At 45.3% G+C, this 57,671-nt stretch carries 44 protein-coding genes and 4 pseudogenes; 44 read left to right on the plus strand and 4 right to left on the minus strand.

Annotation, left to right across the window (positions count from 1 at the left end; genetic code table 11):
- Positions 1-528: 528 nt before the first annotated feature.
- The 10 genes and pseudogenes from htpG (at position 529) to DMB88_RS06390 (ending at position 13,495) form a co-directional block, all read left to right on the plus strand.
- Positions 529-2,409, plus strand: coding sequence for a molecular chaperone HtpG (gene htpG, locus DMB88_RS06345; RefSeq protein WP_128100671.1), 1,881 nt, complete (start codon positions 529-531; stop codon positions 2,407-2,409).
- A 589-nt stretch (positions 2,410-2,998) separates the two neighbouring features.
- Complete coding sequence (locus DMB88_RS06350) at positions 2,999-3,424, plus strand: MarR family winged helix-turn-helix transcriptional regulator (protein ID WP_368028320.1); 426 nt, start codon at positions 2,999-3,001, stop codon at positions 3,422-3,424.
- A gap of 58 nt (positions 3,425-3,482) precedes the next feature.
- Positions 3,483-4,949 carry an aryl-sulfate sulfotransferase gene (locus DMB88_RS06355; protein ID WP_128100672.1) on the plus strand — a complete coding sequence of 489 codons (1,467 nt, stop codon included), beginning with the start codon at positions 3,483-3,485 and terminating at the stop codon, positions 4,947-4,949.
- Between the two features lie 33 nt (positions 4,950-4,982).
- Positions 4,983-6,008, plus strand: a complete 1,026-nt coding sequence (locus DMB88_RS06360) for an ABC transporter substrate-binding protein (protein WP_128100673.1) — start codon at positions 4,983-4,985, stop codon at positions 6,006-6,008.
- Positions 6,009-6,035: 27 nt separating this feature from the next.
- Positions 6,036-6,812 carry an ABC transporter ATP-binding protein gene (locus DMB88_RS06365; protein ID WP_128100674.1) on the plus strand — a complete coding sequence of 259 codons (777 nt, stop codon included), beginning with the start codon at positions 6,036-6,038 and terminating at the stop codon, positions 6,810-6,812.
- 12 nt (positions 6,813-6,824) lie between these two features.
- Complete coding sequence (locus DMB88_RS06370) at positions 6,825-7,601, plus strand: ABC transporter permease (protein WP_128100675.1); 777 nt, start codon at positions 6,825-6,827, stop codon at positions 7,599-7,601.
- 298 nt (positions 7,602-7,899) lie between these two features.
- Positions 7,900-9,314: pseudogene (locus DMB88_RS06375) on the plus strand (deoxyguanosinetriphosphate triphosphohydrolase family protein).
- Between the two features lie 89 nt (positions 9,315-9,403).
- Positions 9,404-10,399, plus strand: a complete 996-nt coding sequence (locus DMB88_RS06380; protein ID WP_254438483.1) for an MsnO8 family LLM class oxidoreductase — start codon at positions 9,404-9,406, stop codon at positions 10,397-10,399.
- 330 nt (positions 10,400-10,729) lie between these two features.
- Complete coding sequence (locus DMB88_RS06385) at positions 10,730-12,442, plus strand: methyl-accepting chemotaxis protein (RefSeq protein WP_128100677.1); 1,713 nt, start codon at positions 10,730-10,732, stop codon at positions 12,440-12,442.
- A gap of 66 nt (positions 12,443-12,508) precedes the next feature.
- Complete coding sequence (locus DMB88_RS06390; protein ID WP_128100678.1) at positions 12,509-13,495, plus strand: TRM11 family SAM-dependent methyltransferase; 987 nt, start codon at positions 12,509-12,511, stop codon at positions 13,493-13,495.
- Between the two features lie 173 nt (positions 13,496-13,668).
- On the opposite strand, the gene DMB88_RS06395 is transcribed toward DMB88_RS06390, so the two are convergent.
- The gene (locus tag DMB88_RS06395) at positions 13,669-14,625 is read right to left on the minus strand and encodes a D-2-hydroxyacid dehydrogenase (RefSeq protein WP_128100679.1); all 957 of its coding nucleotides are present in this window, start codon (positions 14,623-14,625) and stop codon (positions 13,669-13,671) included.
- A 407-nt stretch (positions 14,626-15,032) separates the two neighbouring features.
- On the opposite strand from DMB88_RS06395, the gene thpR reads away from it, so the two are divergent.
- Positions 15,033-15,653: an RNA 2',3'-cyclic phosphodiesterase gene (gene thpR, locus DMB88_RS06400; RefSeq protein ID WP_128100680.1), complete on the plus strand. Its 621-nt coding sequence runs from the start codon at positions 15,033-15,035 to the stop codon at positions 15,651-15,653.
- Positions 15,654-15,778: 125 nt separating this feature from the next.
- Positions 15,779-16,639, plus strand: coding sequence for a cell wall hydrolase (locus tag DMB88_RS06405; protein ID WP_128100681.1), 861 nt, complete (start codon positions 15,779-15,781; stop codon positions 16,637-16,639).
- Between the two features lie 361 nt (positions 16,640-17,000).
- Here DMB88_RS06405 and DMB88_RS06410 read toward each other — a convergent pair whose 3' ends face one another.
- Complete coding sequence (locus DMB88_RS06410) at positions 17,001-18,221, minus strand: MGDG synthase family glycosyltransferase (RefSeq protein ID WP_128100682.1); 1,221 nt, start codon at positions 18,219-18,221, stop codon at positions 17,001-17,003.
- A 374-nt stretch (positions 18,222-18,595) separates the two neighbouring features.
- Here DMB88_RS06410 and DMB88_RS06415 point away from each other — a divergent pair, with 374 nt between their 5' ends.
- The 4 genes and pseudogenes from DMB88_RS06415 to DMB88_RS30165 all read left to right on the plus strand — a co-directional run bounded on the left by DMB88_RS06415 (position 18,596) and on the right by DMB88_RS30165 (position 27,320).
- Complete coding sequence (locus DMB88_RS06415) at positions 18,596-19,177, plus strand: TetR/AcrR family transcriptional regulator (RefSeq protein ID WP_128100683.1); 582 nt, start codon at positions 18,596-18,598, stop codon at positions 19,175-19,177.
- A gap of 163 nt (positions 19,178-19,340) precedes the next feature.
- Positions 19,341-21,623, plus strand: coding sequence for a YhgE/Pip family protein (locus DMB88_RS06420; RefSeq protein ID WP_128100684.1), 2,283 nt, complete (start codon positions 19,341-19,343; stop codon positions 21,621-21,623).
- A gap of 654 nt (positions 21,624-22,277) precedes the next feature.
- Positions 22,278-26,875 (plus strand): annotated as a pseudogene (gene gltB, locus DMB88_RS06425) (glutamate synthase large subunit).
- A 289-nt stretch (positions 26,876-27,164) separates the two neighbouring features.
- Positions 27,165-27,320: a hypothetical protein gene (locus DMB88_RS30165; protein ID WP_156395379.1), complete on the plus strand. Its 156-nt coding sequence runs from the start codon at positions 27,165-27,167 to the stop codon at positions 27,318-27,320.
- 108 nt (positions 27,321-27,428) lie between these two features.
- Here DMB88_RS30165 and DMB88_RS06430 read toward each other — a convergent pair whose 3' ends face one another.
- On the minus strand, positions 27,429-27,797 hold the full coding sequence (locus DMB88_RS06430; protein ID WP_056694267.1) for a helix-turn-helix domain-containing protein: 369 nt from the start codon (positions 27,795-27,797) through the stop codon (positions 27,429-27,431).
- A 372-nt stretch (positions 27,798-28,169) separates the two neighbouring features.
- Here DMB88_RS06430 and DMB88_RS06435 point away from each other — a divergent pair, with 372 nt between their 5' ends.
- The 28 genes and pseudogenes from DMB88_RS06435 to DMB88_RS06570 all read left to right on the plus strand — a co-directional run bounded on the left by DMB88_RS06435 (position 28,170) and on the right by DMB88_RS06570 (position 56,118).
- On the plus strand, positions 28,170-28,604 hold the full coding sequence (locus DMB88_RS06435) for a hypothetical protein (protein ID WP_128100685.1): 435 nt from the start codon (positions 28,170-28,172) through the stop codon (positions 28,602-28,604).
- 145 nt (positions 28,605-28,749) lie between these two features.
- Positions 28,750-29,508, plus strand: coding sequence for a tyrosine-protein phosphatase (locus tag DMB88_RS06440; protein WP_128100686.1), 759 nt, complete (start codon positions 28,750-28,752; stop codon positions 29,506-29,508).
- A 75-nt stretch (positions 29,509-29,583) separates the two neighbouring features.
- On the plus strand, positions 29,584-30,333 hold the full coding sequence (locus DMB88_RS06445) for a YveK family protein (protein WP_128100687.1): 750 nt from the start codon (positions 29,584-29,586) through the stop codon (positions 30,331-30,333).
- The gene (locus DMB88_RS06450) at positions 30,314-30,994 is read left to right on the plus strand and encodes a CpsD/CapB family tyrosine-protein kinase (RefSeq protein WP_128100688.1); all 681 of its coding nucleotides are present in this window, start codon (positions 30,314-30,316) and stop codon (positions 30,992-30,994) included. The genes DMB88_RS06445 and DMB88_RS06450 overlap by 20 nt, the downstream gene beginning before the upstream one ends.
- Before the next feature lie 176 nt (positions 30,995-31,170).
- Positions 31,171-32,075: pseudogene (gene galU / locus DMB88_RS06455) on the plus strand (UTP--glucose-1-phosphate uridylyltransferase GalU).
- Entirely contained in the window at positions 32,072-32,773 is a 702-nt protein-coding gene (locus DMB88_RS06460; protein ID WP_128100689.1) for a sugar transferase, read from the plus strand. The pseudogene galU and the gene DMB88_RS06460 overlap by 4 nt, the downstream one beginning before the upstream one ends.
- A gap of 42 nt (positions 32,774-32,815) precedes the next feature.
- On the plus strand, positions 32,816-34,162 hold the full coding sequence (locus DMB88_RS06465; protein ID WP_128100690.1) for an O-antigen ligase family protein: 1,347 nt from the start codon (positions 32,816-32,818) through the stop codon (positions 34,160-34,162).
- A complete protein-coding gene (gene pssD, locus DMB88_RS06470) occupies positions 34,159-34,617 on the plus strand; it encodes a PssD/Cps14F family polysaccharide biosynthesis glycosyltransferase (RefSeq protein ID WP_056694282.1) in 459 nt (152 codons plus the stop codon). The genes DMB88_RS06465 and pssD overlap by 4 nt, the downstream gene beginning before the upstream one ends.
- Positions 34,618-34,622: 5 nt before the next feature.
- Positions 34,623-35,093: a PssE/Cps14G family polysaccharide biosynthesis glycosyltransferase gene (gene pssE / locus DMB88_RS06475; RefSeq protein ID WP_254438620.1), complete on the plus strand. Its 471-nt coding sequence runs from the start codon at positions 34,623-34,625 to the stop codon at positions 35,091-35,093.
- A 240-nt stretch (positions 35,094-35,333) separates the two neighbouring features.
- Positions 35,334-36,401, plus strand: coding sequence for a glycosyltransferase family 4 protein (locus DMB88_RS06480; protein ID WP_128100692.1), 1,068 nt, complete (start codon positions 35,334-35,336; stop codon positions 36,399-36,401).
- Between the two features lie 261 nt (positions 36,402-36,662).
- On the plus strand, positions 36,663-37,595 hold the full coding sequence (locus DMB88_RS06485; RefSeq protein WP_128100693.1) for a glycosyltransferase family 2 protein: 933 nt from the start codon (positions 36,663-36,665) through the stop codon (positions 37,593-37,595).
- A gap of 15 nt (positions 37,596-37,610) precedes the next feature.
- Positions 37,611-38,633 carry a glycosyltransferase gene (locus DMB88_RS06490; RefSeq protein ID WP_128100694.1) on the plus strand — a complete coding sequence of 341 codons (1,023 nt, stop codon included), beginning with the start codon at positions 37,611-37,613 and terminating at the stop codon, positions 38,631-38,633.
- A 27-nt stretch (positions 38,634-38,660) separates the two neighbouring features.
- On the plus strand, positions 38,661-39,560 hold the full coding sequence (locus tag DMB88_RS06495; protein WP_128100695.1) for a glycosyltransferase: 900 nt from the start codon (positions 38,661-38,663) through the stop codon (positions 39,558-39,560).
- Positions 39,561-39,570: 10 nt separating this feature from the next.
- A complete protein-coding gene (locus tag DMB88_RS06500) occupies positions 39,571-40,941 on the plus strand; it encodes a lipopolysaccharide biosynthesis protein (protein WP_128100696.1) in 1,371 nt (456 codons plus the stop codon).
- A complete protein-coding gene (locus DMB88_RS06505) occupies positions 40,931-41,959 on the plus strand; it encodes a polysaccharide pyruvyl transferase family protein (protein ID WP_128100697.1) in 1,029 nt (342 codons plus the stop codon). Before DMB88_RS06500 ends, DMB88_RS06505 begins: the two co-directional genes overlap by 11 nt.
- Positions 41,956-43,374 carry a sugar phosphate nucleotidyltransferase gene (locus DMB88_RS06510; protein ID WP_128100698.1) on the plus strand — a complete coding sequence of 473 codons (1,419 nt, stop codon included), beginning with the start codon at positions 41,956-41,958 and terminating at the stop codon, positions 43,372-43,374. The genes DMB88_RS06505 and DMB88_RS06510 overlap by 4 nt, the downstream gene beginning before the upstream one ends.
- Before the next feature lie 30 nt (positions 43,375-43,404).
- Positions 43,405-44,735: pseudogene (locus DMB88_RS06515) on the plus strand (UDP-glucose/GDP-mannose dehydrogenase family protein).
- Between the two features lie 14 nt (positions 44,736-44,749).
- Complete coding sequence (locus DMB88_RS06520) at positions 44,750-45,676, plus strand: LCP family glycopolymer transferase (RefSeq protein WP_128100699.1); 927 nt, start codon at positions 44,750-44,752, stop codon at positions 45,674-45,676.
- A gap of 21 nt (positions 45,677-45,697) precedes the next feature.
- Positions 45,698-46,684: a WD40/YVTN/BNR-like repeat-containing protein gene (locus tag DMB88_RS06525; protein ID WP_128100700.1), complete on the plus strand. Its 987-nt coding sequence runs from the start codon at positions 45,698-45,700 to the stop codon at positions 46,682-46,684.
- A 41-nt stretch (positions 46,685-46,725) separates the two neighbouring features.
- On the plus strand, positions 46,726-47,820 hold the full coding sequence (locus DMB88_RS06530; RefSeq protein WP_128100701.1) for a WD40/YVTN/BNR-like repeat-containing protein: 1,095 nt from the start codon (positions 46,726-46,728) through the stop codon (positions 47,818-47,820).
- Positions 47,821-47,864: 44 nt separating this feature from the next.
- Positions 47,865-48,440: a VanZ family protein gene (locus tag DMB88_RS06535; protein WP_164848625.1), complete on the plus strand. Its 576-nt coding sequence runs from the start codon at positions 47,865-47,867 to the stop codon at positions 48,438-48,440.
- Positions 48,441-48,535: 95 nt separating this feature from the next.
- Positions 48,536-49,051 carry a hypothetical protein gene (locus DMB88_RS06540; protein WP_128100703.1) on the plus strand — a complete coding sequence of 172 codons (516 nt, stop codon included), beginning with the start codon at positions 48,536-48,538 and terminating at the stop codon, positions 49,049-49,051.
- A gap of 546 nt (positions 49,052-49,597) precedes the next feature.
- Positions 49,598-50,506: an ABC transporter ATP-binding protein gene (locus DMB88_RS06545; RefSeq protein WP_128100704.1), complete on the plus strand. Its 909-nt coding sequence runs from the start codon at positions 49,598-49,600 to the stop codon at positions 50,504-50,506.
- Entirely contained in the window at positions 50,499-51,284 is a 786-nt protein-coding gene (locus tag DMB88_RS06550; RefSeq protein ID WP_128100705.1) for an ABC transporter permease, read from the plus strand. Before DMB88_RS06545 ends, DMB88_RS06550 begins: the two co-directional genes overlap by 8 nt.
- A 420-nt stretch (positions 51,285-51,704) precedes the next feature.
- Positions 51,705-52,757 (plus strand): AI-2E family transporter, encoded by a 1,053-nt coding sequence (locus DMB88_RS06555; RefSeq protein WP_368028321.1) that lies wholly within the window; start codon positions 51,705-51,707, stop codon positions 52,755-52,757.
- Between the two features lie 204 nt (positions 52,758-52,961).
- The gene (locus DMB88_RS06560) at positions 52,962-53,357 is read left to right on the plus strand and encodes a GntR family transcriptional regulator (RefSeq protein WP_128100706.1); all 396 of its coding nucleotides are present in this window, start codon (positions 52,962-52,964) and stop codon (positions 53,355-53,357) included.
- Positions 53,358-53,379: 22 nt separating this feature from the next.
- Positions 53,380-54,480, plus strand: coding sequence for a DUF1648 domain-containing protein (locus tag DMB88_RS06565; protein WP_128100707.1), 1,101 nt, complete (start codon positions 53,380-53,382; stop codon positions 54,478-54,480).
- Positions 54,481-54,528: 48 nt separating this feature from the next.
- Entirely contained in the window at positions 54,529-56,118 is a 1,590-nt protein-coding gene (locus DMB88_RS06570) for an alpha/beta hydrolase family protein (RefSeq protein WP_128100708.1), read from the plus strand.
- Positions 56,119-56,195: 77 nt separating this feature from the next.
- Here the strand turns inward: DMB88_RS06570 and DMB88_RS06575 are convergent, their stop codons facing one another.
- Positions 56,196-57,542, minus strand: a complete 1,347-nt coding sequence (locus DMB88_RS06575; protein WP_128100709.1) for a hemolysin family protein — start codon at positions 57,540-57,542, stop codon at positions 56,196-56,198.
- Positions 57,543-57,671: the final 129 nt, after the last annotated feature.

Genomic DNA, 57,671 nt, shown 5'->3' on the forward strand with positions numbered 1-57,671 from the left:
TTTAGCACTCTAACGGCCTGAGTGCTAATACAGGATGCTGTTCAATACACGACTACATATGGAATGATTTTGTTTTGAATATTAAATTGTTGAATTCGAAGAGAACACGAGTGTGGCTGAATAGAAAATATTCGGTACGTCGCAGCGTGTCTTCCTGAATGTTCTAATCTAGAAAAGACTCATAATTTCATTAGGTTCTTGGCTAGTAGCCTCAGAAGTGGAGGGTGCGGAATCGATTCTGAAGAAGCGGTAGCGTTCGCCTTTGTCTCCTTATTTTCACCTATTTAATATAATTCACAAAAATTTGGAGACAACAGCGATCGAAAGAACGATCCGTAACCGGAACGGTCACTGGAGGAGAGCCTTCGACGATAGTGATCTTAATGAGTCTTGAATATGCATTAGATTAGTTCAGGGATTAGCGACAGAAGATTTTCGTCCATGTGATGCTCTATGTGGAGATTCTAATTTTACTATTAATATTTAACTCAATCATTCGATAGCCAATTTGAGAGGAGACACCCATTCATGGCTAAGAAAGAATTCCAAGCAGAATCCAAGCGTTTGCTAGATATGATGATCAACTCTATTTACACGCAAAGAGAAATCTTTTTGAGAGAACTGATCTCCAACTCCAGTGACGCGATTGACAAAATATATTACAAAGCCCTCACAGATGACTCACTCGTGTTCAACAAAGAGGACTACTACATTAAGCTGACCATCGACAAAGATAATCGCACGCTGACCCTGACCGATACCGGTATTGGTATGACTCAGGAAGAGCTGGAGAATAACCTCGGTGTTATCGCTAAGAGTGGTTCCCTCGCGTTCAAGAAGGAAAATGAAGCTAAAGATGGACATAATATCATCGGACAATTCGGGGTTGGTTTCTACTCCGCATTTATGGTGGCAGACAAGCTGACCGTGACAAGTAAAACACTGGGTAGTGATGAAGCATGGAGATGGGAATCCGAAGGTGCGGATGGATATACGATTACACCAGCAGAGAAGGATTCTGTAGGAACCGAGATCGTCCTGACGATCAAGCAAAATACCGAAGAAGATTCATATGACGAGTTCCTGGAAGAGTACCGCCTGAGATCCATCATCAAGAAATACTCTGACTTCATTCGTTACCCAATCAAGATGGATGTGACGGGACAACGTCCGAAGGAAGGTACAGAGAACGAATTCGAGGAATACCAAGAAGAACAAACCGTCAACAGCATGGTGCCGATCTGGCGTAAAAATAAAAGCGAGCTGACCGAAGAAGATTACACGAACTTCTATATGGAGAAGCGCTACGGTTTTGACAAACCGCTGAAGCACCTGCACATTAGCGCGGATGGCGCAGTGGTATACAATGCAATCTTGTTTATTCCAGAGAACACGCCGTTTGATTATTATACGAAAGAGTATGAAAAAGGCCTTGAGCTTTACTCCAACGGTGTATTGATCATGGACAAGTGCGGCGACCTGCTGCCGGATTACTTCGGTTTTGTTAAAGGTATGGTGGATTCCGAGGATCTGTCTCTGAACATCTCTCGTGAGATGCTACAACATGACCGTCAGCTCAGCCTGATTGCAAAAAATATCAAAAACAAAATTAAGAGCCAACTGCAAAGCTTGCTCAAGGACGAGCGTGAAAACTACGAGAGGTTCTACCAAGCATTTGGACGTCAGTTGAAATATGGCGTATATAGCGACTATGGTGTGAACAAAGATACTTTGCAGGATCTGCTGCTGTTCTCTTCTTCGAAAGAGAAGAAGCTGGTTAGCTTGGATGAGTATGTCTCCAGAATGCCGGAAGACCAGAAGTATATCTACTATGCATCTGGTGAATCAATCGAACGGATCGAGAAGCTGCCACAGATTGAGGGTGTACTCGACAAAGGCTACGAAGTGCTCTACTTCACGGACGATATCGACGAATTTGCGATCAAGATGATCACGAACTACAAAGAAAAAGAATTCAAATCCATCTCCAGCGGTGACCTTGGCATCGAAGACAGTGCGGACAAAGAAGAAACAGAAGCACAGGACAACGATAACAAAGAGTTGTTTGAAGCGATGCAAGCACAGCTCGCAGGCAAAGTAAAAGCGGTTAAAGCTTCGAAACGTCTGAGAAGCCACCCGGTATGTCTATCCACTGAGGGCGAGCTTACCATTGAGATGGAGAAAATCTTGAAAGCTATGCCTAACAGTGAAAATGTACAAGCAGATAAAGTGCTGGAGATCAACGTGAACCACGATGTCTTCAAATCGTTGAAAGATGCATTTGCACAAGATAAAGAAAAACTGAGCTTGTACACAAGTCTGTTATACCACCAAGCCCTGCTGATTGAAGGTTTGCCAATTCAAGATCCAGTTGAATTTACAAATGATATCTGCAAAGTGATGGTGTAACACCACAATTTAACATGTTTAAAACGAGAGGCAGGACATCAATGTCCTGTCTTTTTTTAGTGTGCCGACCGGTATACGTCATAGAATAAGCTTGCCAACCAAACGATATGTCCAAAGAACCCCACGGATTAGTTAATCTAGACGATGGGTGTGTGGATAGAAAGTGAGCTATCGCCATATTAACATGAGTAGTTGGCGACTCCATTAATCAAGCAGTCTCATACCCGATTTTGATGCAAAGTGGAAAATTGCCTATTCCTTTTCGAAAACATACTTGACAGGTAGGGATAAGGGGTTATATTGGTTTCAATAATACTTCACTACTAATTAAATGAACAGTGAAATAATTTCTGAGCTCATTGGATCACCAAAGGCTCCAGTACATCATCCCCATGGGGAAGGTGTGCCGGAGCCTTTTTTTATTGCCTCCACACGAGGAAAGAGGCCGAGTTCACAGAAGGGAAGGCTGCCTAATGGATAAAGAGACATGGGAGCAACTAACGATTGTAGATGACTTATACCGCAAAATGGTACGCAGATTTGTGAAAGAACGGGATCGCGTTAGCGTAGAGGGGTAACGTTACCTGCCATGCTCATTCTACAAAAGATCATTCGTGATGGTGAGCAGCGACTTGGCGATCTGGCAGAACAGATGGATTTTACCTCAGGTGCAATCACTGCACTGAGCGACAAGCTGGAAAGCGCCGGGTATACAGTTCGCCGCCGTAAGGAGGATGATCGCCGCACGGTATTGTTGGATATTACCGCCAAAGGGCGGGAGATGGTGGCTCGCAACAACAACATCGGTGATCGATGTATTACGCTTCTGTTTCAAGGGTTCACGGTAGAGGAGCTGGAACAACAGAGCCGTTTCTATGAACGGATATTTGCCAATCTGGAGGGATTCTCCGAAACGTTGCTGGGGCTGGCAGAACAGAATGCGGATGCTCCATCACCTGTGGATCAGGAACAGAAGCCAGCGCGAAACAGTGAGAAAAATTATTTGAGTTATTAATTAGGGAGTTTTCAGACACGACCTAGTTCTATAAACCACTATGAAGGAGCGAATTACAATGGGACACTCAACTATTTACCCGACAGGGGCAACGGTATTTCAACCAGACAAAGCATGGAGTGGGTATACAATCTTTCAGGCAGGGGATGAAGGGGTTGTTTTGATCGACATGAACGGTAGAGAAGTCCGTCTGTGGAAAGGATTGATCGGTTTTCCGGCCAAATTATTCCCGGGTGGCTACGTGCTTGGAAGCACTGGACGCAGAGATCCGAAGTTTGGTATTCAGGATAACCTGGATCTGGTACAGGTGGATTGGGACGGTAACATCGTCTGGAGATACGACGGATATGAACACATTGAAGACCCTGGTTATGAGCCGCTCTGGTATGCAAGGCAGCATCATGACTATCAGCGGGAAGGTAATCCGGTGGGTTATTATGCCCCAGGTTTGGTACCGAAGATCGGTAGTGGTACCACACTGATTCTGTCTCACAAAAACGTGAATAATCCGAACATATCGGATAAGCCGTTGCTAGATGATACGATCCTCGAAGTGGATTGGCAGGGCAATATCATATGGGAATGGGCGGCAAACGAGCATTTCGAGGAACTGGGCTTCGACGAAGCGGCACGCAATGTGTTATTCCGTGATCCCAACTCTCGATCCTTCGGTCATCTGGGAGGGGGCGTGGGAGACTGGCTGCATATCAACTCCGCTTCGTATGTTGGGCCAAACCGCTTCTATGATGCCGGGGACGAACGTTTCCATCCGGATAACATTATCTGGGATGCACGCGAAGCTAATATTATTGCCATTACCGACAAACGCACAGGTAATATCGTCTGGCAGCTCGGGCCAGATTACTCCCGACCAGAGGTGAAGCATATCGGATGGATCATCGGTCAGCACCATGCCCACATTATCCCGAAAGGTCTTCCTGGTGAAGGTAACCTGCTTGTGTTCGACAACGGGGGTTGGGCTGGATATGGTCTGCCGAACCCGGCTTCTCCGATTGGATTGAAATCAGCGGTGCGTGATCATTCCCGGGTACTGGAGATTGATCCAGTCACGTTGGAGATCATCTGGCAGTATACCCCGGCAGAAGCAGGCTTCTCGGTGCCAACGGATTCATATAAATTTTATAGTCCATATATCAGCTCTGCTCAACGACTTGCGAACGGTAATACACTTATCACGGAAGGTTCGAATGGACGTCTGTTCGAGGTAACGCGTGAGCATGAACTAGTTTGGGAATATATCTCGCCGTATTGGAATGGTCGGAACACCAACATGGTGTATCGTTCTTACCGTGTTCCTTATAGCTGGGTTCCGCAGTTGGACAGACCAGAAGAAACAGCGATTGAGCAGATTGATGTCGAGAATTATCGTGTCCCGGGAGCTGCACCAAAAGGGGCTGAATCCGTCGTCAGTGTTATAGCGACACTACCATTCGTCGAAGAAGCCGCTTGCGTGACGACCTCACATGATCTGAAATCTGATAAAGACAACCATACGAATGACTAGGATAAACATTAATTATACGCAGGGGTGATTTCCGTGAAAAGATCATTGATCCATTCATCCATTATGCTTTTAGTTACGACTATGCTTATACTTTCCGGTTGTGCATCGGGAGGGGAGAGCGGGGCACAGACCGGAAATGCTAGTGCTGAAGGGAAGAAAATAAAAATCAGGATTGCCGATACGGCAAGTAATCCGACGTTTCGTATTGCGATCGAGAAAGGATTTTTTGCGGAGCAGGGCATTGACGCTGAAAGTATGATTTTCGGAACGCCTGCTGAAGGGGTGAACGCCTTGTTCATCAATCAGATCGATATTGCTTATGGTGCGGATTTTCCGGTCTTAAACGCTCTCTCCAAAGGTGACTATTCCGTCATCGCTTCGGCTGGGCAAGCAACGGATTATGCGGCGGAGTCATGGAAGTTGTATGTGAGTAACGACATTCAATCCGCTGCCGATCTAAAAGGGAAAAAGGTGAGCTTTTTGAGAGGTACCTTCATTCCATACCTATGGGATGAGTACCTGAAGGAGAACGGTGTGGCATTGCAGGATGTAACGCAGGTGGGGCAGGGTTCTTTTGACGAGACATACATTGCACTCAAACAAGGTGATCTGGATGCTGCCTGGGTTGTAGGATCGGCGTTGACCGACAAATTCGATGCGCTGGACAACGTGCATCAGCTATCGGACATGTCAAAAACCTCAGTGCGACTAGGTATGGGACTTGTTGCGAGTGATGCATTCATTTCGGAGAATCCTGAAATAATTGGCGGGTTCCTGAAGGCACTCAATCAAGCTTCAGAGTATGTGCAGGCTAACCCAGAAGAAGTGGCTGACTTGCAATACAAGTTAACGAAACAGCCAAAAGAAGCGACTTTGAAGGATATCCCGATTAATCCTTGGGTTGTTGGTTTCACTCAAGTGGCCTATGACAGCCTTGACAAGCAAAAGCAGTATATGGTCGATAATGGAATCATTCAGCAGGATTTCGAGCTTGCAAGTAAATTGAAGTTGGAGCCGTTAAGCAAGGTGCTGCCGGATCAGGTCACTTTTGGGAAGTAGATACATCAGTACAGAGGAGGGGCTTACATGTCAACATCTGCGACGATATCGGCAATTGAGATCGAACAGCTTCGTAAAAGCTATAACGATGGTACAGCTGGCGATGTTCATTACATTATCAAAGACGTGAATCTGGTTATCAGGGGAGGCGAATTCTTTGTCCTGTTGGGGCCAAGTGGTTGCGGCAAATCAACGTTGCTCAACATGGTAGCCGGTTTTATTTCCAAATCAAGCGGACAACTGAAAGTTAATGCGAGTGAAATCGTGAAGCCGGGTAAAGACCGAGCCATGGTGTTTCAACAGGCAGATTCTTCGCTGTTTCCATGGTTAACTGTGAGGCAGAATGTGGAGTTCGGGCTGCGTATGGCACATGTACCTAAGGTGGATCGGAAGGCGATCTCAGATCGGTTTATCGCGATGGTTGGTTTGAATGGTCACGAATCCAAATTCCCCAAGGAACTTTCAGGCGGCATGAAACAACGAGTTCAGCTCGCACGGGTGCTTGCTAACGACCCGGCGATTCTGTTGATGGATGAACCATTTGGAGCGCTCGACGCGATGACGCGCAGGACGATGCAGAAGGAATTGGTCAATATCTGGCGGGAGACGAACAAAACGGTTATTTTCGTGACCCATGACATTCAGGAAGCGTTGCTGCTCGGTGAGCGGATCGGCATCATGTCAGTGGGGCCTTCCTCCAACATTACGGACATCTATGACGTGAATTTGCCCTACCCGCGCAATATCGCCTCAGAGGAACTGGGAGTCCTATACGAGCGGATTGGCAGCCATTTTGAGAAATAGGAGGTGGACGTTATGACATGGTTGGAGCGTAAATGGATTACAGTTCCAATATTATGGTTGGTTGTTATCGGTATTTGGCAGATTGGTGCGTTGATCTACGGATCAGACGTTGTTCCAGGGCCATGGGCGACATTACTTGGAGCCAAGGAGTTAATAGCCGATGGTACGTTAGTGCAGTATATTGGCATCAGCTTTCAGCGCGTGTTGATTGGATGGGTTCTCGGCAGCCTGATTGCTATTCCGATTGGTCTGCTGATCGGTCAGGTACATATCATCCGTGTGTTTGCAGAGCCATTCCTGAATTTTATCCGCTTCATTCCACCTATCGCGTTCATTACGTTGTTTCTGGTCTGGTTCGGAATCGGAGAACAATCGAAGATTGCCCTGATTATGTATGCGACCTTTTTTATTGTAATTCTTAATACATTAACTGGTGTGCTTGCTGTAGAAGAAGATAAAATCCGTTCAGCCCGCAGCATGGGGGCGAGTGAATGGCAGATATTGCTTCACGTGGTTGTGCCGGCAACGACGCCGTACATTTTTACCGGAGTAAGGCTAGCTATGGGGACGTCCTACATGGCGATCATCGGAGCGGAAATGATTGCTTCCAATGAAGGTGTCGGTTACCTGATCTGGAATTCGCGTTTATTCTTTCGCACAGACTGGATCTTTGTCGGCTTAATCTGCCTGGGGTTCATGGGATTTACTACCGACAGATTGTTCAACTTATTTGGGCGCAAGGTGTTAGGTAGGTACGGTATATCGAATGCACCAGCGTGGAAAAGGTAAACTGTGAAGATCGGTATGAATGAGCACATGAGCGATTCGCAAACGTAACATTTTGCGAGGTCGCTTTTTTCATTTATATGGACTCTTATATAGACTCTATTTTGAGGAGAATGCGCCCATGTATAGGTTGAGAGGTTGCACGAACGATCATTGGTCAGGGTATAATGAGATATAAAGGACTGACCATAACAAGTTGATGTGAGAAGATATAACAATGACAGATAGGTTTTGCTTTTCGAAACCGCTGATTATGTGTATAATCACTCAAAATAGAGACAGTCGGCTAGGAGTGATCAAGATGCAATGGAACGATCTGAGAGAACATAGACAATACCCTGAATTAACGAAGCTGGATGGGGCTCGTGCAGCCTATGAACGGGATTATTCGAGACTTATCCACTCACCGACCTTCCGTCGGTTGCAAGGCAAATCCCAGGTGTTTGGGGCAGGGACGGGCGACTATTATCGCACACGTTTGACTCATTCGCTAGAGGTAGCACAGATTGCACGAGAGGCAGCCAGAAGCCTGCTACGTCGTTTTCCCGAGGTGGATTGGAATCAGGCTGATAGCCCTGGGCTCATTATCGATTCGGAAGTGGTGGAATGTGCCGCGATTGCGCATGATTTTGGTCATCCACCGTTTGGACATAAAGGGGAAGAGGTGTTAGACGGTATTCTGGATGATCTCATCAACACCGAAGTGAAGAAGATCATGAAGAAGAGCCGTAGTGCGAAGACACCTAGACCAGAAGCGGAAGTTCGTGCTGAGCTGAAGCGTAAATATGAACATTTTGAAGGCAATGCGCATAACTTCCGGCTCATCATGTATTTGGAGAAACGGGAGGATATCGACGGACTTAATCTGTCCGATGCAGTGCTGCTGGGTATTAATAAGTACCTTATCCAGGTACAGAGAGCAAGAAGGGCATGTATCATCATGAGTGGCAGTATATTCGCGAGATTCGTGATCGTTGGAACATCCCGGCAGGCAAGAAGACGCTTGAAGCGCAGTTAATGGATCTCTGTGACGACATCGCCTACTCCGCGCATGATCTGGAGGATGGCATCAAAGCAGGCAAAATTGAGGTGCATGAGCACTTCCTGCAAGATCCTCATATCAATCGACTTATCGTCGATAAAATTACGACGCTTGAGGATCTGTTCTGGAACGGTTGGACGCGCGAAGCCATTGGACAAAAGGTAGAAGAGGTACTTGCTTCATTTCTGCGTGTATGGAATGAGAAAATGCCGTTCTGCGAGCATGATTACTCACGGACTCGCCGTGAGGTCAAGGCGTACTGGGTTAGTCTGTTTGTAGGCAGTTTAGGCGTAATTGACGACGGGAACTGGAAGAAGGTTACGTTTGTTCGGGAAGGCAAGGAAGATCTCGATATGCTGCGCACGGTGAGTGTGCTGAAAAGCTTCGCTTGGGTGACCATGATTCGTGACCTGCGTGTGCAGCGCCTGCAAAAGCGTAGTGAATGGATGATTAAACGCCTATGGGATGCATTCCTAGATCCAGAGACATCCAAGTCGATTATCCCGTCGGACTGGCTGCAACGGTATGAGAAGGATCAGGCGAAGTCGAATCCGATCTGGACCTGGGAGCATATGGTGATTGATTACATTGCTGGTATGACGGATGCTTTTGCCGAGAAAATCTATAATGAACTATATGGCTTGAAGGTTGGCTCCATCTACGATCTCGATTAGTTATAAGTTGTTTTCTTGGTACTGAAAACCGAACTTTTTGAACATTCATTATAAGATTAAAAGTATACAAGGATAGGGAGATGAGACGCTTGGATATTCGCGCAAGTCATCCAACCCATCTGGGCGTGCTTGACTTAGTTCCAAGGTTAAACGGAGTTTCAGCAGAGCATGCATTGCAACAAGCGGTAACGCTCGCTCAACATGCTGAAGAATGGGGATATTTGCGTTACTGGACTTCGGAGCATCATGATATGGAAGAACTCGCTTCAGCATCACCAGAGGTGCTCCTTGCTCATGTTGGAGCAAGAACATCCTCAATTCGGCTGGGATCGGGTGCAGTGCTTCTGCCACATTATAGCGCACTCAAGGTAGCTGAGTCGTTCCGCTTGCTTGCATCACTTTATCCTGGACGGGTAGAGCTGGGCCTGGGAAGGGCGCCTGGTGGTGGGCCTCATGCTACGATGGCACTGAGTGGTAACTATCTGCAGCATGTATCCAAGCTGCCTGATAAGCTGGAAGCACTCACTGCACTCCTTGAGGATCGCTATACCTATGAGGAGCATGAGGTACAAGCGCGACCTGTTCCAGAGCATCCGTTATCGCTGTGGATGCTCGGCACGAATGTGAAGAGTGCTGAGTTTGCTGCCCGTTTTGGTATGGGATATGTATTTGGTCAATTCATGAGTGAGGCAGATGGAACAGAGGCTGTGCGGCGATACCGGGAAGGCTTTGTGCCGAGTGTCCATCGAACCGAGCCGGAAGTGATGGTGGCTGTGAGTGTTCTATGTGCGGAGGATGAGGAGCAAGCGCGAAGCTGGAGTCGTCAGATGGAAGAGCGACGCAGGGCTAGTAGAGCAGGTAATTCTTCACAGAGTAACGGTGATGAGAGCACTCCTAATCCAGATGCAGAATCATCAGAACGGCATATCGCCGGGACACCTGAGCAAGTGTGGGAGCAGATGCACCGAGTGAGCGAACGCTTGGGTGCGGATCAGTTGCTCATTGTTACGGCAGGGCCTGACTATGAACGGAGATTGGAATCCTACAAACTTCTCGCGGAATATCAGAAAAGGTTCAACCTATAAGATGTCAGGATTAGCTGCGGTTCACGAATGTTGGTGTACTGCAGCTTTTTATTATGATTTTATAGGTAGAAAGGTTGGGGAATTAGGATTATACTTCATGAAGATGAAAGTCTATCGCAAATCCTATGCAGCAATCACAAGATTTTACAAAACAAAGTATCTTAATAACAAAAGAATGTTATAATACTTTACGTCTGTTTTGCCACAGATATAATATAGAAAAGGATATTTTGCAAGATGCCAAAAGAAGGTTGATTAGCAGACAAAAGTCCTAAAAATCCATTTATGAACACGCACTATTAAGCCGATCAGGCACGAGGGGGAAATCGTATGTTCAGCAGATTCAAGATCAAGAGTATTGGTCTGCGTATCAGCATCGCGTTCTATCTGTTAATCCTCTGTTTAATTCTTCTGAGCGTGACCATCATCACCCGAATGAATTCGATGGAAGCCAACACTAACGAAATAACGGGTAACTGGATGCCCTCCATTCAGCAGATTAATCGAATCAATTATACGACAGAGCATGTTTTGTCACTGAGCTACCGTCATTTCGATGCACAGGCAGCGGACAAAACGGGACTAGCTGAAGAGCGTACTCAGTATATTCGTGAAACGGCTCAGGCTATCAAGATATATGATCAACAGCCGAAAGCTCCAGAGGAGAAGGAACATTGGGATGCCTTCAAATCCAAATGGGAAGCTTATCTCAAAATTAACACACAATCCATCAAGCTGAGCGATGAAGGGCAAGAGCAGCTAGCGAAGGAAGTATCGGAGAAGGGTGCCGATTCGTTTGATGCTATGCAGGTTGATCTGGATTACCTGGTGGAGTACAACCAAAATCAATCAGATTTATCCGCGGCTCAAACTATTCGTTCTGTGCAAGATGGTCGTATGATTATCATTATTGGAGTACTGATTATGATCGTAATTACCGTAATTACTATTCCGATTATCCGTTCCCAGGTTGTTAAACCTTTGCTTCGCGTCATTAGTGCAGTGAAATTGATCGCCGAAGGGCAATTGAACGTTCAAGACATACATACGAAACATCAGGATGAAGTCGGCGTTCTGGCTAAGGCAGTCAATGATATGAAAGGTAACCTGACTTCCATGGTGCTGAATGTAAGACGAGTTGCAGAAGCGGTGAACCGTCAGAGCAGTGAACTAGCGATTTCCTCGGAAGAGGTTAAGATCGGTAGTAGTCAAATTGCACTCACGATGGAAGAGTCTGCGAAGGCGGCTGAGAGTCAGGCGGAAACGGCCGTGCAGTCTGCACGTACGGTTGAGGAACTGAATGAGCATATTCAGCAGCATACAGAACAAGGGAAACAGCTACGAATCATGTCGGATCTTGTGTTAGAACAGGGCTTGAATGGACGCAAGGCGATGGAACTATCCGTACAGCAGATGAAGCAAATCGCAGGTTCTGTCTCCAGCTCTATGGATAAGATGGAGCAGTTGGATCGCAAAAATGAAGATATCTCGAAGCTGGTACAAGTAATCCATGATATTGCGCGTCAGACGAATCTGCTTGCGTTGAATGCTTCTATTGAGGCAGCACGTGCGGGAGAGAGTGGCAGAGGGTTTGCTGTCGTTGCAGCTGAGGTTCGCAAATTATCGGAGGCTGTACAGACTTCGGTAGAAGAGATTACAACGATTACCCAAGATATCCAGCAGGACTCCCAAGGCGTTGTGGCTGAGTTGAGAACTGGCGTTCAGGAGACGGAACGTGGTCAGGAGCAATTCCTGCAAACGGGAAGTGTGTTTAAGAACATCAATGAGTCGGTTGAGGGCATGGTTCAGGTGATTGGAACGATGACCGATGGGCTCGAAGGCATGCAGGAAGCTAGCGGGCGTATGAATGACTTCAGCCAACAGATCTCGGCTGTATCGGAACAATCTGCGGCGAGTGTCGAGGAGGTATCGGCATCGGCGGAAGAGCAAGTTAGTTCAATGGAAACGATTAGTGGTAGTATTCAGAATTTGAAGGAACTGTCCGATGACCTGCTCACCTCCATTGAGAAATTAAAAATATAAATGTTCTTCTGGGTACGAATAAGTGGGATTGTTGAACTCGCATTTATAATAGAAGAAACATGAAGGATGGCTACTGTTTTGGACGAATCGAATCGTGAATTTTCCGCAAAAGGAAGTTATCTGTACACCTTTGCCTCCCACGAGAATGAACGTGATTTATGTATGTTTGAACTGGAAGTTCTGCTGCGTCACACTTCAGAAATTCATTCCATCTCTGGGGCGTATGTCAGATCGGAAATCAACATTCCACCTGGAAGAAGCCCGTTTATCCGCGGCAAGTTAGAAGTGTATGCTGAGGCGGACTCAATCATTGAGCTACTGCCGTTCGCTTCAGAGATTAAGCTGCTGCCGGAGGAGACTTTTAAAGTCTTTTGTCTGAAAGAAGGAGACGAAACGCCAGACTATGAATCTGCTCGAAAATTAGAGAGACAAGTCGGGATGTGCATTCAGGGTAAAGCGCAGATGAAGGAACCGAAAGTGACTTTCGGCCTAATCCATGCTGGTGGAAAATGGATCTTGGGGCGGTGGACAGAAGCCGATCGTTCCTGGCAAAATCGCCGCAACAAACCGCAAAATTATTCAACCGGATTCGGTGTAGCTTTAGCTAGATCACTTGTAAATATTGCAATTCCAGACATTCAGGATCATCGGTTGCTTGATCCATGCTGCGGTATGGGAACGGTCGTTATCGAGGCACTGTCCATGGGGATTGAAGCCAGTGGCAATGACCTGAACCCTCTCGCTGTGCAAGGTGCACGTGTTAACCTTCCAGCTTACGGATATGACGCGGCATGTATAACTTTAGGTGACATGAATGATTTGCAAGGCACGTATGATGCAGCCATTTTGGACATGCCCTATAATCTATGTTCTGTTCTTCCAGGTGATGAGCAACGAGCGATGCTCACAAGTCTAAGACGATTGACTGGACGAGCAGTAGTCGTCTCTACAGAATGGGTGGAGAACCATCTATTATCTGCAGGCTGGAAGGTGGAACGCTACTGCAAGGTGAGTAAAGGTACGTTTATACGTCATATCTGGTTGTGCACTTAAGCTCGGTTGCAACTGGAAACAAATTCAGTTGTCGACATTAAATTTTTTTAAAGATAATGTTAAATAATGTAAAAATAAATGTAAATGAAAACCTCCATTTCTGGAAGAGTATGTATTCCGGAATGGAGGTTTTCTGTTATTTGTACAATTGTGCATAGAAATGATTGGATAATTTAATACTGATGATGATAATCTACTGGATTGCGGGGAAGTGATTTGCCTGCAATGTAAGCCTCTAAATTTTCTAGAAAAATATCAAGCGCGCGATCCTTATATGCTTCTGTGCTTCCGGCAATGTGCGGTGTAATTAATACGTTGTCCCTCCCCCACAGCGGGTGTTCTGAAGGGAGAGGTTCCTCCTCAAATACATCAAGTCCGGCAAAGGCTAGGTGTCCGCTGTCTAGCGCATTTAGAAGTGCATCGGTTTTCACACTTGGGCCTCGTCCTACATTGATGAAGCAAGCGCCTGGTTTGAACTGTGCGAAGGCAGCCTCATCATAGACATGCTTCGTCTCATCCGTTAGCGGCAGGATGTTAATGACATAGTCACCTTGACCGAGGGCTTCCTGTAAACCGGACATGTCATACATACGATCAACATTAGGCACATCCTTACCTGAGCGGCGCACGCCAATGACGTTCATACCTAGCGCTTTGAGGATTCGAGCTGTTTCACTGCCGATCTCTCCTACGCCAGCAATGACGGCTGTTTTTCCATGTAGTTCAGGCAGAGGCTGGGCAGGTGCTTTCCACTCACGTTGCTGTTGGTGCAGCATCGCTTGTCTTAACCAGCGGCTGTGAGCTAGCATCATGCCCAAAATAATTTCGGTAATTGGAATGGAGTGGACTCCATTTGCACTGGTTACTTGAATTTGCTGTTGTTCCAGATCAGAGAATGGCAGGTTATCCACACCGGCAGACCAGACCTGAACCCATTTCAAGGAGCCTTGCTTTTTGAGTACATGTTCTGTAATGAGAGGAGACCAGCCAAGAATGATTTCAGCTTCTTGTAGCTCTGTCGGGTCCATGTCATTGGCTTTGCCAACCTTCAACGTATAACCAGGCGCAGCATCCAAAATTTGTTGTTGCTGTTCCTCCGACAATGCTGGAAAACATACAATTTTACCCATGATATGTAGCCTCCTAAATTTTATTCATTTGTAATATCAAGTGTAGCAGATTTGAAGTTGATGTGCAGAAAGGGAAAGAGGGCAGGCGGCTACCTTTTAAGTGCGTGTTCAAAAAGGTCGGTTTTCAGTACCGAGAAGATGGGATGAAGATAGAAATGGAGTAGCGGAGCGTAGATTAAGCTACGTGAGCAACGGACATTTCGGCTGAATCCCATATTCGAAGCTAAGATGCCGTCAGGCATCCTTCGTAATCAAAAGCGGACTTTTTGAACAACCTCTTTAAGGCATTCTGGCATCAAAATCGTTAGCTTAATATCCTTTAGTTGGATATATATATTTATTTACCCAACTTGAAAGAATAGGTACGACTGTGAAATAATAAAACGAACTTTAGAGGGGTGTAACCGATGAACTATCGTAACCATATGGATTCACATGCGAATCTTCATTCGCAACAAGAAAGGCTGTTTACAGCCATTCGACTCCCTGACCCCATTCAGCAAACGCTGCAAATGGATGCAAGGCTTGCGCAGAGCAAACTCGATTTTCGCAAGTGGACTCACCACAAAGACTATCATATCACTTTGCAATTTCTGGGAGATACACTGGTGAGTAACATGGGTCATCTTCGGAAGGTGCTTCGTGAAGTCAGTGCAGAGGTTCAATCCTTTTCGTTGCAGATTACCGATTGGGGTACATTCGGACTAGAGCAGGCGCCGAAAGTGCTCTGGAAAGGTGTTAGCGGAGAAATGGATCGATTGAATCTGTTACAGAAGCGAATTGCGGAAGCGACATCAGAGCTGGGATATGAAGCTGAGCTTAGAGCATATCGGCCTCATATTACAATCGCTAGAAAGTTCCTGGGAGCTGTCCCTGGAAATGAAAATAAAGGAATAATTGAGGTGCTTCCAGAACATTCTACTGGAACACTTTCATGGAATGTGGAGGATTTTGTACTTTATGTGACCAGGCTTGGACGTAGCCCAATGTATGAGATTGTGGAGACGTTTTCTTTTTCCGGAAAATGATCTATATCCCATATAATCACATTGACATTACGTTGTTCCCTATGTAATATTAGCCATCGTTATTCAAATTCTTTTTTTTGGGTTACTTAGATTAGGGAATTGTTGCGACTAGGAGGAATCTTCGAATGGATATTATAAGCAAGAATCGTTGGGTAGCACCGATGTTATCTGTGCTGCTTGTGTGTATAGTGGGGGTTAATGTAGTCCAGGCGACTGGGAAGTGGAATGAGGATAGTGATAGCAAGCAGATGACTGAGCTCACAGCATCTGTGCAAAATAATGGGGCAGTTTCTTCAAACGAAGATAGGCGAATGCTACAAGACGGGACAAGTCTGTCTAGTGATGCGTCTGCTTCGAATGCAGACTGGATTAATACGCTTCCGGCCAAAAACTGGCTGGCCTCTGCTCAGGAAGAGCAAGAGCTACAAGAAGCTAGAGCTAAAAATAAGGCGAGAGCAGCGGCGGCGGCTCAAGCTAAGAAAGAAGCAGCAGTGAAACTGGCGAAGATCGAGAAAGCCAAAGCAGCAGCTGCGCTTACAACTCCCCCCAAAAAACTTTACTTTACGCGGACCAAACTTCTGAACCAGGCGGACTCGAAGCTCGCTACCTGGTCATACAGTGTGTCTGATAAAGATGTGCTTCTGCTGCAAAAAATCGTCATGGCAGAGGCGGAAGGTGAACCGTACGAAGGCAAAGTGGCAGTTGCCAATGTTGTCTTAAACCGGCTGCGGTCAGCCAATTTTCCCGACTCCATTTACAAAGTAATATATCAGAAATCTCAGTTTAGTCCTGTGGCTAACGGACGTTTGAAACGCGTTGTTCCGAATGAGGACAGCATTAAGGCCGTGAATGCAGCATTGAACGGGAAAAAGGAAGTAGCCGATGATACGTATTATTTCTTATCATTGACACTTGCGGATGATCTGACAGTTGCTCGTTCACAGAAAAAGGTGAAAACCATCGGTCATCATACATTTTACAAATAAAACATGCTAAACGTGTTGAAGACCCGAAGGTCGATTCAAAAAGGTGCTTATCGTGCCAAAAATTCTGCAAACAGGCAGGCTAGTTAACTATGTGGGGTTCACAGGTGACCGAAAATTAGTCTGATATGCAGGTTTATTTCGTTGTTTTAGAATGTTCTATACCTATAAATTACCCTTTTATATGGAAAATCATACGATTAATTTATTGTAATAAAAAAGGTTCCTTCCAACTTGTGGAGGGAACCTTTTTGCAATCGGTGATCTAACTGAAAACGGACGTGATAAGCTTGAATGATATCAAATAACTTGTCTTATCCTCGGTAATACCCTCGTAGAACGAATCTATAGGGGTATAGAGGGCTTAGAATGGGATTCTGGTACCTGACAGCGGTGTGGCAGTTATTCCGGCTGTGAAGCGCTCCTTAGGAGCGTTTGTAACTTCGGTAGTCGTCGGAAATAATAAATCATGGACAGCCTGCGCACAGCATGTAGGGTCGTAAGTTGATTTTGGCTTGATTGTCCTAGTCTTATGAGACTGTTTCTCGGCCGACCTCTGAGCAGAATTCTGATCACATAATTCGCTAAATCGCTTCGAGATGACATCAGCTGAATGAATGACCTGCCCATATCCGGCTTGTACGAAATACTCACAGTTTTCTTCCTCTTGCCCGGGAAGCGGAGGAACAAACAGCATAGGTAATCCCTTTGCGAGTGCCTCCGTACACGTCATGCCACCAGGCTTCGTAATCAGTACATCGGATACATCCATCAGCTTGCTGACTTCACGGGTATACCCGTGGATCCGAATGTTAGGGTGCTGGAAGCAAGGCATTTCTTTCATTTTGGCAATCATCTTCTCATTGCTTCCGAGACAGAAGATGAGCTGCACGCGATCTGCCCAGGAAGCTAATGCCTTCATATGTTCCTCGTCAAAAGAAAGACCCCAGCCTCCACCCATCAGCAGGGCTGTTGGCATATCCTTAAGTCCGGACTCCTGTCTTAACTTGGCTTTGTCTCCTGCTTCCCAGAAGTCGGGATGTACCGGAATACCCGTAATTTGAATGCGGGATGGCTCCACCCCTCTAATCTCTAGCAATGCTTTGACCTGCGGGGTAGAGACGAGATATTTGTTAACCTCTGGATTAATCCATGTTGCATGGACATCGTAATCGGTAACGACGGTATATAAAGGAACATTAAGCCCTTGGCGCTTGAGTCTGGAGATAACAGCATTCGGAAAAGGGTGTGTACAGATCACGGCATCTGGCTTCAATTGAGCTACGACCTGCGCCGTCTGCGTATAGAAAATGCGGTGTAAAGCTAGTTTCGTAAAACCGTTAAGGGATTTATTATATTGTGTTCGGTATAACAGACTGACAAGTTTGGGCTGCACAGACAATGTCTTGCGGTATGCAGAGAAAATTAACGGTGCTACCGTTGGATTCAAAAATTTGCCGAGTTCAATCACTCGACTGTGGACATGCGGGCTTACTTTTTTGATTCCGCTTGCCAGCGCATGGGCGGCTTGGGTGTGACCGGTGCCGAAACCTTCTGATAATAAGAGCACTCTTGGTTTTCGCATGAGTTCACCTTTATTCATAAATTTAAATTCAAAATTCAATCATTCTGAGTGGATTTTGCCGGAACGTTGCGATACTACAAGAATATACAACGAAGCGGAAAATCATGTTTATTTATTCGTTAGATAATTACACAAGTTTGAGAATTCTGAGACATATAACTTCCGTTTCATTCGCGTTGATGGAATCATCATACACTATAGACGACGCTCCACGTAGTTTCCACTGCATTTCGGTTAAAAAATATTAACACAAATTTTTATATTTAGGGTTGCAATCATTTTTCAAAGGTGGTATTGTAATTTTTGACCGAATGACCGAAATGTATTTTTGGTCAATTCCTAAAGGACGATCATGTGATAAAGGAGGAGATATCATGGCTCCGATTGACCGGAGACAGCAGGTGATACAAGCGGCAACGCAATCGTTCGCCATGTTTGGATACAAAGCCACCACAATGGATCAGGTAGCCAAAATTGCGAATGTTGGCAAAGGAACGATTTACACGTTTTTTACGAATAAGGAGCAGTTGTTTGATCAGATTTTGGTGGACGTGATCCAGGAAATGAAGAACATTGCTCATCGTGAAGTACATCAAGAAAGTGCATTTTTTGAAAATCTGTTTCGTGTCTTGGACTCATTGTTGGAATTCAGACGGGATCACGATCTGTTGGTGAAACTTGCTCAAGAGTTGAAGGATTTTGGTACACTTCAGGCCAAAGAAGGTCTGGACAAAGTGGAAAAGGTCATTTCAGACTTTCTGACACGTGAGTTAGAGAAAGCTAAGGAATCAGGCGAAATTCGCGACTGCGATCCGCAGGTTGTGTCATTTATGATGATTCGATTATACATTGCCCTGACGTCGGATTGGAATAAGCAACATGAGCCACTTAGCAAGGAACAGATCAAAAGCTACTTTCGCCTTTTCTTAATGGAAGGAATTGCTGTTGTTACTTAAATGGTACGGCAGTGAGGCTTGTCGGAAGACAGGTTGTTTTTTTGCCCTGAATTGACCGTTTGAGGAAAATGGTCATACGTTATTTCAGAAATTTACTTCATGCATCAAATGTTTACATTACAAGAAATTCCTGCAGATTAGCAGAGACAAGGGGAGAAATGAGATGAAATCTTTATCCGTGTTTTTCAAGGATGTGGGATCGGCCGTGAGAAACCCGAAGGTATTGATCCCCGTTATTGCCATTATGTTTATTCCGATTCTGTATAGTGGTATCTACCTGGCAGCCTATTGGGACCCATACGGTCATGTGGATCAGATGCCTGTCGCAGTGGTGAACCTCGATAAAGGGGCTGAGCTGGAAGGGAAGTCCTTGCATGTTGGGGAAGACCTCGTGGATGAACTGAAGAAAAATGCAGATTTTAAATGGGAATTTGTGAATAGTGCTCAAGCACAGCAAGGCATGAAAGACGACAAGTACTACATGCAGATTACGATTCCTGAAAATTTCTCATCACAGGCTACCACATTGCTGGATGATCAACCTAAACCGGCTGACCTCATCTATGAACCTAACGGTAACTATAGCTTCGTAGGTGCTCAGATTGGTAAGACGGCGATCAAGGATCTGAAGGCAAAAGTATCAGCTAAAGTGACAGAGGCTTATGCGGAGACGTTGCTTGATAAGTTCTCCGAGGTGTCTGACGGACTTGCCGAAGCCGGAGACGGTGCTGGCGAGCTGAACACGGGTGCAGGCAAGCTCGATGATGGGGCTGTGAAGCTCAAGGATAATCTGGCTAAGCTTGCATCAGGAACGATCGAACTGCAAGAAGGGCTCTCACCTTTAACGGATGGGGTCAATGCGCTTCATACCGGAGCTACGAAGCTGGAGACAGGTACTTCAAGCTTGGTTTCTGGCCTGCAGCAGCTTCAAACAGCAGCCGGAACACAGCTTCAGAGCGGAGCTGATCAGTTGAAAGAGGGTAGCGACAAGCTGGCAGCTGGTCTGCAAACGTCGCTGGATGGTACAAGTAAGCTGCAAACAGGACTGCAAGCCTCCGAACAAGGTAGTGCTAAATTGTCAGAGGGTCTGCAAAGTGCGGTTCAAGGTAGTGGAACTTTAGCTACAGGATTGCAGTCGGCTGTCGACGGAAGTGGCCAGGTTGCAGATGGAGCCAAAGGTGTTGCCGATGGATTGAAGCAGCTTGCTGCCGCAAATCCAGAGCTAGCAGAGAGTGCTGATGTGCAGAAGCTGCTTGCAGCAAGTCAGGCGGTTGCCGATGGCAGTGCGCAGCTGCATGAAAGTGAGCAGAAGCTCGCACAGGGTGCAGGTCAGTTGCATGAAGGTAACCAACAACTGGCTACCGGAGCAGAGCAACTGCATGAAGGTCAGCAGCAGCTGCTTGCGGGTGCAGGTCAGCTTGTGGGCGGACAAGAGCAATTGCTCGCAGGTGCGAGCCAACTTTCTGATGGGGGTTCTAAGCTCTCAGATGGTCTGAAGCAATTTACAGGTAAGCTCAGCGAGGCTGCAAACGGCGGTGCGCAATTAGCAAGTGGTGTTAAACAACTTGGAACAGGCACAAGCGCTTTGCAAACGGGCGTTGGTAAATTAAGCGGAGGCGTATCTTCCCTAACGGACGGTTCCAAACAACTGGGCGATGGTGCAGGCAAGCTTGCCGATGGATTGTCCGAGTTGAAGGACGGTTCGAATGAGCTGGCAACGAAATTGAATGATGCTGCTCAGAAAACGTCTGAAGTGAAGAAAACCGATGATGTTGTGAATATGTTCGCTGAACCAGTGAACTCATCGGAGAATGAAGCAGAGGTTGTGCCAAACTACGGTACAGGATTGACACCTTTCTTCTTATCCATCGGCTTGTTTGTCGGATCTCTGATCTCAACGATTGTATTGAAAATGCGTGATACATCCGTACCGGGTGCTTCTGGATGGAGTCGTTTCGTCAGCCGTACACTTGTCTTTGGTTCGATGAGTGTCTTCCAGTCCGTGATTGTAGCAAGCTTCATGTTGTATGGACTTGGATTAGAGACACACAGTGTACCTCTGTTCTACCTGTTCACGATCATTACGGGTCTAACCTTCATGATGATTGTGCAGGCACTCGTAACATGGCTTGATCTGCCAGGACGATATGTAGTCATCCTAATGTTGGTCTTCCAACTTGCGGCAAGTGCAGGAACGTTCCCAGTGGAGCTAATTCCATCATGGTTGCAAGCGTTCAGTCCTTGGCTGCCAATGACTCACAGCATTATGGGCTTCAAGGCGGTTGTATCTAGCGGTAACTTTGATGTGATGTGGCATCAAGCTGGAATTCTGGCGATCTACGCTGGAGTCTCCATCCTGCTCACGCTGGCCTTCTTCCTCTGGAACGGCAGAAAGCCTAAAAAGGAAGCTGAATTGGTCGAATCGGGTCAAGTTGTGACTGCATAAGCATAGAAAAGTGCGAAATTTCAAAAAAATAAAGTTTGATGTTCAGTATCAAAATTATGCAACATAGTAGTCAAATAGTGCAAAGAGCCTGTAGCCCTAAAATGGGTGGCAGGCTCTTTCTGTATACAAATGCATGCTAGAGGGATGAAGGAGGCTTACTAGGATTTTACATTTGACTAAATACGGCTGAAACTCACGCCCCATATGGAATGATTTTCTTTTGTCAGCAGATAAATTCAGTTGTACTCTCTCATAAAATGTGTATAATTATTCGAAAAAGAGATGAATTTAAACGTCAGCACACTAAAGCTGCACTGCAAAACATTTCTTATCAGAGGTATTAAAAAGTTTAAATTGCGCTGATGTTAGGTCGGTGTTAAAATAATAGAACTATATCAAAAAAACGTCGCTTCATAATGAGTGGTCGTGCCAGCGGCTACGTGTTGTTATATTAGGCTGTTACTGAATCGTTCGGTCAGTCCACTTTCAAAATAGCGTCTGCCTCAGTCGCAATGCTTGTAACTATGACAGATGATGGCTGTCACCTCTATTCAGCAGGCTTCATTAGTTAGCCCGCTCCTCCCGTTTCATTGTTGCTTGTTGCCTATGTTCTTGATCTTTCCGAAATACTTCATTATAGAAAGGTTGCGTTCCATGAGACAGATCGGATTACCTCCTAAACAAGGTCTTTATGACCCACAGTTCGAAAAAGATGCATGCGGAATGGGTTTTGTTGCCAACATTAAAGGAAGAGCTTCACACGATATCGTTAGTCAGGCACTGACCATGCTTAGTAATATGGAGCACCGCGGAGGACAGGGCAGCGAGCCGAATTCCGGCGACGGAGCCGGAATCTTGATTCAGATTCCACATCGCTATTTTGCACAGGAAGCTGAACGCCTCGGATTTGCATTGCCAGAACAAGGATTTTACGGCGTAGGGATGCTGTTCCTTTCCCAGGATGCTGAGATTCGCCACGCACATGAGGAGAGCCTCAAGAAGATTATCGAAGAAGAAGGACAGACTTTCCTAGGTTTCCGGGATGTGCCTACTTATGATGAGATGCTTGGTCGTTCTGCATTGGCTGCGAAGCCATATGTACGTCAGGTGTTCATTGGCAGATCTGCCGATGTGAAGGATGAGCTTGGATTCGAGCGCAAACTTTACGTTATTCGTAGACGCGCTGAGCTTGCTATTCGTTATTCTGCGGATGAGAAAGAGGGCGGATCATTCTATCTGCCAAGCTTGTCTTGTCGCAAAATTGTATATAAAGGCATGCTGACAACGGAACAAGTTGGACAGTTCTATCTGGATCTTCAAGAAGAGTCTGTGGAATCGGCGATTGCGCTTGTTCACTCTCGTTTTAGTACGAACACCTTCCCAAGCTGGGAACGTGCCCACCCGTATCGCTTCATGATCCACAACGGTGAGATCAACACGATGCGTGGTAACGTGAACTGGATGCATGCTCGTCAATCCTTGTTCGAGAGCGAAGTTTTCGGTAATGATATCTCCAAAGTGAAGCCAGTCATTAATCCGGACGGTTCCGATACAGCGATGTTTGATAACACGCTTGAATTCCTCTATTTAAGTGGACGCTCTTTGCCACACGTAGCTATGATGATGGTTCCTGAGCCATGGAGCACAGATGAGGGAATGGATCCTGCCAAAAAGGCATTCTACGAGTATCACAGCACGATGATGGAGCCGTGGGATGGACCTGCAGCAATGGCGTTCACGGACGGGTTGCAGATCGGTGCAACGCTCGACCGTAATGGTCTTCGTCCTGCACGTTATTATGTAACGAAGGATGACCGAATCATCCTATCTTCCGAAGTTGGTGTATTAGACATTGAGCCGGAAGAAATTCTGTACAAAGACCGTCTACGTCCAGGACGTATGCTGTTAGTAGATACAGAGCAAGGACGCATTATTTCCGACGAGGAAGTCAAAGCTCAAATTGCAGCCGAGAATCCGTACCAGGATTGGCTCGATGAGCACTTGATGGATCTGAATGAATTGCCAGAAGCACCTGAGCTACCAGATCCAAAACACGATAACGTGACTCAACTTCAGCTTGCTTATGGATATACGTTTGAAGAATTACGCAAAGTGCTTGAGCCGATGGCATCAACAGGTATGGAAGCAACAGGTTCCATGGGTTATGATGCACCACTCGCAGTATTCTCAGATCGTCCACAGCGTTTATATAATTACTTTAAACAGATGTTTGCTCAAGTAACCAATCCGCCAATCGATGCGATTCGTGAAGAGATTGTTACTTCAACGGCAACTACGATTGGACCTGAGCGTAACTTGCTGAATCCTGAACCGGAGAGCTGTCGTCAGATTCGTCTGGACACACCGGTATTGTCTAATGAAGACTTCGCCAAAATCCGTCATGTACGTCGCCCTGGCTTCCGTTCTATGACGATCCCAATCTTCTTCGCAGCCAAAGAAGGAGCAGAGGGACTTCGCAAAGCAATGGATCTGCTCTTTGAAGCAGCGGACCGTGTCATCGACAAAGGTCATAACATTCTGATTCTCTCTGACCGCGGCGTAGATGCGGAGAATGCAGCAATTCCTGCATTGCTTGCTGTAGCAGGGCTGCATCACCACTTGATCCGTCAAGGTACAAGAACAAAAGTTAGTATTTTGCTTGAGTCGGCTGAGCCGCGTGAAGTTCATCACTATGCATTGCTGCTAGGTTATGGCGTAAGTGCCGTGAACCCGTATCTGGCATTCGAAACATTGGATGACATGATCCAGCAAGGCTTGCTGCGTGGTATCTCACATGAGAAAGCTGTGAAAAACTACATTAAAGCCGCGACTAAAGGCGTTATTAAAATCTTGTCCAAAATGGGAATCTCAACGATTCAATCGTATCGTGGAGCGCAGATTTTCGAAGCAGTGGGTCTGCAATCCGATTTCGTTGACCGGTACTTCACATGGACGCCTTCCCGAATCGGGGAATTGGACTTGAAGAGGTTGCGGCGGAAGCATTGACACATCATAACCGTGCCTTCACTGAGAAAGACGGTAACGATAAGGTGCTGGATTCCGGCGGTGATTACCAATGGCGTAATGATGGAGAAGAACACTTGTTCAATCCACAGACGATCCACACGCTACAGCATGCTGTACGTACTGGTGATTATAAATTGTACAAAAAGTATTCCAAACTGGTTCAAGGTGAGAATGATCAATTGCTGACCATTCGTTCGATGCTGAAACTGAAACCAGTTGGTAACGCAATTCCTTTGGAAGAAGTAGAGTCCGTCGAATCCATTATGCGCCGTTTCAAAACGGGAGCGATGTCCTTCGGATCAATCAGTAAAGAAGCACACGAAGATCTTGCCATCGCAATGAACCGTGTCGGTGGTAAATCGAATACAGGTGAAGGCGGAGAAGATCCGGCTCGCTTCATTAAAGATAGCAACGGCGATTCACGTCGAAGTGCAATCAAACAGGTGGCATCCGGACGTTTCGGTGTTACTTCCAACTATTTGGTTAACGCTGACGAGATTCAGATCAAAATGGCGCAAGGAGCAAAACCGGGTGAAGGTGGACAACTGCCTGGACGTAAAGTATACCCTTGGGTTGCTGAAGTTCGTGGATCAACACCGGGCGTAGGTTTGATCTCGCCACCACCGCATCACGATATTTATTCCATCGAGGATCTGGCTGAGCTCATTTATGATCTGAAGAATGCCAATCCACGTGCCGAGATTAACGTGAAGCTAGTATCGGAAGTTGGCGTAGGTACAATTGCAGCTGGTGTAGCTAAAGGCCGTGCCGACATTATCCTGGTTAGTGGTTATGACGGTGGTACAGGTGCATCCCCACAAGGCTCAATCCGTCATGCGGGTATGCCGTGGGAGCTAGGTCTTGCTGAGACACATCAAACGCTGATCCTGAACAATCTGCGTGACCGTGTCGTATTGGAGACAGACGGCAAAATGCTGAATGGTCGTGACTTGGTCGTTGCGGCATTGCTGGGAGCAGAGGAGTATGGCTTCTCCACAGCACCACTCGTTGCTCTGGGTTGTATCATGATGCGTGTCTGTCAAATGGATACTTGTCCTGTTGGTGTGGCGACACAAAATCCGGAACTGCGTAAAAACTATATGGGTGATCCAGAACACGTCGTTAATTTCATGCGTTTCGTTGCTGAAGACGTTCGTGAGATCATGGCTGACCTTGGTTTCCGTACCATTCAAGAAATGGTGGGTCGCACAGACTGCCTGGAGACTGTAGAAGCAGTGGATCACTGGAAGAAAAAAGGTGTAGACCTGTCCGTATTGCTGCATGTGCCTGAGATGCCAGAAGGCTCTGCACGTTACCGCACGCAGTACCAGAATCACGGATTGGAAGAGACGTTGGATATGCAGCAATTGCTTCCTCTCGCAGGGCCAGCTATTGAATCCGGTCAACCGGTAGAGGCTGTGCTTCCAATTACGAACGTGAACCGTGCCGTAGGTACGATTCTGGGCAGTGAAGTAACACGTAAATATGGTCTTGCTGGATTGCCAGAAGATACAATTCAATTCAAATTTGTGGGATCTGCTGGACAAAGCTTTGGAGCCTTTGTTCCGAAAGGGATTACCCTGACGGTAGAAGGAGACTCCAATGACTATGTAGGTAAAGGTCTATCCGGTGGTAAACTCGTTGTAATGCCTTCGCCAAAAGCGACATTTGACGCTGAGGACAATATCATCATCGGAAATACGGCTCTCTACGGAGCAACAAGTGGCGAAGCTTATATCCGCGGAATCGCGGGCGAGCGGTTTGCTGTTCGTAACTCTGGAGCTAAAGTTGTTGTCGAAGGTGTAGGCGACCATGGTTGCGAGTATATGACAGGTGGGCGTGTCGTCGTTCTGGGCGATACAGGTCGTAACTTTGCAGCAGGGATGTCCGGAGGTATTGCGTATATCTACGATCCAGAAGGAACGTTCTTGCAACGTTGCAACCTGGAAATGGTACTGTTGGAGCGTATCGAGGATACAGCAGAGAGCGCAGATCTGCGTGGAATGATTGAACGCCATGTTGCGAATACAGGTAGTGCTGCAGGTCAGCGCATCTTGGAGAACTGGCAGCAATCGGTAGATCAGTTCGTGCGTGTCATCCCGAAAGACTTCAAACGTATGACAGAGCAGATCGAACGTATTCAAGCGACTGGACTGACGGGCGAAGCAGCGTTGCTGGCGGCATTTGAAGCTAACATGCGTGAGCTTGCACGTACAGGCGGTTAATTGTTGAACAATTGAGCAACGGACCTTTCGGCTGAATTCCATATTCGACGCTGAACATGCTGTCAAGGCATGCTTCGTAATCAAAATTGTCCTTTTTAAACAACATCTAATAGGAGCTTTATGTTTGCCTGTGTGGCATGCATAGAGCTCCTATTTTGTTTTCGACAAAATTAGAACCCCGACCAAAAACGCTATCGCCATGAGACGACAACATTGAGGAGGCTTCTCAAGTATAATTAGGCTAGTTTTGGAGCACAGGGAAAGTATTAAGATAGGAGAGGTTCGCGGAATGAATATGAAAAATCCAAACAAGGGCGATCGCAAGCCGAAAGGTGAACACGTTGAAACAACCGAGATGGACATCAAAAAAGTTTTACTGCAATGCGGAATCGACCCAGAGCGTTGGAACGATTACATATCCTCCGTCAACAACATACGTCCTTGACTAGAACTGGAAGATACTAATGAAATGGAGGGAATTGAAGACAAGAAAAAACCCAGAAACCGATAAATTGCTTTTCGGTGCTGGGTCTTCTTTTGCAAATCTAATCCTCTAATCCATGCTACGTTCCATACGGACAAAGGCAATAAAACGACGTGCCTCTTCTTCGGTCAAGGGTTTACCGTCGATCATCAGGCCGAAGCGTTCCAACACTTCCTTATCCGATAATTCAAGAGAATCAACAAATTCCCGAACGTCCTCATCCATTACCATATCACTCTGCTTCGTACGCCCAATGAGATAATCAATGGATACACCAAAGATATCTGCAAGCCTAGTTAACACTTCAAAATCCGGTTTGCGTCGGTTCTTCTCATAATGGGAGAGTGCAGCCCGGGTAATATGGATGGAGCTCGCAAGTTCTTCTTGAGTAAGTCCCCGCTGTTCCCTTAATTCAGCAATGCGATTCCCGTAGTTCATAAGCCATTTCCCCCTGAACGCCATGTCAAATATATATCGAAACAATCCTGAGCTATTTTTTGATCAGGGCAGCTTTCCTGCAAAAATGATACGACCGCACCAGATTAATACAACCATTGGCATGTAAAAAGACAGCGAAAATGATGCAATCTAGGTCTGTCTAAGGACATCTCATATTGTCGTAAATCAAAAGAACCATGTCCAAATACTGCTTGACATGATACAATTTGTATCGTAAATTGGACGTATGGAGTTACAAAATGTATCATTTGGAATAATTTAAGTATCTCCTCGTTGCCAGATCTGTATACCTGTGAGAAGGGAGGTCAGGCAACGAATGCGTTACTAATCCATTCTAAAAGGAATGAAGCCATGAACTCATTGATTCAGGAATGGGCTGATCTAGAGTTAAATGTCCATATGTATATCCGGGAGTTTAAGGGTAAAGCCTTGAACCGCAAACGTCGTCCCGTTCTACTCCTTGGAATGGATACAAGTGCGATCAGTTTCCTGAGTGATTTGGTCTTACCAGTGTCATCCGAGATGTTGATAGGTTTAGATGTGGAAGATCACCATGTGTGTCTACGACTCCAGGCGGTACCCGAATGGAAACAACCTTTTGGAGAACTCACATTGTATCATTCCAAGTTGCATATTCAGCAAGAACAGAAACTATATATAACTGGACAGTTAAACACTATGCTTCGTGATGTTCAATTTCCGGCGGTATCTCGCGTTTTGTATGAGAAATTAATGACTCAACCAACGGTGCAGAAAACATATCATTACATTAATTTTACCATATAAAAAGGAAATATATTCGAAAAGATGCATGTACTTAACGCCATTTTACTATATTTCATAGCGTTATGCATTAGTTCTTTAACACCAAAAGCATTTGCGCAATGAATAAAGGGGCAAGGGGGATCATACTATTTCAGGAAGTTTGCATATGGTTGAAATGCACTGCCACATTTTATCTGGTCTTGATGATGGCCCTGTTCATATGGAACAGTCTATCGCCATGGCTGAGAAAGCGGCCGCTGCTGGCATAACCTCCATCATTGCAACTCCGCATCACCTGAACGGGCGCTACAACAACGAACCGATCGTAGTCAATCAGGCAGTGGATCTGCTCCATGCAGAGCTTCGCAAACGCAACATTCGATTGGATATTTATCCCGGACAGGAGATCAGAGTGCATGACACACTGATTGGAGATCTCTATGCAGGCAGATGCTGCACACTTGCCGGGAGTCGCTACATGTTGCTGGAATTGCCTTTTGGCTCTATTCCCTCGCAGTTCCCCAATATACTTCATGAATTACGGGTAGCTGGTATCACACCTATTATTGCTCATCCGGAACGTAATCTAATCTTGCTGAAAAAGCCGAAGCTGCTTGCAGATTATTTGAAGCAAGGCGTGCTGTGCCAACTCACGGCTCAATCTTTCACAGGACTTTTCGGGCGAAAAGTTCAGAAATGGTGTTTTCATTTTTGCAAAGAAAACGGGTTTCATTTCATTTCATCAGATGCTCATGATACACGTCAAAGAACATTTGCTGTTAATGAAGGAAACAAAATGATTGAGCATTACTTTGGAATGGATGCCGTCAGGCGGATAGCGGAAAATGCTTCCCACATTCTATATAACTCTGAACCGATCATTACTCGGTTTAATCCCCGAAAGCTCCGCATGCTTCTTTGGTAGCTCGAAGTGAGATTGAGCCCGGAATCATGCAACATGCTTACATATATGACACTAACGTATAGGAGGAATGTGAAGGTGGAACTGAAAGGATATTTCCGCATTTTGCAAAAAAAATGGTGGTTAATTGTTGCCATTGCACTCATTGCTGGAGTAGGTGCTGGGGTTAAAAGTATTTTCTTCACACAACCGATCTATGAGGCAAGTTCCAAGCTCATTGTGAACCAAACATCCAATGTTGAAGGTCGAGCGATGATGGATTTCAGTATGATTCAGAGCAACATTAAGCTCATTAACTCTTATAAGGAGATCATTAAATCATCGGCAATAATGGAAAAAGTGGCAACAACGTATCCTGACTTAAAAGTAACAACCGCTGAACTCATCAGCAGAACCTCCGTAACAACCGCAAGCGAGTCCCAAGTCATGAACATCACAGTACAAGGGACTACCTACGAAAACGCCGCAAAAACGGTGAATGCAATCTCCAAAGTTTTTCAATCGCAAATTCCCCTAATTATGAAAATCGATAATGTAGCCATTCTCAGTGAAGCCAATATAAACGGCAACGCGGCGCCAATTAATATGAAAACCACGCTCACCATCATCGTTAGCTTATTTGCAGGTTTAGTTCTTGCCATTGCACTTGTCTTCCTCATGGATTATCTGGACGATACGTTCAAATTAGAGTCCGAAATTGAAAAGGAACTGGGCATTCCGGTATTGACGGTCATTTCCAAAATGAAAAAAGACGATGTGAAGGGCAGTAAAAACGTTGTATCTCAGCAGAAAGTGGGGGATGGAAAATATGTCACGGTTAACCAATGAAAATAATAATCTGGTGACCTATTTTAATTCCAAGTCTCACATCTCAGAAGGCTACCGCAAATTACGTACCAATATTCAGTTCTCTTCTATTGATAGTCATATCAAAACGATCATGGTTGCCTCGGCTCAAGCTGGTGAAGGGAAAACCACCACCATTAGCAATCTAGCCGTGACTTATGCGCAAGAAGGCAAGAAAGTCCTGCTCATTGATGCCGATCTGCGGAATCCATCTCTTCATCAAGTATTTTCAGTACCCAACCATATCGGGCTCAGTAGTGTCTTGTCGAATCAATATGACGTTGATGAGGTTCTGCGTGAGAGCTATATCGAGAATCTGCAACTATTCACATCTGGCCCGATTCCGCCTAATCCATCTGAGATGATCGGCTCTAATCGAATGAAAAACCTAATGAATGATTTACAGGCAAAATACGATGTCATCATGTTCGATACGCCGCCGGTACTCGCTGTAACGGATGCACTGATTGTGAGCTCCTTCTGCGATGGTGTGCTGCTGGTCGTAAACTCAGGCAAGGTCAAGAAAGAGCTAGTGAAGAAAACGAAGGCTCATCTTGAACATGTCAATGCGCGAATTCTGGGTGCCATCCTGAACAATATCAAAACGACATCGAACTCGGTCAGCTATTACGGAGAGAAGTAGTCCGCTCTGATCGAACAGGTAATGTCTACTGTACCTTTATCACTGTAGGCACTCGGTCATGCTGTGGGTTCAGTGAACCTTAGACGTTAATCGTCAGAGGTATGACGTGAGGTTGGGTTCGATGCCCCTTTTTAACGATTCGAAAAACTTTAAAAAAAGAGGATAGGGTGGTATTTATGAAAAAAGTGAGAAAAGCGATCATTCCCGCAGCTGGACTGGGAACACGTTTCCTGCCTGCCACGAAAGCTATGCCTAAAGAAATGCTCCCTATTGTGGATAAACCAACTATACAGTATATCGTTGAGGAAGCCATTGCCTCTGGTATTGAAGATATCATCATCGTTACAGGTAAGGGGAAACGGGCAATCGAGGATCATTTTGACAATGCATTCGAATTGGAACACAACCTGCTCGAAAAAGGAAAATTAGGCCTGCTTGAGGAGGTCCGCAAATCATCCAATGTGGATATTCATTACATAAGGCAAAAAGAGGCCAAGGGACTGGGTCATGCGGTGTGGTGTGCAAGGAATTTTATCGGCGACGAACCTTTTGCCGTGTTGCTGGGAGATGATATTGTTGTCTCGGACGTTCCATGCACCAAACAGCTGATTGATCAATATGACCAGGTTCAGCAATCCGTGGTGGGTGTTCAAACGGTTCAGCCTGAACAAACCGAACGTTACGGTATTGTTGATCCATTGCGATCGGACGGACGTCTGACGGAGGTACTTCAATTCGTTGAGAAGCCAGCACAAGGGACGGCACCATCCAATCTAGCGATCATGGGAAGATATGTCCTGAATCCAGAGATTTTTGACTTTTTGGAAGAGCAAGAGATTGGGCAAGGGGAGAAATTCAGTTAACTGATGCAATTCAAAGATTAAATGAAAAACAAGGAGTGTATGCTTACGACTTCGAAGGAATCAGATATGATGTGGGCGAGAAATTAGGTTTCATTTTGACGACGATTGACTTCGCGCTCCAAAACCCGGAATTAAAATTACCGATGTTACATGCTCTACAGGACATTTTGGAGAAACAGTCCGTTGAGCAAGTAATCGCTGGGAGGGAGTTTGAATGAGTCCATCTCCCCAAACGAAAGAAGCGGAGATTGTTATAGACAAAGGTCTGGGATACAGCGCAACGACGGCGACGCATGGACTTGAAGCAGATAAAGTGTATTTGCTTATGAAAAGAATGCTGGACTTTCTTGGCTCTTTCATAGGTTTGATCCTACTATGTCCGTTATTTGCAGTGATCGCTCTACTTATTAAAATAGAGGCCCCTAAGGGGTCTGTTTTTTTTCGCCAAGTTCGGGTTGGGCTGAACGGTAAGGAATTTTATATGTACAAATTCAGATCAATGGTCGTGAATGCCGAGGATTTGCTGGAGAATCTTATGGATCAAAATGAAGTAGGCGGTAACATGTTCAAAATGAAAAATGATCCTAGAATAACTCGCATCGGCAAATTCATTCGCAAAACCAGTCTCGACGAGCTTCCACAGTTATGGAATGTGCTCAAAGGGGAGATGAGTCTGGTAGGTCCCAGACCTTCACTTCCAAGAGAAGTGGAGAATTACACGTCCTATGATCGACAACGTCTCAAAATGATTCCAGGCTGTACAGGGCTATGGCAAGTGAGTGGCCGAAATAGCGTTGGATTCAATGAAATGGTGGAGCTTGATCTGACCTATGCCCGTGAACGCAATATTTTCATGGACATCAAGATCATTCTGAGAACGTTCAGAGTGTTAATCGGCTCGAAGGACGCATTTTGAACGAACGAAATACGATTCTGGCTCTGAGGTGGCATAGCTAACATGCAAAAAGCAGCATTTTTTGCTTCTTCTAAACTAGGTGCGTTATATCTTGTTTTTGCCTCGCTGTTCATTATTAGCCTCGCTATTTACGTACCTATTGTTGCGGTAATGGCATTGATGGCGTTGATCTTGCTAGGGGTGTATATGAAGCATCCTAGCTGGGTCTATTTTGTGGTGGTCGGCACGTTCTCGTTATCTGTGGACAAAATTTTTAGAATGCAAGTGATGGGTTTTGATTCTTCATCCTTCTATAAGTTACTTATTTTATTTTTTATCCTTCCTATTTTTCTAAGATACGGCTTCAGGAAGGAAATGATCTATCCTGCTCTAGCAGTTGGTTATCTCTTTGTGCAAAGTTATTTTTTATCGGATATGCCTGACAAGATGAGCCCAATTGATCCCTTTAAATCTTTTCTGGGATTAGTTGTGCCATTTCTATTATTGATGGTTAACTTCTCCAAGGAAATTAATATGAGGATCATAAGGGTTCTTGCTTGGCTCCCGGTGTTTAGCTTGATCGCTGGTTTCTTCCTGCAACAAATGGGGATGCTGTCGATCATAAGCTTTGAAATCTCGGGCGTGAATCGTTTGCAAGGGGCCAATATAGCAGCGCATCTGGGGATGTTATGTTTTATCTCCATCTGTGTATGTCTTATCGAAATTCGAAATAAACACCAGGTTATTTTGAATTATGCTCTGACGCTAACTCATTTTATTATATTAATCCAGACGGGAACTCGTGGTCCTCTTATCGCACTGATTCCGATAGTGTGCATGTATTTATTCGACCATGTGCGGAAGTTTGCGAAGGGCAGAACAGGTGCATTAATTCCAGTTGTTCTTTTTTTGGCGGCGGTGACTGTGATGGTCTCTGCTCAGTGGGACAATTATCAGTTAAGGCAGGAGAGCAAGGGGTTGTCTGGCAGGGATTCTGCCTGGGCTTTCTTTACGAATAGGGCGAATGAACACCCTGTCTTTGGTCAAGGACTTGGCTCGGCGCTAGTTGCGAACGATGGAAGTATCTTTTCTGGCTTTGTTGTTCCGCATAATGAGTACATTCGCTTCTACTATGATGGTGGATTTGTAGGAGCACTGCTGTTCTTTGGTGCTTTGTTTTTCGTGTATCTCAAAGTGTATCGTCGCATGAATTCCCTGGTGAAGCCTTACTTTCTCGGAATGATTCTTGGCTTCCTGGTGTATTCCTTCTTTGACAATACGTTGTCCACGATGCATTTAATTGCTCCCTTCTGTGTATATCTGAATTCGTTATACCTGACGAGCAACAAGCAAAACCCTGAACCTGAAGAACTACCGAAGTTAGCCCCTCGAAAGGAGATCTTGCAATGAAAGTCTGTCTGGTAAGTTCAACAGGAGGCCATCTGAATCAACTGTTAAATCTAGTTCCTGCTGTTGAGGATCATGATTACTTTTTGGTAACGGAGAAAAGCGAAGCGAGCAGCAAGCTGAATCTCTCCCAGCGAACCTATTTCTTATCGCAACAGGAACGCAAAAATATGCTGTTTATATTTATCGTTCTGCGGAACATCATAACTTCGCTGTTCATTTTGCTGAAGGAGCGACCAAAGGTTCTGATCACAACAGGAGCCGGAGCGGTATATCCGCTGTGTTTGCTCGGGAAATTGATGGGAGCGAAGCTGGTCTATGTCGAGAGTTATGCCAAAATATATTCGCCAACGCTAACGGGCAGATTGATCTACAAGTTTGCCGATGAATTCTATATTCAATGGGAAACGTTGCAAGAAGCATATCCGAAGGCGAAGTATAGGGGGGCTTTATTTTGATCTTTGTGGTGCTTGGAACGCAGCGATTTCAATTTAACCGGCTTCTGAAGGCGATCGATAATCTGATTGAAGAAGGCAAGCTGCCTTCAGACGTTCTTGTGCAGTCAGGTTACAGTGAATATAAGCCTCGCCATTATAAGCATAAGCCTTTTTTTAATCAGGAAGAGATGAATGAGCATATTGGCAAAAGTGAATTTGTTCTGTCCCATGCAGGTGTCGGGGTGATCACTAGTGCACTGCAGATGAACAAAAAGGTCATCGTCATGCCTAGGCGTAAGGATCAAGGGGAGCATGTGGATAATCATCAACTTGAGATCGCCAAAGTATTTCAAGACAAAGGTTACATTTCGGTTGCTCAGAACGAGGATGAACTGTCTGCATTAATATCGAATCTGGATCAGCTCGACTTCAAGCCTTATGTGAAGAGTAACTCGCAATTGCTATCATCCATCAAAGGCTACATCAATTCCCTATAAGACTCAGAGGATGTTCAAAAAAGTCTGCTTTTGATTACGAAAGATGCCTACTGGCATCTCAGCGCCGAACATGGAATTCAGCCGAAATATCCGTTGCTCACGTAGCTCTAACTACGCTCCGCTACTCTATTTCTAGCTTTATCCCATCTTCTTGGTACTGAAAACCAGATTTTTTGAACTTGGACTATAAAGTCTGCTTTTGATTACGAATGCTCTTGATGATTCAAAAGGAGTGGAAGAATGAAACCTAAGGTGCTGGTCATCGGTTCTTCGACGAAGGACATGGGCGGGATTGTGAGTGTCATTGTGAATATTGAGAATTCGCATATCGCCGAGCAATACAATCTACAACGGATTGAAACCTATATTACGGGCAGTATTCTGGCAAGGTTGCTCATCTTCATGAAGGGTTTTCTTCAATTTCTCGGGAAGCTCGTTACCTTCAAACCCGATATGATCCATATTCATATGTCGTATAACGGAAGCTTCTATCGTAAAGCGTTGTTCATTCTTGTTGGGCGTAAACTATTCCGGGTACCAGTAATTGTCCACATTCATGCTTCCAGTTTTGATGTGTTCTATAATCGACATCCACTGCAACAGAAGTTATGCAAGGTTGTGCTGAATCAGGTGGATAAATTAATCGTGCTGTCCTATACATGGCAGGAATTTTTCTCTAAGATTGTACCCGAGTCCAAGATCGAGGTGCTCTATAATGGCGTGTTCATTAAAGAACCTCCGATTAGGGAAGAGCGTCCAGTTCCACGCTGCTTGTTCATGGGGCGGCTGGGTAAGAGAAAAGGGGTATATGATCTTCTGTTAGCGATCCAGCAACTGAAGCAACGAGGCGTAGAAGCGGTCTTTACCCTCGCAGGCGATGGAGAGGTTAACGAAGTTAGAGCGCTAGTGGAGCGGTATGACATCTCTGATTATGTCGAGGTGCCTGGATGGATCAGGGGCGAAGAGAAGGAACGTTTATTACAACATGCGGATCTATTAGTTCTGCCTTCCTATCATGAAGGACTTCCTATGGCGGTGCTGGAAGGCATGAATAGTGGACTCCCCATTGTCTCTACCCGAGTAGGCGGAATACCGGAAGTGATTGCGGATGAATTGAACGGTTTCTTAGTTGAGCCTGGGGACGTTGAGGCGCTGGCTCATGCGCTGGAAAGGATCATTCTGGATAAAGAGCTGCGGCTGCAAATGGGCTTGAATAACAAGCAACTGGTTACCTCCAAGTTCAATATGAACGATCTCATGCATAACTTATCGTCTATCTATGACAAGGTGCACGTGAACGTGTCTTAGGAGGATGTATATGAAAATCCAGCTCCTTTTGGGATATAAGTACGTCCTGTATAGATTGAACTATACAATTACACAAGAACGGAGAGGACAGAAATAACATGAAGAAGCGAAGCGCTCGCCTTTATCCCCGGATTTTCCCCATTGAAAAAGGGAATCAGAAAAATCTGGGGATAACAGCGATCGGAGGGTTGTTCTGTCATCGGAGTGGTCAGTGTAAATATTTATAATTAATCTGTATAGTTTCGAGGGAAAGGTGGTTCTATGAAAGCATTAGTGAGTTGTATTATAACTACGCATAATCGCGCTGAGTTATTGAAGAAGGCCATGGCAAGTGTGATGGCGCAGACCTATCCCCATCTGGAGATTATCATTGTCGATGATGGTTCTAAGGATCATACGGAAGAGGTATGTAGAGCATGGCTCAAGCAGGATCAACGAATCCATTATATACAGGTTCCCTATGCTCAAGGTGCGAATCATGCCCGGAATTTAGGGATACAGCGTGCCAATGGCAAATATATAGCATTCCTGGACGATGATGACCAGTGGTTGCCTGATAAGATTCAGGCTCAGACCCAGACGTTAGAGCAGAACAAAGGACTATTTTGTTTTTGCAGCAAAGTGCTTGTCTATGTGGATCGGGAGGATAACGTTACGCGGAGAAAGGTATCTGTCGAATCCCGTGAGCTGGTGTTCTACGAGGACTTGCTGACGTACAACTGGATTGGCGAAACATCCAAAATTATGGTGCAAACGCAGTTGGCACGCACGGTTATGTTTGATGAACAATTAACCTCCGCTCAGGATTATGATTTCTATCTACGTATTCTGCAACGGGGGCATCATGCAATTAATGTGAAGGAACCGCTGGTGCACATTTATATTCATCCAGGGCCGCGCATCTCGACCTCTGCCAAGAAAAAATTCCAAGGGCAACGGAGAGTGCTGATTAAGTATTACAAGGACATGAGCCAAGAACAGAAGAGACGCCAGCTTCATCATTATCGCATGATGGAATGGTCGAAGAACCCTAACCGCAATACCCTTTTTCTCAAAAAGACCCTAACGCTATATCCATGGTGGCGAAACTTCACGCTGCTCAAGCGTAATGTAAGAACCATCTTGCTTGGATTTCGTCTGCGAAGACAGCTACGGAGCGAAACGTTGAACAAAGAGTATAAAGGAACAGCCTAAAACAGAGGTGTTATCATGCGAGAACCCATCGTCTACATGTTGCCCAAAATGATCAAGACGAACAAATTCAATGAACTATTGTCACAGTCCATCGAGGATGAGGGGTGGGATGTGAAGCACTTTTCCAAGAAAGATCTCAGAAATATACGTAAAAACGATGTGTTACATTTTCACTGGCCGAGCTTTTATTACAAAGGAAACAACGCGTTCTCGACATTCATCAAGTCCATATTGTTCATTCTCATGATTGTTTACGTGCGACTAAAGGGTGCGAAGTTGTTCTGGACGGTGCATAATATATGGCCGCATAACAGCGGTAGAACTTGGCATGATTACTGGATGAGGACGTTTCTGGTACGGAATTGTACCAAACTCATTGTCATGGGCAAACCGCTCATTCGTAGTGTGTGCGAGACGTTTCATGTGAAAGAAAGCCTTATCGAAGTGATTCCCCACGGACATTACCAAGGGGTGTATGGACGGACAGGGCAGAACATTAGAGAGATGTTCAACATCCCGGCGAATGACTATGTCTTTGCCTTCTTTGGTCAGGTATCACCCTATAAAGGGGTAGATGATCTCATTAAGGCATTCAATCATCTAAAATGGCCGGATGCTCATCTGTTGATAGCCGGTAAGAAAGCGGCCGATTATGATCTAGAGGCATCGATAGGTCAATCAGATCGGATTCATACGTACTTCAACTTTATTCAGGACGGGGAGTATTCGGATTATTTTGAAGCGATTGATTCGATGATTCTACCGTACAAAAATATTGCGACATCAGGCAGTGCCATACTGGCACTGTCTTTTGGCAAGCCTGTCGTTGCTCCGCGGATCGGACTTATGGAAGAGTATCTGCCCGAGAACTGTGCAGTCTTATATGATCCTGCAGATCAGAACGGGCTGGAAGAGGCGATGAAGCAGATCCGGGCGAAGGACGACGAGTTCAGGGAAGGTCAAGGGTTTCAAACGATGCTTGAAAAGCTGGAATGGTCGGGAATTGCGAAGCGCACCATTTCGCTCTATACCATCTAAATCAATAAAGGATGCGGGGACGATCGAATGAAAGCCACTGTAGCCATATGCACCTACAATAGAGCCTATGATCTAAGTGAGTCCGTTCATAGTGCCATTCAGCAACATGCTGAATTTGAGTATGAAATTATCGTAATTGATAACAATTCAACCGATCATACCGCTAAGCTTGTCCAAGAGATTCAGGCTGGCGAAGGTGGAGATCGCGTCAAGTATGTGCTGGAGAAGACACCTGGCTTGTCGGCAGCAAGGAATCGAGCGATCCGTGAAGCACGCGGTGAATATATTCTTTTCTTAGATGATGACGCCATTGCATCTCCGCTGTGGATTCAGCACATTGTCGGTGTATTTGACAGTGATCGTGCGATCGGAGTGGTAGGGGGCAAGATCGATCCTCTCTGGGAGAGCCGGAAGCCAGATTGGATACCCAGTGAGAATCTATCCCTGTACACCATTTTGGATTATGCAGATCATGTGGTGGAGATGCCGAGCCCATCGATTCCGTTTGGTGCCAATGTCGCCTTTCGTACCCAGGTATTTCGAGATATTGTCCCTTTTCGTGAAGACCTCGGGAGAGTGGGGAAGAACCTGTTATCCAATGAAGAGAGCGAGCTAATCGCTAGAATTAGAGTACGCCACAAAGTGTTTTATACACCCTTCGGATCGGTGCAACACAAGGTATCCAAGGAGCGAACGACCAAGAACTGGTTTTTGCGGCGTGTGTTCTGGCAAGGGGTTAGTGATGCAGTTCGTAAAAAAGACAAGGGTGCAGTTCGCACACTGAAACATGCGATTCGCTTGGGTCAAGGCGTAATTCGAGCGCTGCTGTGCATCTATAGTCCAAAGCGTTTTACCCGGCAACTCGCCCAGATCTGTTACCGGAATGGCCTGATTATCGGCATACTCAGATATAACAGTAAGGAATGAGGAATAGTTCATGTCACAACTCGCACTCCCTAAACTCTTAAAAGGCAATGGTTTGTTACAGACGATTGTTCATACCAGTGGAACCAACGTCATTATTATGGTCTTCACCACCATTACATCCATTATCACTTCAAGGATGTTCGGCGTTGAAGGTAAGGGCGCCTTCTCAGCGATCCTGTTCTGGCCGACATTTCTCATCGGTCTGGTAAGCTGGGGGCTGCCAACCTCCATTATCTATAACCTGAAACGTGAAGCTGCGGAGAAAAGCGCCGAGTATTTGCGGCTGAGCTTCATGGTTCAGATTCCGATCAGCTTCATTCTCGGAACGATTGCCTGGCTATTCATGCCTACGTGGATGGCGGATTATCCCGCAGACGTGAACGCGATTGCCCGCTGGTTTACGGTGACCAGTATTCCCGTGCTGATCCTGATCAATTTACTATCTGCACTATCACAGAGTCGTGACAGATTCCAAGTGTATAACGGGATTCGCTTATATAACCCTGTGTTGAAAGTGGTTGTCATGGTTTCATTATGGTTGCTTGGTGCAATGAGCATTGGCATCGCATCATTTGTATCCTTGGCAAGCTCTGTCGTTGTGGTTGCATGGGCAGCCTATACGCTCAGAGGCAGTTTGAAGTTTAAGTGGTTTCGACAGAGGATCGATCGGAAGGCAGCCAAAAACCTGTTTGGTTACGGAGGTCGCGTGTTCGGGGTGGAGCTTCTGGGTACCTTGTATACACAGTTTGACAAGATTATTATATTGGCCCTACTTACGCCGAGAGATTTTGGACTCTATTCGGTCGTTTTTGCGTTGTCCCGTATCTACAATGCGGTGCAAAACGCGATAAGCAGCGTTGTGTTCCCCAAGGTCACCGGATTACCACAGGATCAGGTGATTCGTACGGTTGGGCGAGCGTTCCGGCTTTCCTTGATGATCATGACCATTGTTGTTCTGCCAACGATGTTCATTGGCAACTGGCTAATGGGCGTTTTGTTTGGGAAGGAGTTTTTGGAAGCGAGTCAGGCATTTTATATTTTGGCGTTTGAATGCATTATTGGCGGTGGTTCGTGGATCCTTGCTTCTGCATTCAATGCTTTGGGCAGACCGGGACTGGTGATGATTAGACAGCTGATTGCGTTGTCTGTCACGATCGGTTTATTTTTTGTATTCACACCTTTATGGGGGCTCAATGGTATTGCGTTCGCTCTCCTTATCGGTTCGATCGTACGGATGCTGGTTACCGTTGCAGCGATGAAGTTTGCATTTAAAGTGAAGTTCAGCAGCATGTTTTTTGACAAAAAAGATTTGGCTTTCCTATATGAACGGTTGAACAAAAAAAGAAGAGTCACCCAAGGAGGAGATGGAGATGCTGGCTAATCCCAACATTCACCCGATGGAAGAGTTGAAGCGACATTTAAGGCAGATTCTAGATGTCATCCCACCACAATCGGAAATATTTTATATCGACTATCCTGTGTACAACAATGGTGGGGATCTGCTCATTATGAAAGGCACGGAGGCCTTCTTCAAAGATAACGATATTCGTGTTCTCCAGAGGTACAGTGTATGGGATGTTCCTTTTCCGCTCAATATTCCTAAACATGCCATCATTGTGATGCAGGGTGGTGGGAATTTTGGGGACTTATATCCTGTTCATCAGAAGATGAGAGAGAAGATTATTGCAGGCCATCCGAAGAATCGCATTGTCATATTGCCGCAGACGATTTTTTTCAAAAGCGATATTGAGCTGAAAAAGACAGCAAAAGTGCTTAACTTTCATAAAGATCTACATTTCTATGTTAGAGATCAGACTACCTATGAGCTGGCTCAGAAGGAATTTAACCAGACGAGTGTATATCTCTGCCCGGATATGGCGCATCAACTCTGGCCGATTCAGCCCAAAGGTAAGGCCGTTCTGGATCGACTGTTCTTTTTCAGGGAGGATATTGAGAAGAACAAGGAACAGCTCAAATATGAATCAGCCGCTAAAGGGGATGGAGCATTTTTGGATTGGAACACATTGTACAACCGGGTGGATCGCAAAATTATCCGCATGGTGACATCCAATCTGAAGTCTCGCAATACCTTCTTGCCTATTCAATGGTTCTGGTCGAAGTATTCCGACTATATGGTACATAAGGCTATCAGAAACTTCTCGAAATACAAAAATGTGACGACCTCCAGGTTGCATGGGCATATTCTGGCATGTTTGCTCGATCAACCGAACGTGTTGTTAGATAACTCGTATGGCAAAAACTCCAACTACTATTGGGCATGGACACGCAACAATCCCAAGGGCATATTGGAGTCGGGTCAGACGGACACGTATAGCAAATCGGTGGATAAAACCAAAGCTAACGGATCAGTTGCGTTGTCCGATGGTACAGCGTTATGAGAAGCATTCTATTATCTGGTGGATCAGGCAAACGACTCTGGCCATTGTCCAATGACTCCAGATCGAAGCAATTTTTGAAAGTTCTACGTAATCCCGAAGGCAGCCCGGAATCCATGGTACAGCGGGTTTGGCGGCAGCTCGGTCAAGCTGGACTTGCGTCTGAAGCGCTTGTAGCCACAAGTTTACCCCAAGTTGAGATTCTGACTGCACAGCTTGGTGAAGACGTGAAGCTGATCGTTGAGCCTGAGCGTAGAGATACGTTCCCAGCGATCGCGCTTGCGGCTTCATATCTGTATTCGGTGGAAAGTGTGAGTCTACATGAGACGATTGCCGTACTGCCCGTTGATCCATTTGTGGAAAAAGAGTTCTTCGATGTGCTGGCAACCTTGCCAGATCTGCTCGAAAAGTCGGGTGCGGATCTGGCGCTGATGGGTGTGGTGCCAACCTATCCTTCAGAGAAGTATGGCTATATTATTCCGGAGCATACGTCCTCTGAGAGTAAGGAGTCCAACCGCAGTAGCAAGTTCTACGATGATGAGCCAGATCGTTACGTTAACGTAGCCAAGTTCCAAGAGAAACCCTGCGAATCCGATGCAGCCGCCATGATTGAACAGGCTGCCTTATGGAATTGCGGGGTTTTTGCGTTCAAATTAGGTTATCTCATCAACCTGCTCATTGATATGGAGCTGCCTATTCAATACGACGAGATGCTGAAGCAGTACGGACGACTACACAAAATTAGCTTCGATTACCAGGTTGTCGAGCAGGCAAGCCACATTATTGCTGTGCCCTACGATGGCTACTGGAAAGACCTTGGAACATGGAACACGCTCACAGAGGAGATGAATGCTCCAATTGTGGGCAAGGGATGGATTACTGCAGATTCAACCAATACCCATCTCATCAATGAATTGAATATTCCGGTGGCTATCCTCGGTCTTTCCGACATTGTGGTCGCGGTCAGCCCGGATGGCATTTTAGTCAGTGACAAGGATGCAAGTCCGCGGATTAAGGAAATCGTGAAGCATGAGGATCAGCGCCCAATGTATGAGGAACGTAGATGGGGCTGTTACCGCGTGCTTGATTATACAAGGAATGAAGGCGGTGACGAGGTCTTAACCAAACGCATCTGCATCAGTCCTGAGCGCAATCTGAGTTATCAATATCACCGACTGCGCAATGAAGTATGGACAGTGGTATCTGGAACAGGCGAACTCATTCTGGACGGTGTGAGTCGAATGATCCGTCAGGGGGATACGGTCATTATTGATCGAGGAATGCTGCACTCCGTCAAAGCTTTCTCGGAGCTGGAGATTATCGAGGTTCAGATCGGTAGCCAATTGATCGAGGAAGACATTGTTCGAGTGGCTACACAGTGGCAGGACATCGTGAAAACGTATGTTAAGCATGCCTAACAACTATTTAGGAAGATGGGGGATATGGCGATGAATATTACTGTGATTGGTACGGGGTATGTGGGTTTGGTTTCGGGTGTGTGCTTCTCTGAAATTGGGAACAACGTCATCTGTGTAGATAATAATCCGGATAAAGTTGCGCTGCTTAGAGAAGGCAATGTGCCCATCTATGAGCCGGGACTGAAAGAATTAATGAATGCTAACATGAAAGCGGGCAGATTATCATTCACCGAAGAGATCGGTGAGGCAATCAACCGCTCAGACATCATTATTATCGCTGTAGGTACACCTTCCTTGCCTAATGGTGAAGCCAACCTGAGTTATGTTGAACTCGTTGCCAAACAAATTGGTTCTCATATTGATAGTTACAAAATAATTATGACTAAAAGCACGGTTCCTGTCGGAACAAACGACCGAATCCAGGAATGGATTAGCAGTTTGACCCAGCATCCTTTTGATATGGCATCGGTTCCTGAATTCTTGCGTGAGGGCACGGCCGTTAAGGATACGCTATACCCGGATCGCATTGTCATTGGAACAGCCAGTGAGCGCGCTGTGGCGACGCTTAAGGAGTTGCATCAGCCTTTGACGGATCAGATCATTACGACGGATATCCGCTCCGCGGAGATGATTAAGTATGCATCCAATGCCTTTCTGGCAACCAAAATATCCTTCATCAATGAAATTTCAAATATCTGTGAGAAGGTGGGGCAGACGTTGGTCGAGTAGCTGAAGGTATGGGGTATGACAAGCGGATCGGCTCTTCCTTCCTGAAAGCAGGCATTGGTTATGGTGGCTCATGCTTCCCTAAAGATACACAAGCGCTGATTCAAATTGCGGGCAATGTCGATTATGACTTTAAATTGTTGAAATCGGTAGTCGAAGTGAATAAGGATCAGCGTTTTAACGTCATTCGTAAACTAGAAGAGGCATTGGATGTACTGGATGGCAAACAGATTGCGGTGTGGGGCCTCGCCTTCAAACCGGATACGGATGATGTACGGGATGCACCAGCGATTGAGATTATTCAGCGCCTGCTAGAACAGGGAGCAACGGTGAAAGCTTATGACCCTATCGCTACAGAGAATTTCCGGAAGGAGGTTGATTCACCAGCAATCACATGGGCTTCAAGTGCGATGGAGGCTGCTCGTGATGCACACGCACTCTGTGTCCTGACCGAATGGAAGGAATTCATGGAGGTTGATCTGACTGAACTAGCTGCGCATATGGATCAACCGATTCTCATCGATGGAAGAAACATCTATGAAGAAGTTCAGATCAAGGGTACACCTTTTCAATATTACTCCGTTGGACGTCCTGGCTTAACCAATATCGATGGTAGAAAAACCGCAGTTCTGTGACCGGAGGCATGAACATGAAACTCAAACGGGGAATCCAGATTTCGTTAGCAATTGTGTTTCTCATGATAGCGATTGTGCTCGGTTATGCAGTCTATCTGTATCTTAACGTTAAATCGGCTGCAAACGACATCTATGAGCCCCGGGAACCGGTCAAAGAGGTATCTATCGTAGATAACAGGGGAGGCGGCAGATTTCCCATTGATCTGGAGAACGAGGAACCGTTTAATGCCCTTATTCTAGGTGTTGATACACGTGCCAATGATCGTGGACGCTCTGACACCATGATTGTGCTCAGTGTCAATCCAGCTGAAAAATCCGTACTCATGTTTAATATTCCCCGCGATACTCGCACGAGCATCGTGGGGCGTGGAACCGAGGACAAAATCAACCATGCCTATGCTTTTGGCGGGGTAAATATGTCTGTGCAGACCGTCGAGCAATTTCTCGGTGTACCGATGGACTATTACTTGAAGGTGGACATGGAAGGGTTTGCGCGAGTCATTGATTTGGTTGGTGGTGTAGATGTGGAGAATCCATTTGCTTTTGAATATGAGGGTTACCAATTCGACAAAGGTACGATTCACCTGGATGGTGCGAGCGCATTAGGTTTCTCTCGTATGCGTTATGATGACCCGAAGGGTGACCTGGGACGTAATGACCGGCAACGGGAAATTATTAAGCAGGTGTTGAAAAGCACGGTGCAAGTCTCCACGGTATTTCAGTTGGAATCACTTCTTGGAGAAGTGAGCGAGCATGTCAAAACAGATGTTTCATTTGATGAGATGAAGTCCATGCTCACCAAATATCGTAACGTTCTGGAGCATGTCGAATCGGTTGAAATTAAGGGCACAGGTAAAAAAATAGACGGAGTATATTACTATATGGTGGAACAGTCTGAAAAGGATCGTATACATCAGCTGATCAAAGAACACTCCGGGTAAATGGAAATGGGGGTGAACCACATGCGAAGGTTCAGACTGCCTAAATTAGCACTGATCGTAGTATTAATGTACACACTTATGATTCCAACCACGACAAATGTAGTTCAGTCTGCTGAAAGTTATCAATGGAATTCGATCCCCGTTGGCGGTGGAGGTTACATTACAGGGATTGTTATTCACCCTACCGAGCCTGACTTAATCTATGCTCGTACAGACATTGGGGGCGTATATCGACTTGATCCGGCGAATAACAGATGGATTCCGTTATTGGATCATGTCGAATCGAATGAAAGCAATCTGTATGGCATAGATGGAATTGCATTGGATCATCAGAATCCGGATATCGTCTATGTTGCTGCCGGGAAGTATGCGAATGGAAGTCCTAGTGATGTGCTGAAATCGACAGACCGGGGTGCAACGTGGACACGAACGGGATTGAATTTGCGTAATGTCTCCAATGGTAATATTCATAGAGCCATGGGTGAGAATATTGCAGTTAATCCAACAAGCTCAAGCTTTCTGCACGTGGGTACGAGATACAATGGTTTATATGTATCCAATAACGGAGGAAGCACCTGGAGTCACGTACGAGAAGTGCCTTATGGTATTGCAGGACAGGGAATTCGCAGCGTGGCCTATGGCGTTAATCCATTAGCGAAGCATGAGCAAATCGTGTATGCAGGAATAAGGGGCGTAGGCATTTTCTCCAAAATGAAACGAAGTAATGGGGAAGTGGCCTGGGAACTTATACGGAACAGTCCAGATAGCGTAGCGCGGATGACCGTTTCCAAAAGTGGGATTTTGTATGCAACTACAGATAACAGAGGTGTCTTTAAATACAACGGCAGACAGTGGACCAATATCACCCCGAGTTCAGCCTATTCATCCTATTATGGGATCAGTGTAGACCCTTCGAACGAAAATCATATCTTAGCTGCTGTTCGAACAGGTGGCAGTAATCTGCCGTTGTACCGTTCCACCAATGGGGGCAGACCTGGGTTAATGTAAACAAAACGTTGAACGACAGACCGTCATGGTGGACATCGAACATGTTCTTTTCCGCAACAGCAAGTGTTGTATTTGATCCGCATCATCCTGGCAGAGTATACGTTTCCGATTGGTCAGGTGTATACAAGACAGATGATATTACGGCACAGAATACGCAATGGGATGCCATTACAGATGGGCATGAGGAGCTTGTGGCATTAGCTGGTTCAGCACCACCACAAGGAATCGCTTTCTTTAGTGGTGTCGCAGACCAGACTGGATTTGCCCATTCGGATGTGTATAGTCCCCCAATCAGAAAGCTGCAGCTTGATGGCATGAAAGAAGTGGTCAGTATCGACTATCACGAAGCCGACCCGAACAAGATGATTTTCTTGGGCAGTAACGATTGGTATGGAACCATCACCAGACTGTATATTTCATCCGATAATGGTCAGACGGCTACTGCTGTGAATGTACCGAATGGCTCCAAATTGGGGCGTGTCGCATACTCTGCCACCAATCCGAACCTCATCATTTATTTGCCGCAAACCGGTAAAGCCGTGAGGAGCACAAATAAGGGAGTAAGCTGGCAGAGCATGAGCGGGCTTCCGTCCAATGAGAATGATGCAGATTCGATATTTACGTATAATGAGAGGCTTGCCGGGGATCGAATCAACGGAAATAAGTTTTATATGTATTCCGCGGGTCATATTTACCGAACGACCAACGGTGGGGCGAATTGGTACAAAGCCAACTCCAAGCAATTGCCGAGTGGTGGGAAAATTACGGTGGAGGCTGCACCTGGGCTAGGGAATGTCGTGTGGGTTAGCCTGGGAGATGCAGGCTTGTATGCTTCTAGTAGCTCTGGAACGACATTTACCAAGTTACCTAATGTGCAGTCGTCTGAATTATTTGCTTTTGGCAAAGGCAAACCCGGTACGCTTAATCCGGCAGTGTTTGTCTATGGAACCGTCAATAATGTAAAAGGATTCTACCGTTCCGATAATATGGGACGGACCTGGCAGAACATTTCACCAGCTACCGGAATGGGCCTTGGAAATCAACCTCAGGTGCTGAAAGCGGATCGCCAGACGTATGGAAAGGTCTATGTAGGCACGAACGGTAGAGGTTTATTTACAGGCTCATTCGCTCCATAAATCTGTACTGAGTTTGGTGAACGTTAGAAAGAGAGATGAAAGTGGTGATTACAATATTAGTAGAGGAGGGTTCACGGCGGAGGCGACATCATCATAAGCGTAGGAAATGGGGATACGTGCTTACCGCGCTTATAATCGTCTCATGGATTTTGTTCATCTGGTCAATGTCGGCGCAGTCGTATCAGGAGCAGACGATTCAGCCGTGGCTGCATCAATGGTCTGGGAACATTCAATGGCTGTTAACATTGCCTGATATCCAGTTCACCTATGGCGAGCATCATTATTCGCTCAATCAACGACCCTTAGACTTTGCCGAGTTTGTATTCCGCAAAAGTGCGCATGTATTCGTGTATGCCGTACTGGGTGTACTTGTTTACTGCGGGATGCGTTATCTAAGAAAAAGAACCATAACCAGTGTTGGGATTGCACTGGTTGTGGTTACTGTCATTGCCGCAGTGGATGAATACATTCAGCATTTCAATCCGAGCCGGACAGCTTCTATTCGAGATGTGGGCGTGGATCTGATTGGTGGTTTCTGCGGTGTGATGTTATGGATCGCAAGCGTAGCGCTCTATCGGAAATTAAGATCAAGGCGTATACGTAAGCGTTCTGAGCGGTAGGAACGCAATTTCCCAGGAAATCAGATGTTATTGTAGCAACTTCTACTTGTTTGTCCTCCATCATAGATATGGAAGGAGGACAGGGAGGGACAGGTATGCTGCGAAGAAGAAATCGGAACGAATTGTTCAAAAAAATTGGTTTTATCATCATTGTACTTCTGTTGTTATGGCTTATCATAAGAACAGTTCCGCATCTATTCCGTGCCAGTGATCCTGATACAGCGGCAGCGGTCGTAGTTGAATTTTATCGATTTGAGCAAACAGGGGATTTTGGAAGCTCATGGGAGCTGTTTCACCCGCTTATGAAGGAGAGGTTTCCTAAGAGCACATATGTACAATCCAAAGCCCATATTTTTATGCAGCATTTTGGTGTAGAAACCTTTGGGTTGGAGATCGAGAAGCCTGAGCGTGAGTTTGATGTCAACATCATTGATGGCATGGATGCATTCTCAGAGGCGTACAAAATGAATGTAACGATGAAGTATAAAAGTACATTTGGTGTAATCGATATGGTTCAAACCTGTTATGTCGTCCAAGATGGGAAGGAATGGGTATTGCTCTGGTATTATCCGCCGGGTGGTGAGCCTCAGCGGCAGGAGCACAGTGAATAGATGATGTTAAATGTTCAAATTAGTATATGCCCATAGTATGAACCGAATTGTATCGCTAGTCCTTAAATAAGCTCTATGAATGCGAGACTTTTGTCGCATTTGTAGAGCTTTTTTTGTGTTTTTTTCTTTTTATAGTCGATAAACTCTTGACAATAGTTCCGGTGTCAAGTAAATTACGAATTAGATACAAAATGTATCAATTCTCAGCATCTAACGACAAATAACAGGGATCTCAGTGCTCCTTGTGAGGGGAATGAATTCAGTGATCGAATCAAGTCGCTTTTTTTGTGTCAGTTGTGGGAGGATTGTGTCGGTTGCTAGTAACTCTGACCAAGCACAGGGAGAGAGTTGCGGTAGCAATCACGTATTTCGAACGGGTTTTTATCGAAGTGAGATGCCGCTAGGATGCTGCGCAACATGTCAGGTTCAGACCAAGCGACAGGAGAATGCCCAGTTTACAGGACAATATACTAAAGATTATGATACACTGAATTCATATGAGAAACGGGCATGAATGGTAAGCCCGTCGATGAGGGAGGGATTGGAATGCAGAATGAACCAGTCGTCCGTCTTCAGGGCGTCAGTAAAATTATCTCTTCCCGATCGTTGGTCAGCGACCTGACTCTGGATATTTCTCCGGGGCAGGTTTTTGGTTTTTTAGGACCAAACGGGGCAGGTAAAACAACGACAATCCGAATGATGGTTGGACTTATGTCGATTAGTAAGGGAGATATCTTGATCTCCGGGCATAGTGTGAAAACGGAGTTTGAGAAGGCTATCGCAGAGGTTGGTGCGATTGTAGAGAATCCTGAAATGTACAAATTCCTCACAGGGTATCAGAATCTTGTCCATTTTGCCCGCATGTCACCCGGTATTACGAAGGAGCGCATAGCGGAGACCATTGAGCGGGTTGGGCTCACCGCACGGATTCACGATAAGGTGAAGACGTACTCGCTTGGAATGCGTCAACGCTTAGGGGTCGCCCAAGCCATATTACATAAACCGAAGCTGCTCGTATTGGATGAACCTACGAACGGATTAGATCCACAAGGGATTCGGGAACTGAGAGATTATCTACGTCAGCTCACGCGAGAAGAAGGAATTACCGTGTTTGTATCCAGCCACTTATTATCAGAGATGGAGCTTATGTGTGATACGGTGGCCATTATTCAGAACGGTAAGCTGATCGATGTGCGAAATCTGAGACAAGAAGCGGGAGCGGATGCTCTGATCGAAGTGGCCTTCGAGGTTAATGATGCACAGCGTGCCGCTGAACTCATTCCAGGAGCTACTATTCAGGGCAGTAACATCGTTGTTAGCGTATCTCGGGAACAGATTCCAGAGCTGAACGCCAGATTAGTAAATGAAGGGTTTCAGGTTTATGGTATCCGTAACGTTACCCATACCTTAGAAGATCAATTTTTGCAAATGACTGGGGGCGGAGGTATTGGTTAGTTTCGGCAATCTGTTATTGAATGAAAATATGAAAATATTCCGTCGTGCACGAACCTGGATTATGCTCTCCATTTTGGCTTTGAGTGCGCTATTGCTGCCATTGTTGTTAAGAGAAGGCTTGGGGGCAAGCGATATGCCTGCCTTGGAAGCGGCCTATACAACCGTTCAGATCGTATTTTTTCTAAATACCATCTTCTGTGTGGTCATAGCTGCTGAAGCGGTAGCAGGTGAGTTTACCTGGGGAACGATCAAGCTGTTGCTAATTCGCCCATGGTCGCGGAGCAAAATTTTATTGTCCAAATATTTGACGGTCATTGGATTCAGCATTTTGAGTACGCTCGTTGTGATTCTTCTGGCCTGGGGCATGTCTTCTGTGCTGTTCACAACGGATCTTGAGACCAGAAACACAGGACAGACATTTACATTATGGGGCTATATGTACGTTGACTTGTTTATTACACTAGCAATTGCCTTCATGGTGTCCTCTGTCTTTCGTTCAGGAGCGCTGGCGATTGGGTTATCGCTATTTATTATGTTTACACAAAATATCTTTACATTGATTTTCAATCCAACGCGTTATGAATGGGCGAAGTATGTTCTGTTCAATAACATGGATCTTAGTAGATACATGAACTCAGGATCTGTCTTTGATATGATCGGCGGAGGCGTTCCAGAGGGCATGACTCTTGGTTTTTCCATTGCAGTGCTGGCTGCATACTATGTCATATTCATGGTTATATCGTGGGTTGTATTCAGCAGAAGAGATGTAGCAGGCTAATCGCCTGCTTCTTTTTTTTCTTTATTCAGCAGGGAGTTGGATTAGGACGTGTCTTAAAACTCGCTGAAGTGCATCTTTTACCGCCTTTTCGCTCCCTGCTGCGTCACTTTCCCTTGACGTGCCCCGGCACGCCTGCGGAAAACTTCCTTGCTTGGAACTAAAATTCGGCAAAATCTGCGTCCTTCGGAGTTTTCAGACACGCCCTAGAAACTCTTTGTTCTCTCTTAAACGAAGCTGGACTGTGGCAAAAGCTGTATTTCAGGGTACATATGTTACAACAGACATGGCTTGGAAGTTGAGAATTTGTCTATGCTGTAGTCAACAGGTTGTAATTTTATTACATATTTCGCCGCAGTCGCATTTGGCAGAGCAGCGCATGGAGGGATTACGTTTCTTGGTAAACAACAAGTTTTATCGCATATGCACAGCCATTATTTTGCTGCTGCTCATCGTGTATTTGGGGATAAAGTAAACTTTATTTTCCGTCCGCTAACCTCATTGATTCATATCATCATTATTCCATTACTGATTGCAGGATTTTTCTATTATCTGCTGCGTCCACTCGTCGATTATATGGAGCGGCACAAAATGAATCGAGCGCTGTCCGTCATCATTATCTATGTAGTGATTGCTCTGATTCTTGCAGGCTTCAGCGTCTTAGTCTGGCCGTCTCTGCGAGAGCAGCTGTGGAATTTCATTGAGAACACACCAGACTTGATTAGTTCACTCACCAATCAGCTCACGGAACTAGAGCAGAATGGTTTCCTTTCCAGGTATCTGCCTGAAGATTCCGATCTGGTCTCACGTTTGTCTGATTTCTTAAGTCAAGGGATAACTCAAGTCAGTGATTATGTCGCTGGATTATTCTCGGTTGTATCCAATCTCGTCATTATTCTCGCAACGTTTCCCATCATGCTGTATTACATGCTCAAAGAGGGCAGTAAGTTTGGCACGAATCTGACGTTGTTATTGCCAAGACATTACCGTAAGGACGGGGAAGAGACAGTTCATGAGATTGATGATGCATTAAGTAATTATATTGTGGGGCGTGTCATTGTGAACGTGGCACTTGGTATTCTGATGTATATCGGGTTCCTTATCTTAGGTTTGCCTTACGCACTGTTACTGACCATGGTATCCATCATTTTGAACTTTATCCCGTATGTTGGTGCAATTCTGGCAGCTATTCCGGTTGTCATCGTTGGTTTTATTGAATCACCATCCATGGCGATCTGGTCGCTGGTTATTATTGTTATTGCACAGCAAATACAGGATAATCTCGTCTCCCCGTATGTGTATGGGAAGAAGTTGGATATTCATCCGCTAACGACAGTTATACTGCTTCTTGTAGGTGCAGACTTGGGGAATATTCTCGGGATGATTATCGTTATTCCGTTATACATGATTCTTAAGATTATTGTTCGTAAAATTCATTATCGGATTGTGGAAGATAAGACAGAGCCTGTGGAGTGAGCGAAGAGTTCATCTGAGTAAGCCGCATATATGTTGTGAAGGGTCATGTAGCTGCCCTTTACGATGTATATGCGGCTTATTTGACGTGTCTCAGAATGAATAAAGCATGTTGTTTAATTTGAATTTTATTTCAATGCCCTTTACTCATTCTTGTTCTATCTGTTATACTTGGTATATAACAGATATTAAAAAGAAGGTGAACTCTTGATTATTCAACTTGATATGCAGTCTGAACTCCCCATTTATACACAACTGGTTAATCAGATTATCGAAGGGATTGCTAGTGGGGAGTTGCAGCTAGGTGAGGCTCTACCTTCAGTTCGGAATTTGGCAGCAGATATCGGTGTTAATCTTCATACCGTCAATAAGGCGTATACGTTACTCAAGCAAGACGGGTACATTCAAGTACATAGACAAAAGGGAGTTGTAGTAAACCCTAATGGAATGCCTGATTTAACGGATGAATTTCTGAATAAGCAACATAGTGAATTAAGACCGATTATTGCCGAAGCCATCTGCCGAAGTATGAGTATGGAACAGCTATTAGAGGTGCTAGCCAAAATCTATGATGATGTAAAAGAGGGTCGCAACGAAGAATAAATGACTTAGAGGAGTGTTGGGTATGCAACTATTTATCTTATTACCGATGATTTTGATCTTTGCTCCATTAGCCGTCGTTCTCTCCTTTACACCATATTTGACAAGAGAGACCGTTAGCTTCGGGGTTACGGTAAGTGAGTATAACTATTACACGCCAATCTTGCGCAAGCTACGGCGTACTTTTGCTACATTAAGTTTGATTGGATATGGAGTTATTATGCTGGTCTGTCTGTATCTACTACCATCTGCAAATGAAGAGTCTACTGCGATGATCACTGGTGTTGGTACAATCATGTTCATTGTGTACGGGGCAGCACTAAGTTTGTCATTTCATTTCAGGATGAAAAAGATAAAGGCAACGCTGCCAACTGGAACGTCACCTCAAAAAGTAAGAATTGATACCACCTTCCGCCAAAATAAGCTTACCTATTCCAACTATTGGTTTACCATTCACATTGCTATTGTTGCAGCTATTGCTATCATTTCGTTGCTGAATTACGAGGCATTACCTGGCATGATACCAATGAAATACGATTTTCAAGGCAATGTCACTTCAAGTGTTCCCAAAACCTACTTATCCGTACTGGCTATTAATCTCATACAGTTTGGGATGATTGCGCTCATGATGTTTGTGAACTGGAGTATTAAAACAAGCAAGCAACAGCTTGCTTCGTCCGATCCTGCACAGTTTGCTGCTAAAAATATTCAATTCCGCCGTAAATGGTCTCTATTTTCGATCATAACAGGGTTACTTCTTACCATTTTATTTGCCTTCATCCAGATCAACATGTTTGTCCCTAATCAGAACTTGTTGTTAGCGGTTACCCTCATCATCCCTGTGGTGATTATTTTAGGCGCTGTATTGCTGTCTCTAACAGGCAGACAAGGCGGTGGGAACATTCGTAATCATCAAGAGGATAACAAACGATCCAAGGAGCAGCCTGTGAATGACGACCAATATTGGAAGCTTGGCTTCCTATATTTTAACCCCAATGATCCTTCTTTTACTGTAGAGAAAAGATATGGAATAGGATGGACGATTAACTTCGCTCGTCCAACAGCTTGGGTTCTGTTCTTATTCATCATTGCTATTGTTGTTGTAAGCATAGTTATGAGCCAATAGATGCTCATCTATGTACTTATAAATAAATTATGAGGAGGAGTTCTTATCGTGAACCATTGGAAAAAACAACTTATTTCCCTTATTTCCGCATGTCTCATCCTACCAGTAGCATCAATCTCGGCAGCTACACAAGAGTCTAATGAAGTCGAATCGCTGGTTCCAATCCGTGAAATGGCCGAAAAGAATGGTGCAGAGGTATCCTGGCAACAAAAAACAGGGGATATCACGATCACCAAAAATGAAATTACAATTGTCGTTAAAGTAGGAGAGCAGCAGGCAATGGTGAATGGGCAGGCAGTGTCCTTAAATCATCCTGTTCAATTAATTAAAGGGGTTAGCTTAATCGATGTAGCTTTTCTTACAGAAGCATTGAAGGAAGCACCTGAGGATATGTTTATGGCACTTGTGAGCGAGGGGAAGGGTGAGGAGGCAGCTAAGTATGTTCATACCTCTATGAGTGGAGTGTTATCACCCGCGTTATTGAGTCAGCTATGGGCATCATTAGAAGGGCAGAATGGCAAAATTACAAGTAAGCCCCTAACTAAACGTGTAGAAAACAATACGGTGCATCGTAATGTAACATATACGTTTAAGACCGAGCTTACTAGTTTAAGCATTACAGTTAGAATGAATCCTAACGGACTTGTAGATGACTTACACATTGCGGCTGCTACGCCAGATGTTTACCAAACACCAAGCTATGATGAGCCCTCTGCCTATACAGAACAAGCAATTACGATTGGTCAGGGTGAATTAGCCCTACCGGGAACACTTACCTTACCTAAGGGTGAGGGTGCTTTCCCCGTTGTCATTCTTGTACATGGTTCTGGGTCTAGCAATCAAGACGCTGCTATCGGTGGTGCGAAGCCATTCCGCGATCTTGCCGTAGGGTTAGCTTCACAAGGAATTGCCGTATTAAGATATGACAAGGTTACTTATGAACATACCTATAAGGTTGCATCGCAGCCGAAGTTCACATTGAAGCAGGAAAGTGTAGATCAAGTAGCAGATGCAATCCAACTTCTCCAAAAGAATCCACAGATTGATTCTACAGCGATTTATGTGGCCGGACATAGCCAAGGCGGGTTCGTAATGCCGCTCATCATTGAAGAGGATAAACAAGATGACATTGCAGGCGCAATCCTGCTTGCCGCGCCAAGTAGTAGCTTTGTAGATGCGCTCACCGAGCAGCAGGACGAATTGGTAGATCGGGTGAAACAACTTGGTTTAGACATGCAGAATATCAAGCTCCAAGCTGATTTTTACAAAAATGCTGCTGCCATCGTGAAAGACCCTAAATATTCTGTAGATCATCTGCCTGACTCATTCCCGCTTGGGGCTGCTTATTGGTGGTATGAGCAAAGGGATTATGTGCCTTCCGTATTAGCAAAAACACAAAATACCCCTATGTTAATTATGCAAGGGGAAAATGATGTGCAAGTGTCTATGAAGCAATTCCAGGACTGGAAATCGGCTCTGCAAAGTCATACCAATGTAACGTACAAAAGCTATCCAAAGGTAAATCATATTTTATCAAGCTATGACGGAATTTCGATTGGCACAGAGTACACTCAGCCATCCAATGTCTCACAGGATATTATTGATGATATTGCGAAGTGGGTATTAGGATCAGAATGAAATAAATATCAAAAAGCACTTGCCAATGTAGGCAAGTGCTTCTCCATGTTATATGTTAAGTTGCTTATTCAGCTGAACTAGGATTCTTTCTCGTTTTCATCGGTATAGTCTGACATGACGAGAGGTTCCTTCGGAACGACAGCAACTTTATAGAAGCGGTTTTTATCTTTTTCCAATAGGACAAAGGTGAGATTCTCGAATTCATATTCTTCCTGTTCGTTCATCTCTGGACGATGGCTGTATAACCAACCACCAATGGTATCCCATTCATCCGCATCGAGGTTGGATAAGAACATATCGTTTACTTTGGACAACGATACTTTACCATCCATAATGACATATTGTTCATTGATGATCTGAATGTCTTCGACTTCATCCGCATCGAACTCATCCCGAATCTCGCCAACGATCTGCTCAAGCACATCCTCAATGGTAACAATCCCTGAAGTCCCACCATACTCATCGACCAATACGGCGATATGTACGCCATCCTTTTGCATTTTCTTCAGCAAGTCTTTGACAGGTGTTGTCTCATGGACAGCCGATACGGGCTGGATGAGGGAGGATAGGTCAACAGGCTCATCATTACCATACAACTCTAAGAAAAATTGCTTGGTGTTAATGATTCCGATGATATCGTCTTTACTCTCATTCACTACAGGAAAACGAGTATATTGCTCTTCACGAATAATATCCAGATTTTCTTGATTCGATTTATTTAGATAAAGGCAGACCATATCAGTCCGAGGTACCATAATTTCTTTAGCTAACATTTCATCAAAGGCAAAGATTCGGCTTACATATCCGAATTCCGCTTGATTGATCTTACCACTCTCGAAACTTTCGTTAATGATAATCTGTAACTCTTCCTCCGAGTGTGCGTCTTCATGCTCAGAAGCGGGTTTAATACCGAACAATTTAACTAGCTGATTGGCAGAGCCGTTCAATAACCAGATAAATGGATACATAATTCGGTTAAACCAGATGATCGGTGTTGACGTTAGCAGCGCAACCGTTTCGGCTTTGCGGATCGCAATCGTTTTGGGTGCAAGCTCGCCGACTACCACATGCAAGTATGTAATGGCAATAAATGCGATAATAAACGATAAGAAAGATGATAGCGCCTCAGGCAATTGCAAGCTTTCGAATAATGGATGTAGCAGCTTCTCTACGGTTGGTTCACCGAGCCAACCAAGTCCCAGGGAGGTGATTGTAATGCCGAGCTGACAGGCGGACAAGTATCCATCCAGATTAGCCACTGCTTGTTTCACCGCTAAGGCACGCTTGTTCCCTTCGGCAACCATTTGATCAATCCGGCTTGGACGTACCCGCACCAAGGCGAATTCCACCGCCACAAAGAACGCTGATAATCCTATCAAAAACGCAATCATAAATAATTTTAACGCATACCCGTCACTGTCCATTACACTATTCTTCTCCTTTAAGTAATAAGTTTTTAACGATTATTATATCTAATTTTACGTAAGAAGACCACCTTTAGCTTATATACAGAGGAAGTATTTGGAACTGAAAACGCTGTGAATGGCGCTGCA

Origin of the sequence: Paenibacillus sp. DCT19, assembly GCF_003268635.1 — a bacterium.
GTDB lineage: Bacteria > Bacillota > Bacilli > Paenibacillales > Paenibacillaceae > Paenibacillus.

Coding starts and splice junctions, on each gene's coding strand:
- DMB88_RS06355 (WP_128100672.1), top strand. CDS start 3,483: ATGGGACACTCAACTATTTACCCGACAGGGGCAACGGTATTTCAACCA.
- DMB88_RS06530 (WP_128100701.1), top strand. CDS start 46,726: ATGTTCTTTTCCGCAACAGCAAGTGTTGTATTTGATCCGCATCATCCT.
- DMB88_RS06370 (WP_128100675.1), top strand. CDS start 6,825: ATGACATGGTTGGAGCGTAAATGGATTACAGTTCCAATATTATGGTTG.
- DMB88_RS06505 (WP_128100697.1), top strand. CDS start 40,931: ATGCTGGCTAATCCCAACATTCACCCGATGGAAGAGTTGAAGCGACAT.
- DMB88_RS30165 (WP_156395379.1), top strand. CDS start 27,165: ATGAATATGAAAAATCCAAACAAGGGCGATCGCAAGCCGAAAGGTGAA.
- DMB88_RS06395 (WP_128100679.1), bottom strand. CDS start 14,625: ATGGGTAAAATTGTATGTTTTCCAGCATTGTCGGAGGAACAGCAACAA.
- thpR (WP_128100680.1), top strand. CDS start 15,033: ATGAACTATCGTAACCATATGGATTCACATGCGAATCTTCATTCGCAA.
- DMB88_RS06510 (WP_128100698.1), top strand. CDS start 41,956: ATGAGAAGCATTCTATTATCTGGTGGATCAGGCAAACGACTCTGGCCA.
- DMB88_RS06440 (WP_128100686.1), top strand. CDS start 28,750: ATGGTTGAAATGCACTGCCACATTTTATCTGGTCTTGATGATGGCCCT.
- DMB88_RS06555 (WP_368028321.1), top strand. CDS start 51,705: ATGCACAGCCATTATTTTGCTGCTGCTCATCGTGTATTTGGGGATAAA.
- DMB88_RS06390 (WP_128100678.1), top strand. CDS start 12,509: ATGGCTACTGTTTTGGACGAATCGAATCGTGAATTTTCCGCAAAAGGA.
- DMB88_RS06415 (WP_128100683.1), top strand. CDS start 18,596: ATGGCTCCGATTGACCGGAGACAGCAGGTGATACAAGCGGCAACGCAA.
- htpG (WP_128100671.1), top strand. CDS start 529: ATGGCTAAGAAAGAATTCCAAGCAGAATCCAAGCGTTTGCTAGATATG.
- DMB88_RS06435 (WP_128100685.1), top strand. CDS start 28,170: ATGAACTCATTGATTCAGGAATGGGCTGATCTAGAGTTAAATGTCCAT.
- pssD (WP_056694282.1), top strand. CDS start 34,159: ATGAAAGTCTGTCTGGTAAGTTCAACAGGAGGCCATCTGAATCAACTG.
- DMB88_RS06465 (WP_128100690.1), top strand. CDS start 32,816: ATGCAAAAAGCAGCATTTTTTGCTTCTTCTAAACTAGGTGCGTTATAT.
- DMB88_RS06525 (WP_128100700.1), top strand. CDS start 45,698: ATGCGAAGGTTCAGACTGCCTAAATTAGCACTGATCGTAGTATTAATG.
- DMB88_RS06495 (WP_128100695.1), top strand. CDS start 38,661: ATGAAAGCCACTGTAGCCATATGCACCTACAATAGAGCCTATGATCTA.
- DMB88_RS06520 (WP_128100699.1), top strand. CDS start 44,750: ATGAAACTCAAACGGGGAATCCAGATTTCGTTAGCAATTGTGTTTCTC.
- DMB88_RS06420 (WP_128100684.1), top strand. CDS start 19,341: ATGAAATCTTTATCCGTGTTTTTCAAGGATGTGGGATCGGCCGTGAGA.
- DMB88_RS06365 (WP_128100674.1), top strand. CDS start 6,036: ATGTCAACATCTGCGACGATATCGGCAATTGAGATCGAACAGCTTCGT.
- DMB88_RS06350 (WP_368028320.1), top strand. CDS start 2,999: ATGCTCATTCTACAAAAGATCATTCGTGATGGTGAGCAGCGACTTGGC.
- DMB88_RS06450 (WP_128100688.1), top strand. CDS start 30,314: ATGTCACGGTTAACCAATGAAAATAATAATCTGGTGACCTATTTTAAT.
- DMB88_RS06405 (WP_128100681.1), top strand. CDS start 15,779: ATGGATATTATAAGCAAGAATCGTTGGGTAGCACCGATGTTATCTGTG.
- DMB88_RS06565 (WP_128100707.1), top strand. CDS start 53,380: ATGCAACTATTTATCTTATTACCGATGATTTTGATCTTTGCTCCATTA.
- DMB88_RS06490 (WP_128100694.1), top strand. CDS start 37,611: ATGCGAGAACCCATCGTCTACATGTTGCCCAAAATGATCAAGACGAAC.
- DMB88_RS06485 (WP_128100693.1), top strand. CDS start 36,663: ATGAAAGCATTAGTGAGTTGTATTATAACTACGCATAATCGCGCTGAG.
- DMB88_RS06385 (WP_128100677.1), top strand. CDS start 10,730: ATGTTCAGCAGATTCAAGATCAAGAGTATTGGTCTGCGTATCAGCATC.
- DMB88_RS06430 (WP_056694267.1), bottom strand. CDS start 27,797: ATGAACTACGGGAATCGCATTGCTGAATTAAGGGAACAGCGGGGACTT.
- DMB88_RS06500 (WP_128100696.1), top strand. CDS start 39,571: ATGTCACAACTCGCACTCCCTAAACTCTTAAAAGGCAATGGTTTGTTA.
- DMB88_RS06545 (WP_128100704.1), top strand. CDS start 49,598: ATGCAGAATGAACCAGTCGTCCGTCTTCAGGGCGTCAGTAAAATTATC.
- DMB88_RS06575 (WP_128100709.1), bottom strand. CDS start 57,542: ATGGACAGTGACGGGTATGCGTTAAAATTATTTATGATTGCGTTTTTG.
- DMB88_RS06460 (WP_128100689.1), top strand. CDS start 32,072: ATGAGTCCATCTCCCCAAACGAAAGAAGCGGAGATTGTTATAGACAAA.
- DMB88_RS06480 (WP_128100692.1), top strand. CDS start 35,334: ATGAAACCTAAGGTGCTGGTCATCGGTTCTTCGACGAAGGACATGGGC.
- DMB88_RS06410 (WP_128100682.1), bottom strand. CDS start 18,221: ATGCGAAAACCAAGAGTGCTCTTATTATCAGAAGGTTTCGGCACCGGT.
- DMB88_RS06540 (WP_128100703.1), top strand. CDS start 48,536: ATGCTGCGAAGAAGAAATCGGAACGAATTGTTCAAAAAAATTGGTTTT.